This is a genomic window from Microbacterium sp. C5A9 (assembly GCF_022627955.1).
In the GTDB taxonomy this organism is placed as follows: Bacteria; Actinomycetota; Actinomycetes; order Actinomycetales; family Microbacteriaceae; genus Microbacterium.
Genome location: NZ_JABXGD010000002.1, coordinates 617,897 through 674,289, shown reverse-complemented (window position 1 = coordinate 674,289; position 56,393 = coordinate 617,897). Strand labels below are relative to the sequence as shown.

Sequence of the window (56,393 nt, the reverse complement as noted above, 5' to 3'; positions counted from 1 at the left end):
GGCGCACCACCGCGTTCCAGATCACCGAGCCGCACAGGGCGTAGGCGACGACCATCCACGAGCCGAGGATCAGCCCCACCGCGACCCCCTGGGCGATACCGGCCACGGCCATCGGGTTGCGCACGAGACGGTAGGGCCCGGCGACCACGAGACGACGCGCCATCTGCGACGGCAGAGGCGTGCCGTCGCCGTCGACCGACATCGACACGGCCGACCACACGCCCAGAGCCGTCGCGGCGGCGAGCACGACGCCGCCGGTGGCGCGCACGGGGAGGGGGACGTCGACGCTCAGCATCCAGCGTGATTCGAGGAAAGAGATCGCGAGGGGGAGCACCACGAGGAACATCCCCCAGAAGAGCAGCGTCTGCAGACCGGTGCGCGCGAGGATCCGGTTCGTTCCGACGGTCGCCGCCGTGCGGAACGCGAAGGGACCGGTCACGACCCACTCCACCGGTGCGCGCCCGACCGCCATGACGATCCCCGCGCCGAGGCTCGCCGCGCCCGCCAGCACCATCAGCAGCGCGCCCCATCCGGCATCCGTCGTCACCGTCGCGTAGACGGCCATCCCGCCCGCGACCAGCAGCGTCCAGGGCACGACGATCCACAGCGCGCGGCGCACGCCCGCCGCGACCAGTGCCGACCCGATCACGAACAGTGGGATGTCGGCGGCGGCGACGAGTGCGACCGGCAGCTCGCCGAGAGTCGCGGCCCGCACCGCGTCCGACACGAACACCGACGTCCACCACAGAGCGCCGGCCAGCGCCTGGACGCCGAAGTACACCCGTGCCGTCCGTGGGGTGATGCGGATCCCGGCGACGACGAGCATCCCGTCAGTCTAGGAGCGCGTCACTCCAGGAGCGATCGCGGCGACGACCGAGGGTCGACGGACGCGTGCTGCGGCCCGTGGCTCAGGACTCCTCGTGGGTCGCGGGGTCGCCGTCGAACAGTCGTCCGTCGGCGCGGCCGAGCGCCGTGATCGCCTCGACCTCTGCGGTGTCGAGGGCGACCGTCGCCGCGGCGAGGTTCGACTGCTGGTGTTCGAGAGACGACGCCTTCGGGATCGCGACGGTCTCGCGCGCCACATGCCATGCCAGCACGGTCTGCGCCGGCGAGATGCCATGAGCCGCGGCGATCTCGGCGATGACGCGCTCCTCGATCAGCTCCTTCGCGCGGCCGAGCGGGCTCCATGCCTCGGTGAGGATGCCGTGCTCCCGGTGGTAGGCGAGCTGCTCGTCCTGGGGGAAGTACGGATGCACCTCGATCTGGTTGACGACGGGGCGTACGCCGGTCTCGCGTTCGATGCGCTCGAGGTGCTCGGGCAGGAAGTTCGAGACGCCGATCTGGCGGACGATGCCGCGCTGCTGCGCGTCGACCAGCGACTCCCACGCCTGCACGTACTCGTCCTGCGAGGGGTTCGGCCAGTGGATGAGGTGCAGATCGGTCGCGTCGAGTCCGAGTCGTGAGCGGCTCTCCTCGATGCTGGCCGGCGCCTTCGCCCGTGCATGGTGGCGACCGGGGAGCTTCGTGGTCACGATCAACTCGGAGCGGTCGATCCCCGCCGCTCTCACGCCGCGGCCGACGGAGCCTTCGTTCTCGTAGTTGAACGCGGAGTCGATGAGGCGGTAGCCGGCGCCGATCGCCGTCGCCACGGCATCCGCGCCCGCGTCGCCGTTCAGTGCGTAGGTTCCGAGCCCCAGCGCGGGAAGGGAGAATCCGTTGTGGGCCGTGAAGTGAGGAAGAGCCGTCATGGCGCCAGCGTACGCTGGGGGCATGACGGGAGCGCAGAACACGGCGTCCGATGACGGGATGCGCGACGAGTCGTCCCGCTGCCCGTGCGGATCGGGTGACGTGCTCGGTGCCTGCTGCGGTCCGCTTCTCGACGGGGCACCGGCGCCGACCGCCGAACGGCTGATGCGCTCGCGCTACACCGCCTTCGCGCTGCGCGACGCGGATCATCTGCGGGCGAGCTGGCACGCGTCGACGCGCCCGACCGACATCGATCTCGACGACGATCTGCACTGGCGCCGTCTGGTGATCGTCGACCGCGTCGCCGGTGGCCCGTTCGACCGCGACGGCGTGGTCGAGTTCGAGGCCTTCTGGCGGCTGGGCGGCGAGCGCGGATCGTTGCGGGAGCGCAGCCGCTTCGTCCGAGACGACCGTCGGTGGTTCTACGTCGACGGCGAGATCGGGTGATGGGCCCGACCTCGCAACGGGTAGATTTGAGAGCGTGAACGCCAGCTCCGAACACCAGCGCATCCTGCTCGACGTCGCCGACCTGGACCGGCGCATCGCGCAGGCCGAGCGGGCGCGGACCAAGCCGACTCAGGCGGCTCGCATCGCCGAGCTCGTCGCCATCCGCCAGGAGCAGCTGCGTGAGCTCACCACGCTCACCGGCACCCGAGACGACGCGCGCACCGAGCTGAAGCGCCTGGAGTCCGACGTGACTCTCGTCGAGCAGCGCCGTACGCGTGATTCCGAACGCCTCGCCGCGGCGACGAACGCCAAAGAGGCGCAGGCCCTCGAGCACGAGCTCGCCAGCCTCGCCAGGCGCCAGAGCGACCTCGAGGACATCGAGCTGGCCGTGATGGCACGGGTCGAAGACGCCGACGCTGCGGTGGCGGCGCAGCAGGCGCTGCTCGACATCACGACATCCGAAGGCAGCGCCCTCACCGCGCAGGCCAAGGCCGACGTCGCGGCGGCGACCGAGCTCGGCGCGCAGCTCGCGCGCGACCGTCAGGCGGTCACCGAGTCGCTCCCCGCCCCGCTCCTGGCCGAGTACACGCGTCGCGCGGCCAACAGCGCCGGTGCGGCGCTCCTCACGCGCGGCACCTGTGAAGGCTGCCGCATGCTGCTCCCGGGAACGGACCTCAACGACATCCGCCGCGCGGCTGACGACGCGGTCGTCTCCTGCCCCGAGTGTGGCTGCATCCTGGTGCGCACCGAGGAATCGGGACTGTGATCCTCGCGCCGCGCGCGCGGGGGCGGTGACGCAGCGGCCGTCGGCCGAACGTCGTGTCATGCTGCTCGCGGTCGGGCGAGACGGCTACACCGCGATCGAGCTCGATCAGGACGACTCCGAGCGGAGCAGGGTCGATCTCCCCGCGGCCGAGATGCCCGACTGGGTCGCGGCCCAGGAGCGCGCGAATCCGCCCCGCTGGGTGATCCGCAGCGCGCGCGAGATCTATCCCGTGCTCCTCGAGCGGCGAGTCCTCCTCGGCCGCTCGCACGACCTGCTGCTGTGCCATGCCATCCTCCGCGACACCGACAAGGTCGCCCGGCCGCTGGCCCCCTCGTCGTCGTGGGTGCGGAGGGACCCCGTCGACGACACGCCGACCCTGTTCGACGTCGTCGATCAGGGCGATGCCGACGATCCCGTCGCCGAGGCGCTCGACCAGTACCGGGAGCAGCGCCGCGTTCTGAGAGACGGCAAGGACGGACGTCTCACCCTGCTCGCCGCCGCGGAATCGGCGGGCGGACTCATCGCCGAGGAGATGCGGGCCGCCGGCCTGCCCTGGAACGAGAGGGTGCACGACGAGATCCTCACCGAGATCCTCGGCACACGCCCCATCGCCGGCGGTATCCCGAGCCGGATGGTCGCCGAGGGGGATCGCATCCGATCGATCCTGAGCGACCCCACGCTGAACCTCGAGAGTCAGCCCAAGCTCCTCCGCGCGCTCCACCGGGTGGGAGTGCAGGTCGAGTCGACCGGCCGATGGGAGCTCGCGCAGCACAGCCATCCCGTCGTCCCGCCCCTCCTGGCCTACAAGAAGCTTTCACGGCTGCTGAGCGCGAACGGGTGGGCCTGGCTCGCCGAGTGGGTGCGCGAGGGGCGCTTCCGGCCCGTCTACATCCCCGGCGGAGTCGTCACCGGACGCTGGGCCTCGGCGGGCGGAGGGGCGCTGCAGCTGCCCCGCACTCTGCGCGCAGCGGTGCGCGCCGATGAGGGGTGGACTCTCGTGGTGGCCGACGTCGCGCAGCTCGAACCGCGGATGCTCGCGGCGATGGCCGGCGATCGGGCGATGGCCCGGGCGGCGCAGGGCACCGATCTCTACGCCGGCGTCGTCGAATCCGGCGCGGTCGCCACGCGGGAAGAGGCGAAGTACGCCGTGCTCGGAGCGATGTACGGTGCCACGACGGGCGACAGCGGCCGACTCGTCCCGCGGCTGCGCAAGGTCTATCCGCGGGCGATGGCCCACGTCGACAAGGCGGCCCGCATCGGCGAGGACGGCGGCATCGTGTCGACGTGGCTTGGTCGATCGTCGCCGCGGCCCTCGGAGGAGTGGGAGGGGATGCAGGCGCGCGCCACCGGAGCCGACGCGGATCCGGCCGAGGTCGCGATCGCACGCCGACGCGCGCGGGACTGGGGCCGGTTCACCCGCAACTTCGTGGTGCAGGGGACCGCAGCGGAGTGGTCGCTGATCTGGCTCGCCGAGATCAGGCATCGTCTGCAGCGTCTTCCCGAGGCCGAGCGGCCCGCACCGGCATCCGCGGCGTTCGCCACCAGGGCGCACCTGGCCTTCTTCCTGCACGACGAGGTCATCCTCCACGTCCCGGCGGAGCAGGCCGAAGCGGCGGCGGAGGCGGTGCGTGAGGCAGCGGCCGTGGCGACACGGCGGCTGTTCGGCGACTTCCCGATCGACGTGCCCCTCGACCTGCGCATCGCGGAGTCCGCAGAGAAGTGACGCCCGCGTAGACTGGGACTGCGAATGGGTCGACTGGACGGTCGCGTGGCGGGCAACCGCACCGAGGAACGTCCGGGCTCCTCAGGGCAGGACGGTGGGTAACGCCCACCCGGAGTGATCCGCGAGACAGTGCCACAGAGAGCAGACCGCCCCGCAAGGGGTAAGGGTGAAAGGGTGGTGTAAGAGACCACCGGGGGCCGTGGTGACACGGCCCGCCAGGTAAACCTCGTCCGGAGCAAGGTCAGACAGAGGATGATGACGCGGCTCGCCGAGTCCTCGGGTAGACCGCTAGAGTGCCACGGCAACGTGTCGCCGAGAGAGATGGCCGTCGAAGGGGCGAAGAACCCCGGAACAGAACCCGGCGTACAGGTCGGCCCATTCGCCTCAGACACGAGAGAAGGCCCCGCTGACTCAGCGGGGCCTTCTCTCGTGAGGGTTCGTGCCGGTGGGTCAGTCGCCGGCGAGCGACGCCGCGCCGATGATGCCGGAGTTGTTGCGGTGGATCGCGGGGACGATCGGGGTCTTGAGGTCGAGCAGAGGCAGGAAGTCTCCGGCGTTCTTCGAGACGCCGCCGCCGACGACGAACAGGTCGGGGCTGAAGAGGAACTCGATGTGCGAGTAGAACTTCTGCAGACGCTCGGCCCACTCGGCCCACGAGAGTCCTTCTCGTTCCCGTGCCGAGGTCGCCGCGTACGTCTCGACCGATTCGTACTCGCCGAAGTTGAGGTGTCCGAGCTCGGTGTTCGGCAGCAGGACGCCGTCGTTCAGGAACGCGGAGCCGATGCCGGTGCCGAGGGTGGTGAGCAGCGTGAAGCCGCGCACATCGCGCGCCGCGCCGTGACGGGCCTCGGCGACTCCGGCGGCATCCGCGTCGTTCACGAAGACGATGTTGCGACCCAGGCCGTCGCGGAAGAACCGCTCGGCGTCGAAGTCGATCCACTCCTTCGAGACGTTGGCGGCCGAGAGGGTCTTGCCGCGCTTGACGATCGCGGGGAACGCGACGCCGAGGGGAAGAGTCGAATCGTGCACGTCGAGCGTCTTGAGAACCGTCTGGACGGCCTGCAGCACATCCTGCGGAGACGCGCCCTCAGGAGTGGGGACGCGCACCCTGTCCGATGCCATGGTCCCGTGCTCGAGGTCGACGATGCCTGCCTTGATACCCGTGCCGCCGATGTCGACGCCGATCGCTTTTGCCATGATCGATAGCTTAGCCAGGTGCTCCGCGCCAGTAGGATCGATGACACCACGTGATGAAGGGGATCTGCCATGTCGAACGGCGATGAGAAGTACTGGTACAACCTGGAGACCGGTCAGGTGGAGTTCGGCATGATCTCCGCATCCGCCGATCGTGTGGGCCCCTTCGACACGGAGGCCGAGGCATCCCGGGCCCCCGAGAAGCTGAAGGAGCGCTCCCGTGCCTGGGCCGATGAGGAGGCCGCCGAGAGCGGCTGGGACTCCGGAATCGGCAAGGGCGCAGAATGACGATGGACAAGCAGAGGGATTTCGTCCTCCGGACGATCGAGGAGCGCGGCGTCAAGTTCGTGCGTCTGTGGTTCACCGATGTCATCGGCACGCTCAAGTCGGTGGCGATCGCGCCCGCCGAGGTCGAGGGTGCTTTCGCCGAGGGAATCGGCTTCGACGGCTCGGCCATCGAGGGCCTCACGCGCAGCTACGAGTCCGACCTGCTCGCGCAGCCCGACCCCACCACGTTCCAGACTCTTCCCTGGCGCGGCGAGATCGACCCGACCGCACGCATGTTCTGCGACATCACGACGCCCGACGGTCGCCCCGCCGTGTCCGATCCCCGGCACGTGCTCAAGCGCACGCTCGCGAAGGCCGCCGACGCGGGGTTCACGTTCTACACGCATCCCGAGATCGAGTTCTATCTGCTGAAGTCGTCGTCGTTCGGTCCCGAAGGGCCCGTCCCGGTCGACTCCGCGGGCTACTTCGACAACGTGCCGGGCGGCACAGCGCACGACTTCCGCCGCCGATCGGTGCGGATGCTCGAAGACCTCGGCATCTCGGTCGAGTTCAGCCACCACGAGGGCGGCCCCGGTCAGAACGAGATCGACCTGCGCTACGCCGATGCGCTCACGATGGCCGACAACGTCATGACCTTCCGCACCGTCATCAAAGAGGTCGCGATCGAGCAGGGCGTGTACGCCACGTTCATGCCGAAGCCGCTCAGCGGTCACCCCGGCAGCGGCATGCACACGCACATGTCGCTCTTCGAGGGCGAGCGCAATGCGTTCTACGAAGAGGGCGCCAAGTACCAGCTCTCGAAGACGGGCCGGCATTTCATCGCCGGTCTGCTGCGTCATGCCAACGAGATCTCCGCGGTCACGAACCAGTTCGTGAACTCCTACAAGCGACTGTGGGGCGGAGACGAGGCGCCGAGCTTCGTGACGTGGGGGCACAACAACCGGTCCGCCCTCGTCCGCGTGCCGATGTACAAGCCGAACAAGGGCGGTTCCTCGCGTGTCGAGTACCGCGCTCTCGACTCGGCGGCCAACCCCTACCTCGCGTACGCGCTCATGCTCGCGGCGGGTCTGAAGGGCATCGAAGAGGGCTACGAGCTCCCGCCCGAGGCCGAGGACAACGTGTGGTCTCTGAGCGACGCCGAGCGGCGTGCACTCGGATACGCGGCGCTGCCCGCCAGCCTCGATCACGCGCTCGAGTACATGGAGACGTCCGAGCTCGTCGCCGAGACCCTGGGCGAGTCCGTCTTCAACTACGTGCTGCTCAACAAGCGCAAGGAGTGGGAGGCGTACCGCGGCCAGGTCACGCCGCTGGAGCTGAAGAACAACCTCGAGCTGCTCTGACGCGCGCGCATGGCCCGCTCGGACGATTCCGTCTCCCTCTCGGCCCTGGCGCGGCTCGGGTTCGCAGAGCTGAGCGACGCGGCGGCGAACCTCGCTGAGCTGGCTGACCTGCTCGGCGTCGACCGCGCGACACTGCTCGACGGAGCGGTCGCCGCCGATCCCGACGCCGCAGTCGACGGGATGCTGCGCGTCGCACGTCGTGACGCGCAGCCCGTCGCGACGCTGTTCCGTGACGCCGATGCGCGCCGCAGTGCGTGGCGGGTGTTCGGGGCGTCGGGCGGATTCGCCGACTTCTTCCTGAGGCACCCCGCCGAGATCGCCGTGCTCGCCGAGCCGATGCGGGAGCTGCCCTCGGCAGACGAGCTGCGTGGCCGCATGCTCGATGCGATCGGCGCCGACGACGGGTTCGCCGCAGCGGGCGATGATGCGGCGGTGGTCGCGCTCCGCGTGGCGTATCGACGTAATCTGGCTGCCATCGCGGCGTTCGACCTCGCCGCACACAACCCGGTGATGGTGCTGGCCGATGTCGCGGCGGCGCTGGCCGACATCGCCGGCGCAGCGCTCGAGGCGTCGCTCGCGGTCGCCAGGACGCGACTGTCCGACACGGTGCGGCGGGAACAGGTCGCCGCGACGCAGCTCGCCGTGATCGGCATGGGCAAGGCCGGCGCGCGCGAGCTGAACTACGTCAGCGACGTGGACGTCATCTTCGTGGGGGGAACGAGCGACGAGGAGGTCGTCGACGAAGCGCGGGCGATCGACATCGCGACCCGTCTCGCCCGCGAGACCATGCGGGGTCTCAGCGGCATCGAGGTGGAGCCTCCGCTCTGGGAGGTCGATGCCGCGCTGCGCCCCGAGGGCAAGCAGGGGGCGCTCGTGCGTTCGCTCTCGTCGCACCTGGCCTACTACGACCGCTGGGCGAAGAGCTGGGAGTTCCAGGCGCTGCTCAAGGCGCGGCCGCTCGCGGGCGACCCCGGCCTCGGCGCCGAGTACGTCGCCGCCGTGCAGCCGAAGGTGTTCTCCAGCGCCGCCAGGGAGAACTTCGTCGACAGCGTGCAGCGCATGCGCGAGCGCGTCATGGAGTACATCGACCCGGCCGACGCCCCCTATCAGCTCAAACTCGGCTCGGGAGGACTCCGGGACATCGAGTTCACCGTGCAGCTCCTTCAGCTGGTGCACGGGCTCACCGACCCGCGACTGCGCACCCGCGGCACCCTGGAGAGCCTCGATGCGCTCGTCGACGGCGGGTACATCGGCCGAGCCGAGGCGGGCACCTTCGCCGACGACTACTGCATCCTCCGTGTCATGGAGCACCGACTGCAGCTGCGAGAGCTGAGCCGCACGCATCTGATGCCGCGCACCCCGGCCGGCCTGCGGGTGCTCGCCCGCAGCTCGGGCCTCGCCGACTCCGGTGAGGCGATCTGGGCGAGGTGGGAGAGCGTGCGCCGTGAAGTGCGCGACATCCACACCAAGCTGTTCTACCGCCCCCTTCTCAGCGCCGTGGCGTCGCTGCCCGAAGAGGAGCGCACGCTCTCCACCGCGCAGGCGCACGATCGCCTGATGGCCATCGGCTTCCGCGACCCCGCGGGGGCGCTGCGCCATATCGGAGCGCTCACGACCGGGCTCAGCCGCAAAGCCACGATCCAGCGCCATCTCATGCCCGTCATGGTGCGCTGGTTCGCCGACGGCAGCGACCCCGACTATGCGCTGATCGCCTTCCGCCGCATCAGCGAGCGACTCGGTGACACCCCGTGGTTCCTGCGCATGCTGCGTGATTCCTCCGGCGCGGCCGAGAGCCTGACCCGGCTGCTGTCGTCGTCCCGCTACGTCGGCGAGCTCATGGAGTGGATCCCGGAGTCCGTGGCGTGGCTCGACAGCAGCGACCTCCTGCGGCCACGCAGCGGCGCTGCGATCGACGAAGAGGCCCGAGCCATCCAGACGCGTCACGAGACGATCGGCGGCGCTCTGCAGGCCGTACGCGCCCTGCGGCGACGTGAGCTGCTGCGCACCGCCATGGGCGGCGTCCTCGACGTGCTCACGATCGAGGAGATCGCGCGGTCGTTGACCGAGATCACCGAGGCGACCATCCAGGCGGCGCTCCGCGCCGTGCGGCGCGAGATCGTCCCCGACGAAGACGACGCGATGGACTTCGCCGTGATCGCGATGGGCCGCTTCGGAGGTGCGGAACTCGGCTTCGGCTCCGACGCCGACATCCTCTACGTCTACGACGCGAACGGCGTCGACCCGCAGCGCGCGCAGACGCTCGCCACGCGCATCGTCGCGGGGCTCCGCGAGCATCTCACCGATCACCGGGTGCCTCTCGACCTCGATGCGGACCTCCGACCCGAGGGGCGCAACGGACCCGTGGTGCGCACTCTCGACGCGTACGCGGAGTACTACCGACGCTGGTCGCTCTCCTGGGAGGCGCAGGCGCTCCTGCGCGCTCGGGGCGTCGCGGGCAGCGTCAAGCTCATCGCCCGGTTCACGGAGCTGGCCGACAGTATCCGCTATCCCGCGGCGATCGATCTGCAGGGCACCCGCGAGATCAAGCGCATCAAGGCGCGCGTCGAGGGGGAGAGGCTGCCGCAGGGGGTCGATCCCCGGCGCCACCTGAAGCTCGGGCCGGGCACGCTGAGCGATGTGGAATGGCTCGTGCAGCTGCTGCAGCTGCAGCACGCGAACGAGGTGCCCGCGCTGCAGACGACGTCGACCCTCACGGCGCTCGGTGCCGCCGTCGAGGCCGGGCTGGTGCCGTCCGAGTCGGCGGACCTTCTCCGTGACGCGTGGCTGCTGTCGAGTCGTCTCCGCTCCGCGATCACTCTGTACACGGGCAAGACCAGCGACATCCTGCCGACGGATCCTCGTGATCTCGACGCGGTGGGGCGTCTGCTCGGGTATCCCGACCGTGCCGCAAGCGTGCTCGACGACGACTATCTGGGTGTGACGCGGCGTGCCCGCCGCGCGTTCGAGGATCTGTTCTATGGGTGACGGCGCCTCTCGCCGCAGCGAAGGCACGGGCGCGTCGTTTGCCTTTTCGGCGCCCGTCGCTCAGGCTGAGCGCATGACGATCTCGAAGCTCGGTGTGATCTGGAACCCGTCGAAAATCGACGAGGACAAGCTGCGCACCGCCGTGTCCGACACCTTCACCTCGGAAGTGGAGTGGTGGGAGACCAGTGTCGAGGATCCGGGCCGCGGCATGGCCGAGCTGGCCGTCGAAGCGGGCTGCGACGTGGTCGTCGCCGTGGGCGGCGACGGAACGGTCCGCGCGGTCGCCGAGGCCCTCGCCGGCACGGACACCGCGCTGGGCATCGTCCCGCAGGGAACCGGCAACCTCCTGGCCCGCAACCTCGAGGTCCCGCTCAACGACATCCCCGCGGCGCTTCGCCGTGTGCGCGACGGAGAGCCCCGGAAGATCGACGTGGGCTGGGTCGATCACGACGGCACCGAGCACGCATTCGTGGTCATGGTCGGATTCGGCATCGACGCGCAGATGCTCGTCGAGACCGATGACGACCTGAAGGACAAGGCCGGCTGGCTGGCATACGTCGAGGCGATGGGCCGCGCCCTCGCCGGCACCGAGATGACCGACATCACCGTGACCCTCGACGACGGCGATGCCCAGGAGATGCGCGGTCACACCATGCTGATCGGCAACTGCGGCATGGTGCAGGGAGGCATCCGCCTGCTCCCCGATGCCGTGCTCGACGACGGTCTGCTCGACATCCTGCTCGTCAGCGCCGACGGTCCGCTGCAGTGGCTCGACACCGTCCGCTCGTTCGTCTGGGAGAACGGCATCCGTCGCATCCTGGGCAGCGTCGACGAGGCCGTGAGCACCGACTCGACACGGCACATCTCGGCCGAGCGCGCGACGATCGAGCTCTCGTCACCGCTGGCGTTCGAGATCGACGGCGAAGAGGTCGGCGAGGTGACGAGCTTCTCGGTGCGGGTCCAGCCCGCCGCCCTCACCGTTCGCTGAGGGTTCCCGGCGGCACGGTCTTGCTGTCCTGAGTCGGGAAGACGACCTTCTGGACGATGATGATGACGCTGGCTGCGACCGGGATCGCGACCAGCGCGCCGAGGATGCCGCCGAGTGCGCCACCGGCCACCGCAGCGATCACGACGAGTGCGCCGGGCACGGCGACGGCCTTGTTCATGATGCGCGGCGAGAGCACGTACGCCTCGATCTGCATGTACACGAGGTAGTAGACGAACGCGATCAGCGCGGTGACAGGACTCACGATCAGGCAGATCAGCGAATTGACGATCGAGGCGCTCAGGGTACCGACGAGCGGGATCATCGATCCGATGAACGCGATGAGTGCGAGCAGAGCGGGAACCGGGGCGCCGATGATGCTCAGGAATATCAGGCTCAGGACGCCGTTCACCAGCGCGAGGCTCGCCTGACCGATGACGTAGCGTCCCACGGCGCCGGACACGTCGTCGAGGAGTCCACTGAACGTGTCGCGCTGATACGCGGGTACGAAGCGCGCAGCGACGCTCTTCATGCTGCGCAGGGACGCCATGAAGTAGAGCGTGAGGATGAGGACGATCGTCACGCCCGTGAAACCGCCGGCGATCCCCGCACCGACCGCGAAGACCCCGCCACCGATGTCGGCGAGGTTGCCCGGGTCCTGCAGGAACGAGAGGACGCCGTTCGCCGCATCCTCGAACGTCGAGCCGAACTGGGCGTTGAGATCCTTGAACCAGTCCGACGCCATGATGTCCTTGACCATCTGCGGACCGTTCTCGATCAGATTCGCGACCTGCTCCACGAGGATCGGCACGATCGCCAGGATGACACCTGCGAAGGCGAGCACGACTCCGGCGACGACGATCGCTACGGCCGCGGGGCGCGGGAGCTTGCGCTCGAGGAACGAGACGATCGGGTCGAGTCCGAGGGCGAGGAAGATCGCCACTCCGATGTAGACCAGCACGGTGGCGAGCTGATTGACGATTCCGCCCAGGACCAGCGCCACCAGAACGCCGAGAGCACCCAGAAGCCCGTACATGAACGGATTGATGCGAGCGATCGCGGCGGCCGCGGTCTTCGGCTGTGCCGGGGGAGTCTCGGAGGTGAAGCCCCTCTTCGACTGCGGCTTGTCGTGCTTGCGGCGCATTGCGGCCCCCACTGTGTTCGATCGGACCCCTCAGTTGACCAGTCGCACAGGGCGAAAGCAAGCGCGACACGGGCGCGGAGCGTCCGAATCCGCTGAGCCGGTGTCGGATGCCTGTGGCAGGGTTCGGTCATGGACACTCCTACGCTCCGACGATGGTCCGCCGACGATCTCGATCTGCTGCGGTCGGCGAACACCGTCGACATGACGGCGCACCTCAACGGCGCCGAGACCGAACAGCAGCTGATCGAGCGCAACGCCCGCTATCTGCGCCTCTGGGACGAGGGCGAGGCGCGGATGTTCGCCATCGAGGACGAAGCATCGAGCGCGGTCGGCGGGATCGGGTTCTGGAAGACCGAGTGGCGAGACGCGCCGGCGCTCGAGGCAGGCTGGTTCGTCGTTTCGGAGGCGCAGGGGAGAGGCATCGCGTCGCGCGCTCTGCTCCTGCTCATCGATGACGCCCGCACGCACCGCGACGGTCGACGAATGCTGACGGCATTCCCGTCGCAGTCGAACGCGGGCTCGAACGCGCTGTGCCGTCGGAGCGGGTTCACCCTCGCCGGAACCCTCACCGAGACGTTCCGAGGCGCAGAGCTGACGGTGAACGAGTGGGTGCTCGATCTGGAGGCCTCGCGGTAGCGTGGGCTGCACGTCGACCGAGGGAGCCATTCATGACGGGGACAGCCCCATGACGCGGGTCGCAGGCATCGCCTCCTGGTCGGCCGCCGGAGGAATGCTGCTGATCGGTGCGACGGGGGCGCTGGTCACCGCGGACGCCTGGTCGTCCTGCGGGGGCGACCAGACGACGGAGGCTTGTCTGCGCGCCATGGATCAGCCGGGTCATCTCGTGACTCTGCAGCTGCTCTGGCTCGGCGCACTCGGCCTGTGCGTTCTCGCTCTGTTCGTCGCCCGGGGGCGTGGCCCCCGCGTCATCGCGGGAATCGCGGCGCTCCTCGTCTTCGTGATGAGCTATCCGACCGAGTACATCCTGTGGCTCGGTATCGCCGGCGGTCATTGGGATGTCGCCCCCGGCACCGGCTACACGCAGTCCCTCGCGTTCGTGCTCGCCGGGGTGCTCCTCTCGGTCTCCGCGCGTCGATCGGCCGACGATGGAGATCGGAGGCCTATCCCGACGGAGTCTGCGTCGGCCAGCCTCGTCGAGATGGCCGTCGGCAGCGCGCACCGCGCGTCCTGACCGCGCGCACGAGTCGTCTCCAGTTCTCGGGAACCCCGACGCACGACGAAGGCCCGGTCCCGCGCCTGTGCACGGAACCGGGCCTTCTCAGTGTCTGGGATCAGACGCCGTAGTACAGCTCGAACTCGAACGGGTGCGGGCGCTGAGCCATCGGCAGGATCTCGTTCTCGTACTTGTAGGAGATCCAGGTCTCGATGAGCTCCTCGGTGAAGACACCGCCCTCGAGCAGGAACGCGTGGTCCTGACGCAGAGCCTCGAGCGAGTCGAGCAGCGAGTTCGGGACCTGGGGGATGTTCTTGGCCTCCTCGGGCGGAAGCTCGTAGAGGTCCTTGTCGACCGGCTCGTGCGGCTCGATGCGGTTCTTGATGCCGTCGAGGCCCGCCATCAGCTGCGCGGCGAACGCGAGGTACGGGTTGCCCGAGGCGTCCGGCGCGCGGAACTCGATGCGCTTGGCCTTGGGGTTGGAGCCCGTGATCGGGATGCGGATCGCGGCGGAACGGTTACCGGCCGAGTAGACCAGGTTGACCGGAGCCTCGAAGCCCTTGACCAGGCGGTGGTAGCTGTTCAGCGTCGGGTTCGTGAAGGCGAGCAGCGCCGGCGCGTGGGCGAGGATTCCGCCGATGTACCAGCGAGCGATGTCGCTGAGCTGGCCGTAGCCTGCCTCGTCGTAGAACAGCGGCTTGCCGTCGCTCCACAGCGACTGGTGCGTGTGCATGCCCGATCCGTTGTCGCCGTAGAGCGGCTTCGGCATGAACGTGGCGGTCTTGCCCCACTGGTCTGCGGTGTTCTTGACGATGTACTTGAACTTCAGGATGTCGTCTGCCGCGTGCACCATCGTGTCGAAGCGGTAGTTGATCTCCTGCTGGCCCGCGGTGCCCACCTCGTGGTGCGAGCGCTCGAGGATGAAGCCCGCGTCGATCAGCTTGAGCGTGATGTCGTCGCGCAGATCGGCCGTCTTGTCGACGGGGGAGACGGGGAAGTATCCGCCCTTGTATGGGGTCTTGTTTCCGAGGTTTCCGCCCTCTTCCTCGCGACCGGTGTTCCACGCGGCCTCTTCGGAGTCGACCTTGTAGAAGCTCTCGCCGGCGGTGACCGAGTAGCGGACCTCGTCGAAGATGTAGAACTCGGCCTCGGGGGCGAAGAACGCGGTGTCGGCGATGCCGGTGGACGCGAGGTACTTCTCGGCGTTCTTGGCGACCTGACGCGGGTCCTTCGAGTAGATCTCGCCGGTGCGCGGGTTGTAGATGTCGAAGATCATGACGAGGGTGCTGGCCTCGCGGAACGGGTCGATGTACGCCGTCGTGACATCAGGGATGAGCTGCATGTCGGACTCGTGGATGCTCGCGAAGCCGCGGATCGAGGAGCCGTCGAACAGCTGGCCGTCGGTGAAGAAGTCCTCGTCGACGGTGGAGGCGGGGATGTTGAAGTGCTGCTGGACACCAGGAAGATCGGTGAATCGGATGTCAAGGAACTTGACGTCGTTCTCCTTGATGTAGGCGAGCACCTCGGACGAATCTTTGAACATGTACGACTCCTGGATTGCGGATCGATGGCTTCACGGCCATTGTGCACAGTACGTGCAGGGCGTTACCCCACGGTATCGACTTTGTTTCGGGGATGTTACGCGCCGGTAGGCTTGTCTCGTGACGGATGCCGCGAACACGTACCCCGGAGAACGACTCGGAATGCCGGAGGCGGGACCCGGAAGCATCGCCCGACCGGGACGCCGGATCGGCGCTCTCCTCATCGACTACACCGCGGCGACGATCATCGCGACCGGTTTCCTCGGTTTCGATCAGTTCGCGCTGCCCTCCGAGGCGGGGCTCACCCAGTTCGCCCCGCTCGCCGTGTTCGCCGCGCTGCAGATCCTGTTCATTCCCACGGCGGGCGGAAGCCCTGGCCACCGGATCCTCGGCATGCGAGTCGTCCGATTCTCCGGCGGCTGGGTCGGCCTCTGGCGACCGATCGTCAGGACCCTGCTGATCGTGGTGGTCATCCCCGCCGTCATCTGGGATGCGGATCAGCGCGGCCTGCACGACAAGGCCTCGGGCCTGGTGCTGATCCGCGCCTGAGCGGAGTCAGTCCTTCCCGCGGTTGCGCCGACGCGCCTCGCGCGGAGCGCGGCCGCCCACGAACGAGCGCGCCGGGTCGACGACGTATCCCTGACGCAGCGCCTCGCGCCCGATGAGCATCCGAAAGCCCATCTCGTCGCGGTTGCTCAGAGTCACCTCGGCGAGGACCTCGCGATCGTAGAGGCGGATGAGCAGCTCCACGACGTAGCGGCGCTGCGCATGGCCTGAGGAGCTCCGCACCTCGCGACGATCGTGCACGGGCGACTCGACCACGACCGAGTCCTCCTGGCTGTCCTGCCAGGGCTTGACCTGGAATCTCACCCACGACGCGCCGTCGCGCTCGAACTCGTGGATATCGAAAGCATGGAGCGAAGACGTGCGTGCTCCCGTGTCGATCTTGGCTTTGATCCAGTCGACGCCGAGATCGGGCAGGCTCACCCATTCTCGCCACCCGATAAGAGTGTTTGAATGGGATGACTTGCTCACCCGACCATCCTGGCAGGAAATCCCCGTGAAGATCGCAGTGCTCTCCCGTGCGCCGCAGGCGTACTCCACCCAACGACTGCGTGCGGCCGCGCTGCAGCGCGGTCACACCGTCAAGGTGCTGAACACGCTGCGTTTCGCGATCGATCTCACCGCGGACGAACCCGATCTGCACTACCGCGGGCGTCAGCTCAGCGACTACGACGCGATACTCCCGCGCATCGGCAACTCGATCACGTACTTCGGCACCGCTGTGGTGCGTCAGTTCGAGCAGATGGACGTCTACACGCCGAACACGGCGAACGGCATCTCCAGCGCGCGTGACAAGCTCCGCGCCAACCAGATCCTCTCCCGGCACAACATCGCGATGCCGCCCACGGCCTTCGTGCGCAACCGTGCCGATGTGCGCCCCGCGATCGAACGCGTCGGCGGCGCGCCCGTCGTCATCAAGCTGCTCGAGGGCACGCAGGGCATCGGCGTGATCCTCGCACCGCAGGTCAAGGTCGCCGAGGCGATCATCGAGACCCTGCACTCGACCAAGCAGAACGTGCTGATCCAGAAGTTCATCTCCGAGAGCCGAGGACGTGACATCCGGGCACTCGTCGTCGGCGACCGGGTGGTCGCCGCGATGCGTCGGTCGGCGGCGGGCGACGAGTTCCGCTCCAACGTGCACCGCGGCGGTTCGGTCGAGGCCATCGAGCTCGATCCGGTCTACGAGCGTGCCGCCGTGCGGTCCGCCCAGATCATGGGCCTGCGCGTCGCCGGCGTCGACATGCTCGAGGGTGAGGACGGCCCCCTCGTGATGGAGGTCAACTCCTCGCCGGGTCTGCAGGGAATCGAGACGGCGACGAAGCTCGACGTCGCCGGCGCGATCATCGACTACATCGCCGGTCAGGTGGCCTTCCCCGAGATCGATGTGCGTCAGCGCCTCACGGTCTCGACCGGCTACGGAGTCGCGGAGCTGATGGTGCACGGCGCCGTCGACCTCGTGGGCAAGACGCTGGGCGAGGCGGGTCTCTGGGAGCGCGACATCACCGTGCTGACTCTGCACCGCGGAGTCACCGTGATCCCGAACCCGCGCAAGCACGTCGTCCTCGAAGCCGACGACCGGCTGTTCTGCTTCGGAAAGCTCGACGAGATGCGCTCGATGATCCCCGAGCGCCGTCGGCGCCGTGCCAAGGTGCGTCGGCTCCCGCGTCAGCCCCTGTCCGAGTGAACGACGAAGCGCGGCCGCCCTCCGAGGAGAGCGGCCGCGCTTCGTGCGTCGGGAGGACCGGATCAGCGCGGGCGCTGAGCGCGGACCTTCGTCGGGTCGATGCCCTTCGGGATCGGAAGCGAGGAGATCGACTGCGACACCGATTCGATGCGACGGAGGACGGCGCCCATCGTGGCCTTGTCGATCGCCTTCGGGAGCTTCTTGATCGTCTTCGCCAGGTCGGCGATCGCCACGTCGTCCTCACCGTGTCCGACGTAGAGGACCGTGACCGGCACACCGTGGGCCACACGAGCGGCCTTGCTGCGCTCGTCGTTGACGAGACGGGTCAGACGGCCGCGAGCTCCCTCGCCCACGACGACAACGCCGCCGCGGCCGACCGTGCGATAGACCGCGTCCTGGGTCTTCGGGTTGATGCCGACAGGGGCATCGGTCGCCGACCAGTTCCGGCCGAGGCTGGTGCTCAGGACGTGCCCTGCCGCGCCGGGCCTGCCGTCGATCTTCTGGTACATCGCGGAGGTCGACAGGCGGGTCATCAGGAACATCGACCCGAGCACGCCGAGCATGAGTCCGGAGATGCCCCAGAGGATGAGAGTCCAGACCTGGAAGGGCGGGATGAGGTAGCCGACGATGAGGCCGACGAGCACGCCGAGCACCAGCAGGGCGATCTGAGCCCAGGGAAGCCACGGGTAGACCTCGCGGGTGAACCTGAAGAGGGACTTGATCTGGGAGAAGAACCCAGGACGCTTCTCGGGTGCGGACGTGCGGTTTGCCATGGTTCTAAGACTACCGATTGCCCGGGGTGTTCATGACGTCGTTCGCGTGAGGCGGATTCGGCGCACCGCAGCGCTTCTGCACGGACCGGGCGTCGCGGGGAATCGGTGCACATCGGGGGAGGATGCGCTCTCCGCGGCGTGTGCGGAGGGTGTGATGGATGGATGCACAGCGCGGACGCCGACCATGACACTGTCCTGCTCGTACCGGGAGCCCACAGGGTCATCCGGCTCCTCGATCCCCACGAGGGTCCCTACGCGGGCACGCTCGTCACCGATCGCGAGTCGGTGGCCGTATCGGTGGATGCTGACGCGCTCGGCGGATGGGCCGGGTGGGCGCACGCGGGTGACGAGCATGTCGCTGGTCCGGTCGACATCGTGCGTCGCGGGGTCGGTCACGATGTGCTGCTGCCCTGGTGCACCGAGAGGGTCTCCGTCTTCCTCGGTCGACGTGAGGCCGCCGCCGACGTGCTCTCGCCGGGCGAGACGAGCACCCTCGTCGGGAGTCTCCTGCGCGGCCTCGACGAGCTCGGGCGCTCAGCCTCGGGGACCGAAGCAGGGGAATGGTGGCTCTCCGACCACGGGCGTCCTCTCTTCGTCATCGGTGCCGGCGATGACGCGCGTGCGGCTGCCGCCAGGGTCGTCGACGGAGTGCGTCGAGGGGCCGTCGATCGCACCTCCGCACGGTTGCTGGCATCGATCCGAGACGGGCTGCAGAAGGACGTGCAGCGTCCTGGCGTGCCGTCCCGGCAGCTGCGGCTCTGGGAGGCCGAGCTGTATGCGATCGCGGCGCCGCGTCCACTGCGTCGGGACACGCACGCACCTGAGCGGGTCCGGAACATCGAGATGGTGCGGAGCCTGCGGGTGACGCCCCTCGAGACCCGACGCGAGGCGCGAGCCGCGGCACGCGACGGCGAGCCCCGGCATCTGTCAGGACTGCTCCCGACGATCGGAGCCGCCGCGCTCGCATCGCTGCGCGCAGTGGAGCGAGTGATCGCCGCGGGGCGTCTGCGGCTCACCGCCGCGAGGCGAGACGCTCGGGGACACGGCTCGGCGGCAGAGGAACCCGGTGCACGACGCGTGGACGCCGATGCGGCACCGTCGCGCCCGAGGCGTCGCCTCATCGTGGCGGGCGGGGCCGCCGCCGTGATCCTCGTGGGCGGCCTTCTCTGGCCGGGCGGCGCAACCGGTGGATCACCGGCGGCAGATGGTTCGGGCGAGAAGATCGATCCTGCCGTCGCCGCGGACACGACGGGGCAGGAGGACGCAGGCGGGGCTGCGACGGCCTCGCCATCCGAGCCTGCGGCGGCAGCGACGGGGACACCGGAGAGCTCGCCGGATCCGACGCCCGGGGGAGCCGGGCTCGGCGATCCGGTGGACGCGGCGACGGCTCTGCTCTCCCTGATCCGCGAGTGCGCGGACAGAGGCGACGATGCGTGCGTCGAGGCGGTGGTGCCGGGATCCTCCGCGGTACGCGACGTGACGTCGACGCAGACCGACGGCGGGAAGGAGCAGATCGCGCTCGTCGATGCCTACGGCGATGTCGCGGTGGTCCGGGTCTCCGGTGGCGAGAGCGGTGAGACGGACGCGCCGGCGGGGAGTGAGCGGATGCTCGTGCTCGTGCGCCTGGAAGACAAATGGCTGGTCCGCGACGCCTACGACGTCGCGGACCAGCCGAGATGATGCTGTTGTCAGGCTCCGAGCTGGGCGGCGAACTGTGCCGACTCGAGGCGCGCCTTGACGGCGCCGAGGAAGCGCGCAGCGTCGGCACCGTCGATGATGCGGTGGTCGTACGACAGAGCGAGGTACACGTACGAGCGGACCGCGATCGCGTCGCTGCCGCCGACCTTCACCAGACCCGGACGCTTCACGACCGTGCCGGTGCCGAGGATGGCGGACTGCGGCAGGAACACGACCGGCGTGTCGAACAGCGCGCCACGCGAACCGGTGTTGGTCAGCGTGAACGTGCCACCGGCGAGCTCGTCGGGCTTCAGCTTGTTGTCGCGCGTGCGCGCGGCGAGGTCTGCGATCTCGTGCGCGATCTCCGCGATGTTCTTCGATGCGGCGTCTCGCAGCACCGGCGTGAGGAGGCCACGCTCGGTGTCGACGGCGATCGAGAGGTTCTCGGTCGCCGGGTAGACGATCTGGTCACCGTCGACCGTGGAGTTCACGATCGGGAAGGCGCGCAGCGCCTCGGCGGCGGCCAGCGCGAAGAACGGCAGGAACGACAGCTTGTCGCCCGTCTTCTCGAGGAACGACGCCTTGACGCTGTCGCGGTACTCGGCCAGAGCGGTGACATCGACCTCGACCACCGTGGTGAGCTGTGCCGTCTGCTGCATCGACTCGACCGCGCGCTGTGCGAGGACCTTGCGCAGACGCGACATGGGCTGCGTGGTCCCGCGGAGAGGCGAGGTCTCGAGCGGAGCGGGTGCTGCAGGAGCGGCAGCGGGTGCCGATGCGCCCGCTTCGGCGGCCTTCAGCACGTCTTCCTTGCGGATACGTCCTCCGACGCCCGTGCCGGTGACGCTCGCGAGGTCGACGCCCTGCTGCGACGCCAGGCGACGAACGAGCGGGGTGACGTACAGGTTGTCGCTCTCGGTGGGAAGCGACAGCTTCTGCTCGGACTGAGCGGGCGCAGCTGGGGCCGGAGCGGCTGCGGGAGCTGCTGCCGGTGCCGGTGCAGCTGCGGGGGCGGGAGCCGCTGCCGGTGCCGGTGCTGCAGCCGGGGCGGGAGCTGCTGCCGGGGCGGGAGCCGGGGCTGCCGCCGGCGCCGGGGCTGCTGCGGGAGCTTCTTCTGCGGGAGCGGGAGCGGCGGCCGGAGCTGCTCCGGAGCCGACGCGGGCGAGCACGGCGCCGACGGCCACCGTCTCATCCTCGGCGGCGACGATCTCCTGGAGGACGCCGGCGACCGGCGACGGGATCTCGGTGTCGACCTTGTCGGTGGAGATCTCGAGGAGCGCCTCGTCGACCTCGACGTTGTCACCGACCTGCTTCAGCCACCGGGTGACGGTTCCCTCGGTCACGCTCTCGCCGAGCTCGGGGAGGACGATGTCCTTCGCGTCACCGGCGGGTGCGGCCTGCGGTGCCTCCGAGGCGGGTGCCTCCGCGGCAGGGGCCTCGGGCTCCGCGGCCGGAGCGGGTGCGGCCTGCTCGGCCGGAGCCGCCGGCTCCTCGGTCGAGGCTGCTGCGGGAGCATCCTCAGCCGGCGCCGCGGCGCTGCCGTCGCCGATGCGTGCGAGCAGAGCCCCGACCTCGACGGTCTCGTCCTCAGCGACCAGGATCTCCTCGATCACACCGGTCACGGGGGAGGGGATCTCGGTGTCGACCTTGTCGGTCGAGATCTCGAGCAGGCCCTCATCCGCCTGGACGGTGTCTCCCACCTGCTTGAGCCAGCGGGTGACCGTACCCTCTGTGACGCTCTCGCCGAGAGGGGGGAGGACGACGGATGTGCTCATGACTGAGTCTCCTTCAAGAAGTTAAATGACGCGTGACTAGCTTAGTGAACTGCGCACCGGTTGGTGTTCAGAGGGTGTGAAGGGGCTTTCCGGCGAGTGCCAGGAACGCTTCACCGAGCGCCTCGCTCTGTGTGGGGTGAGCGTGGATCAGAGGTGCGATGTCCTCCGGGTGCGCTTCCCACGCGACGGCCAGCTGGCCTTCGGTGATGAGTTCGCCGACGCGGTCGCCCAACAGGTGGACGCCGACGACCGGACCGTCTTTCAGACGCACGACCTTGACGAGCCCGCTCGTGCCGATGATCTCGCTCTTGCCGTTTCCGGCGAGGTTGTACTCGTACGCCACGACGGCGTCTGCACCGTGTTCGGCGATGGCTGCGTCCTCGGTCACGCCGACCGAGGCGACCTCGGGACTCGAATACGTCACCTTCGGGATCTGCACGTCGGGGATGTTCGCGGGGGAGAGGCCTGCGATGCGCTCGGCGACGGCGATGCCCTGCTGGAAACCGCGGTGAGCGAGCTGCAGCCCCGGGGTGATGTCGCCCACGGCCCAGACTCCGGGGACTCCGGTGCGCAGATCCTGATCGACGACCACGAACCCGCGGTCGAGGGCGACTCCTGCGTCCTCGAAGCCGAGGTCCGCCGTCACCGGGCCGCGCCCGACGGCGACGAGCAGGTAATCGGCGGTGAACTCCTTGCCGTCCTCGAGAGTGACGGTGACCGAGGTCTCCTCCTGGGTCGCGACCTGGAAGCGCGTGCCGAGCGAGTACTGGATGCCGCGGCGACGGAAAGCCCGCTCCAGTCCCTTGCTCATGGCGATGTCCTCGTTCGGCACCAGGTGGGGAAGAGCCTCGATGATCGTGACCTCGGCGCCGAACGAGCGCCAGACGCTGGCGAACTCGACGCCGATGACGCCACCGCCGAGAATCAGCACGCGCTCCGGGATCACATCCAGAGACAGGGCCTGCTCACTCGTGAGGATGCGACCGCCGATCTCGAGACCGGGGAGCGTGCGGCTGTACGAGCCCGTGGCGAGGATCACATCGGAGCCGACGTAGACGTCGTCGCCGACGCTGACGGACCGGTCGGCGTTGAGGCGGCCGGTGCCGGCCACCGTGGTGATGCCGCGCGCCTTCACAAGCCCTTCGAGACCCTTGAACTTCTTGGCGACGATGCCCTCGCGGTACGCGCGCACTCCGGCGGGATCGATGTGGTCGAGCGTGGCGGCGATTCCGACATGAGCCGCGTCGCGCACGTGATCGGCCACTTCGGCCGCGTGCAGAAGAGCCTTCGTGGGGATGCAGCCGCGGTGCAGGCAGGTGCCGCCGACCTTGTCCTTCTCGATGAGAGCGACGGACTTGCCGAGCTCGCTCGCACGCAGCGCGGCCGCGTAACCGCCGCTCCCGCCTCCCAGGACGACGATGTCGAAGGTGTGCGTTGTCATGGTCATGCCTCCTGGTGGGATGCGGTGGCGAACGCGATGATCGATCGGACCATCGCGCCCGTGGGGCCCTTGTCGGTGAAGCCGTACGGTGCACCGTTGTGCTCGCCCGAGCCCGCGATGTCGAGATGCACCCACGGGATGCGCGGTGCGTCCTTCTCGTCGGAGACGCGGCCGACGAACCGTCGCAGGAAGAGTCCGGCGTACGACGCACCACCCATGCGATCGCTCATGTTCGCGTTCTGCATGTCGGCGATGGGGGAGTCGAGCGAGTCCTCCATGTGCTCGGGCAGCGGCATGTGCCAGGCGAGCTCGTCTGCGGTCTTCGCGGCGGCGAGGAACTCCTCGACCGCTCCGTCGTCGCCGAAGACGCCGGTGTGTCGGTGGCCCAGGGCCATGACGATCGCACCGGTGAGTGTCGCGACATCGATGATCACGTCGGGGTTCTCGCGGCTCGCGGCCACGAGTCCGTCGGCCATGACGAGCCGACCCTCGGCGTCGGTGTTGGGGACTTCGACGGTGGTGCCGTCCAGCATCCTGATGACATCGCCCGGGCGCAGAGCTCGACCGGACGGCATGTTGTCGGTGATGCACAGCCACGCGGTGACGCGCACCGGAAGGTCGAGGGCGGCGATGGCGCGCAGAGCGGCGAGGCTTGTCGCCGCGCCCGCCATGTCGAACTTCATGCCGACCATCGACGCTGCGGGCTTGAGCGAGAGACCACCGGTGTCGAAGGTGATGCCCTTGCCGACCAGTGCGATGTGGCGCGTGGCGTTCTCGGGGGCGTAGTCGAGACGCACGAGACGCGGCGGACGATCGGATCCCTGGGCCACGCCGAGGATTCCTCCGAACCCCTGGTCGGCGAGCGTCTTCTCGTCGAGGATCTCCACCGTGACGTCCAGGCCCTCGACGCTGTCGGCGGCGCTCTGCGCCAGCTGAGCAGGGCTCTGCCACTCCGCCGGCACGAACACGAGGTCCTTGATGAGGGCGACGGCCTCACCGACGGCGACGGCGCGAGCTGCAGCGGACTCGTCGAGCTCGGCGTGCAGGATCACGGACGTCGCGCGGGTCTTTCCGGCATCCCGGCGGTATCCGTCGAAGCGGTAGCCGCCGAGCACGGCGCCCTCGGCAGCGGCGTCAGCGAACTGCTCGAGGCCTGGGGTCAGGCCGACCGATACGGTCTCGAAGCCCGTGAGGGTGCGAAGTGTGGCGCCGACCGCGTTGCGCACGGCGCGGGCGTCGGGTGCGCGCCCGACGCCGACCACGGCGAACGGAAGCTCGGTGACCTGCGGTGCGTAGACGCGGGTGAACGCGGACGCGGCGCCGGTGAAGCCGACGGCTGCGAGAGAAGCGGCGAGCCCGGGGTGATCGGACAGCGACTCCGCGGAGTCCGAGATGTCGGGGATGACGAGCACTGCGGCATCTGCAGCGCTTCCGGGAAACTGATCTGAGGTGCGCGAGAGCGCGGGAAGCGTCATGCCCTCCATCCTACGGATCAGCACCGGCATGATCGCGGAGCGGAGTGTTCGCTCTCAGCATGATGCCCGCAGCCCTCCCATCGGAACGTGCTCGTAGCATGGAGACATGCCCTTCTCCGGAGAGATCCATGAACGTGTCGCGAACGCGCCGGCGGTGCCGCGCGGGCTGCCGCTTGTCCTGCTCCTGACAGGCTTCACCGATGCGGGCAGCGCCGTCTCCGGCCTCATCGAGCATCTGCGCGAGACCACGTCCCCCCAGCCGATCGCGGTCTTCGACAACGACGTTCTGCTCGACTACCGCGCTCGACGGCCTGTGATCTCCTTCGACCAGGACCACCTCACCGAGTTCCGTCCGGCACGGCTCGAGCTCTCGCTCGCGACGGATGCACTCGGGCAGAAGTTCCTGCTGCTGGCCGGCTATGAGCCGGACTTCGCCTGGAACGAGTTCGCCCGCACGGTGCTCGAGCTCGCCGACGAGTTCGAGGTCTCGGGACTCAACTGGGTGCATTCGATCGCGATGCCCGTTCCGCACACCCGCCCCATCGGCACCACCGTGAGCGGCAACCGCCGCGAGCTCACGGTCGCCCACTCGGTCTGGCGCCCGCGCACCCAGGTGCCTGCCACGGCCGGTCACCTGCTCGAGTTCCGCTTCTCCGAGCGGGGAGACCGCGTGGTCGGGTTCGTGCTGCTGGTTCCGCACTACCTCGCCGAGACCGAGAACCCCGACGCGGTGATCACGGCCGCCGAACGGCTCATGGCCGCGACCGGTCTCGTGCTGATGCTCGACGAGGTCCGCGAGAGCCGAGAGGCGTACGTCAACCGCGTCGATGAGCAGGTCATCGGCAACGACGAGCTTCAGCAGATGGTCCACGGACTCGAGCGTCGCTACGACGCCTACATGGCCGGGCGCGACCCTGAGGACGGCTCGTTCGACGAGGGCGGCTTCAACGAACGCGACCTGCCCAGCGCGGATGAACTCGCTGCGGAGCTCGAGAGATATCTCGCCTCGCGTCCGAGCGGCGACGAGGACAAGCCCGGCAGGGGATGATCGGCGGGGCGCCGTCGGACGCCGTCGAGAGTCGAAGTCGGCCGGAATGCGCCTGCACCTCCACACGTGTGCGATACTAGGACTCTGACCCGTTGTCAATCGATCTTTTCGGAGATCTGACTTGACAAGGGTCTTACTAGTGTCCGAAAAGTCCCGGGGTCGCCAGCGGCCCCGTGAAAGGCGAAACGTGACTCCTGCCACGACAAAGAACACCCGGACGAAGAAGACCGCTGAAGCTCCGGAGGGCGAGGCGAAGGTCGAGGAGGTGGCTGAGAAGCCGGCCCCGAAGACCGCCGCGCAGCGTGCCGCTGCCAAGCGCGCCCCCGCGAAGAAGAAGAAGTCGGACGACATCGTCGAAGATGACGAGGCTCCCGTCGCAGAGGCGGCCGAGGAGGAGGACGAGGACTCGAAGCCCAAGTTCACCGAGCCGCTGCCCACCGGCGCCATCGTCATCTCGTCGAACGACGATGAGGACGTCCCGGTCTACTCGACCCAGATCACCGGCGCCACCGCCGACCCCGTCAAGGACTACCTCAAGCAGATCGGAAAGGTCGCGCTCCTCAACGCGGCCGAAGAGGTCGAGCTCGCGATGCGCATCGAGGCGGGACTGTTCGCCGAAGAGAAGCTCTCCGCGATGTCGGCCGCCGAGAAGACGAGCCAGCTCGGGCTCGACCTTCAGTGGGTCGCCCGCGACGGGCAGCGTGCGAAGAGCCACCTGCTCGGCGCCAACCTCCGTCTCGTCGTGTCTCTCGCGAAGCGCTACACGGGCCGTGGGATGCAGTTCCTCGACCTGATCCAGGAGGGCAACCTCGGTCTGATCCGTGCGGTCGAGAAGTTCGACTACACCAAGGGCTTCAAGTTCTCGACGTACGCCACCTGGTGGATCCGTCAGGCGATCACCCGCGCGATGGCCGACCAGGCCCGCACCATCCGCATCCCGGTGCACATGGTCGAGGTCATCAACAAGCTCGCACGTGTGCAGCGCCAGATGCTCCAGGACCTGGGCCGCGAGCCCACCCCGGAAGAGCTGAGCCGCGAGCTCGACATGACGCCGGAGAAGGTCGTCGAGGTGCAGAAGTACGGCCGTGAGCCGATCTCGCTGCACACCCCGCTCGGCGAGGACGGCGACAGCGAGTTCGGTGACCTCATCGAGGACACCGAGGCAGTCGTCCCCGCGGACGCTGTCGGGTTCACGATGCTGCAGCGCCAGCTCGAGCAGCTGCTCGACTCGCTGTCCGAGCGCGAAGCCGGTGTCATCCGCATGCGCTTCGGTCTCGGAGACGGGCAGCCGAAGACCCTCGACCAGATCGGCGACACCTTCGGTGTGACGCGTGAGCGCATCCGCCAGATCGAGTCGAAGACGATGGCCAAGCTCCGCCACCCGAGCCGCTCGCAGTCGCTGCGGGACTACCTCGAGTGATGCAGGCGAACGAAGGCAAGGCTCTCGAAGCGACCGTCGAGGGCAAGAGCTACGCGCGCATCCCGGTGAAGACGCGAGTCGTGATGCCGAACGACGATCTCGATGCCGTGATCACGGAGTACGCGAAGGATGCCGTGCAGCCGGGCGACCTGCTGTTCGTCACCGAGAAGATCGTGGCGATCACACAGGGGCGCTCGTACCGCCTCGACGAGATCACGCCGCGACCCCTCGCGCGCTTCCTCTCGCGGTATGTCGTGCGCACGTCCTACGGGATCGGCCTCGGCATGCCCGAGACCATGGAGATGGCGCTGCGGGAATGCGGCACGATCCGCATCCTGTTCGCCGCCGGAGTGTCGGTGATCACCAAGGCGTTCGGGCGACGCGGCGACTTCTACCGCATCGCGGGCGACAAGGCGCGCGCCATCGACGGTCCGACGAAGAACACGATCCCTCCGTACAACGAGGCCGTCGTCCTCGGACCGAAGAACCCTCGTGAGGTCGCTCTCCGCGTGCAGAAGCTCGTCGGTGCCGGCGTCGACGTGGCCGTCGTGGACATCAACGACATCGGCGGGAACATCCTCGGCTCGACGCTCGACAAGGCAGGGGAGCGCCGCCTCGTGCAGATCCTCGGCGACAACCCGCTCGGGCAGGCGACGCAGTCGACCCCGATGGGAATCGTCCGCGCGGTCTGATCCGCCGCAGCTCGACCACACGAAGAAGGCCCGGATGCTCAGCATCCGGGCCTTTCTCGTGTCCGCCGACGCGGCTCAGAAGCCGATGGCCGCCTGGTAGCGCGGCTTGTGCCCGGTGCGGATGCCCGTGACGCTGGGCTTGTTCTCGTACACACCGGCACCCCAGTTGCCCTCGACGAGCACGGGGCCCTCCGGCGTGACGACGATGTCCCACCCCACGTACTGCACCTGCGGCACGACCCTGGCGGCCTGATCGACGAACTTCTTCACCTCGTCGATCATCGGAAGCTGGAAGTCGGCGATCGGGAAGCCCGAATCCGGGTGCGTCACGTGGACGTGTCCATGCGAGTCGTACCCGGGCCCCACCGAGTGGCCGTTCTCGTCGAGCATCGTGTAGAAGCCGCCGAAGCTCATCTGGTCGCTCACCGCGCCACGGCCGAACTTCTGCGCCATCGCGAGGATGTGGGTCTTCTCGCCGTCGAAGAACGCTGTCACGCGGGTCGTGTTGACGGTTCCGGGGCAGACGGCAGCGAGGTCGGCATGCTGGCGGATGACCTCCTCGACGAGCACCTGGTTCTTGCGGAGCAGCTCGGCGTGGAACGCCGTCCAGTCGGTCACGTCGGCGGCGTGATAGCGGTGCACACCCGTGCCCGCCTGGCCGTGGGTCTCCTTGACGACGATCGTGCCCTGTCGTTCGGTGAAGTCACGGAGCTCGTCGGCGTTGCCCTCGACGATCATCATCCACTCGCGCTTGAGGAGGGCGTCGAAGCGCGCGTTGAACTCGGCCTTATCGTGGAACAGATGGCGGTAGTCGGGGTGATCATACTTCTGCGAGATCTCGTTCGAGACCGGGTGGGTCATGAAGGTGTCACGCTCCGCCTTGGTCAGGATCGCGAAGTCGTAGTCGATGTAGTCCTGGAAGCCGACGTTGTGGCGACCGGCGGACCACAGCATGTCCGCGACCACGATCGGGACGGCCTTGCCGTGCTGTGCAGAGGCCTCCTTGGCCCGCTCGACGACCGAGGCGACGTCGATGCGACGGGCGCGCGCGAGCAGATAGCGGACGCGGGGCACAGGGGAAAAGCGTGACATGGATCTCCAGGGTCGGGTACCCGACCAGTCTACGGGGGACGCTCAGGGCAACCTGGAAGGCCAGGGTTAGGCTGGAGCACGTGTGTGAGACGACTTCATCCTCCCGCCCGCGCGCGATGATCTCCCGATCGGCCCTCGCCTCCGCCGCGTCGGCCGCGGTCGCCGCAGGGGGGCGTCTGGCAGACCTCCGGCGTGACGCGTGGGGTCACGGTGTGCTCGCGGTCGCCCACGCCGTCACCGCGGCGGGCGCAGGCGCCGTGCTCGTGGACTCGGCCGCAGAGGCCGAGACGCTCGCGCTCGAGGGCATCGACGCGACCATCGACGGGACAGCGGACATCGACGCGCACCTTCTCTACGGCCTTCCTGACGGCGATGGTGTGCTCCGGACGCGTCCGGTGATGCGTCTCGCCGGACGGGTGCTCTCGACGAAGCCGCTCAAAGCCGGAGACGCGGTCTCCTACGGCTACACCCACCGTGCCTCCGACGCCACGACCGCCGCCCTCATCACCGGGGGATACGCGCAGGGGATCGTGCGCGCGCTCGGCAACGCGGCGCATGTCGAGGTCGACGGCCTCGACGTGCCCATCGTCGGGCGCGTCGCGATGGATGTCTGCGTGATCGACCTCGGCGCCCACGTCGTCCCGGTCGGCACCGAGGCCACCTACTTCGGCGGGACAGGCGCCGCAGCACCCGCGCTCGCGCGCTGGAGCGCGATCACGGGGCTCTCCGTCGCGGAGCTGATCACGGTGGCGGGCACGCACGCCGAGCGGGGGTGGGAGGCATGAGTCGTCCCGAGCTGCGGTTGCGCACCGATCTCCTCGTCGCGAACATCCGCGCCGTGCGCGAGCGCATCGCTCCCTCGGAGCTGATGATGGTGTTCAAGGACGACGCCTACGGGCATGGCCTGACGTGGGCGGTGGAGACGGCCCGCGACGTGGGGGTCGAGTGGTTCGGGTCGTACGACATCGCCAGCGGTGTCGAGATGCGGCGCCTGCTCGGCGCAGAGGGTCGCATCTTCGCGTGGGCGACCTCGACGGATGCCGAGATCGACGAGGCGCTGGCGCATCACATCGACCTCGGCGTCGGCACGGCCGAGTACCTGGAACGCGTGGTGACCCGTGCGAGGACGCTCGGTGCTCACGCGAGGGTGCACCTCAAGATCGACACGGGCCTGCACCGCAACGGTCTGCTGCCGGAGGAGTGGGAGGAGACCGTCCGGGTCGTCCGCGTCGCGGAGAGCGAGGGGCTCGTCAGCTTCGTCGGCATCTGGAGCCACCTCGCGGAGGCGAGCGACGCCGAAGACGACGACGCGCGCTCCGTGTTCCTCGATGCCGTGCGGGTGTCCGGCGAATCCGGAGGGACACCGGCGATGCTTCATCTCACCGCGTCGGCCGCGTCCTGGTGGCGCCCGGAGCTGCGAGGCTCTCTCTCCCGCATCGGAGCCTTCTGCTACGGAATCCGCTCTGCGGACGGTCCCGACCTCGACGGGATCGCACCCGTCGCCGAGCTGACGGCCACGGTGCTCGAGGTGCTCGACGATGACGTGGTGGTCGGGATCGGCTCGTTCGACGGGATCCCGTCGACGCTCGCCGGCGCCGACGTGGGGACGCCGGAGGGGCCGCGAGAGCTGCGTCGCGTGCACGAGACCTCGTCCGTCGTCGCCGGATGGGCGGGCGCCGCCGTCGGCGACACCGTCACGCTGTTCGGCGGGGGAGAGCACGGCGAGCAGAGTGCCACGAGCCTGGCCGAGCGCATCGACACGGTCGGCGAGGAGATCCTGACTCGGCTGACGCCCCGCGTGCGGCGCCGGATCGTCTCCTGACGTGCCGTGACGTGACGGTGCTGGCGGGGCATGGCGGAGCCACTGACGCCGTGACATGGCGAACTGCCTCGTGACACGAAAAACGGAGCCCGACCTGCGACGGACTCCGTTCTCGGCGAGACGCTGCGATCAGTCGATCAGGCGAGCGGTCTCGTCGTGCCAGCTGGTGGCGATGCTGCGGAGCTTCTCTTCGTACTTGCGTCCGTGGTGGGCGCAGAAGAGCAGTTCGGAGCCGTTGACCTCGGCCGCGATGTAGGCCTGAGCGCCGCACGAATCGCAACGATCCATGGCGGTCAGGCGGAACTCGACGGCGGAGGTCTCACGTTCGGTCGTTGCGTTCATCTCGGTGCCTCCTAAAGTGTCGGGTCCGCTGGTTGGGCGTGTTCAATACAACCACGGCATTCCTGTGTGCATGCCCGCTTTGCGGCGTGTTTCGCTCAGCGCGTACGGGATGTGGGCCGGGTGGGGCCCGGCGGGGAGTGTCTGCGCCGCTCCCGCGTGCTCCGCGAATAGACTCGGAGATTGTGACCGCCGAGTATTCCGCCCATCATCTCCAGGTGCTCGAAGGCCTCGAAGCCGTCCGCAAGCGCCCCGGTATGTACATCGGATCGAACGGCTCACCGGGTCTGATGCACTGCCTCTGGGAGGTCATCGATAACGCCGTCGACGAGGCCGTGGCCGGCAACGGATCGAAGATCGACGTGATCCTGCATTCCGACGGCAGCGTCGAGGTGCATGACAGAGGCCGCGGCATCCCTGTCGATGTCGAGCCGCGCACGGGACTCACCGGCGTCGAGGTCGTCTTCACCAAGCTGCATGCGGGTGGCAAGTTCGGCGGCGGTTCCTACGCCGCATCCGGTGGACTGCACGGTGTCGGCGCCTCGGTCGTCAACGCACTGTCGGAGCGTCTCGACGTCGAGGTCGACCGTGGCGGCAAGACGTACGCGATGTCCTTCCATCGCGGAGAGCCGGGCCTCTTCGCCGACAAGGGCGAGAAGCGACCGGATGCGCCGTTCACGCCGTTCGAGCAGAAGAGCGAGCTGCGTGTGATCCGCAAGGCGCCTCGCGGAGCCACCGGAACCCGCGTGCGCTACTGGGCCGACCGCCAGATCTTCACCAAAGATGCGGCGTTCCAGCTGAACGAACTCGAGACCCGCGCGCGCCAGACGGCGTTCCTCGTGCCCGGTCTCGAGATCGTCGTGAAGGATGCTCGCGCGGCGGGTCAGGGCGACGACGCCGGGCAGGTCGACGAGACCTCATATCACTACGAGGGCGGCATCTCGGAGTTCGTCGAGTACCTCGCGACCGACGCGCCGGTGACCGACACCTGGCGCATCCAGGGGGAGGGCACCTTCAAGGAGACCGTCCCCGTGCTGCAGGCGGACGGTCACATGGTGGCGACCGAGGTCGAGCGCGTCTGCGCCGTCGACATCGCGATGCGCTGGGGGACGGGCTACGACACCGTGACCCGCTCGTTCGTCAACATCATCTCCACTCCCAAGGGCGGCACGCACCAGCAGGGCTTCGAGCAGGAGCTGCTCAAGGTTCTGCGGGCCCAGGTCGAGCAGAACGCCCGTCGTCTCAAGGTCGGCAGCAACGACAAGGTCGAGAAGGACGATGTGCTGGCGGGTCTCACCGCCGTGCTCACCGTGAACGTGCCCGAGCCGCAGTTCGAGGGTCAGACCAAGGAGGTCCTCGGCACGCCCGCCGTGCGGCAGATCGTCGCGCAGGTGCTGCGCAAGGACCTGGCGGCGCGGTTCTCGTCGACGAAGCGCGACGACAAGAGTCAGGCCACGCAGCTCCTCGACAAGGTCGTCGCCGAGATGAAGGCGCGGGTCTCGGCTCGCGCCCACAAGGAGACCCAGCGCCGGAAGAACGCTCTCGAGTCGTCGACCCTGCCGACGAAGCTCGTCGACTGCCGCACGAACGATGTGGACCGCAGCGAGCTCTTCATCGTCGAGGGGGACTCGGCTCTCGGCACCGCCAAGAACGCGCGCAACAGCGAGTTCCAGGCGCTGCTGCCGATCCGCGGCAAGATCCTCAACGTGCAGAAGGCGTCGGTCGGCGACATGCTCTCCAACGCGGAGTGCGCCTCGATCATCCAGGTGATCGGCGCGGGGTCCGGACGCAGCTTCGACATCGACGCTGCACGCTACGGCAAGGTGATCCTGATGAGCGACGCCGACGTCGACGGCGCGCACATCCGCACACTGCTGCTCACGCTCTTCTACCGCTACATGCGACCGCTCATCGAGCACGGACGGGTGTTCGCCGCCGTGCCCCCGCTGCACCGCGTGATCGTCATGAACCCCGGCTCCAAGCCGAACGAGACGATCTACACGTACAGCGAGCAGGAGATGCACGCGCTTCTGGCCAAGCTGCGCAAGGCCGGCAAGAAGTGGCATGAGCCCATCCAGCGCTACAAGGGTCTCGGTGAGATGGATGCCGAGCAGCTCGCGAACACCACGATGGACCGCGGCGGACGTCTCCTGCGTCGTGTGCGCATGGAGGATGCCGAGGCGGCGGGGCGTGTCTTCGAACTGCTGATGGGCAATGAGGTCGCACCGCGGCGCGAGTTCATCATCGACTCGTCCGACCGCCTGTCGCGCGAGGCGATCGACGCCTGAGCGTCACTGCGGCGGCGTCAGCACCGAGCGGTAGACGTCGAGGAGCGCGTCGAGGTGGGTGCGCTGAGCGACACGGTCGCGATGCGCGATCGCGGCGGCGCTCATCGCCGTGATCCTGTCAGGAGCGTCACGCAGCTCTCGGAGCGTCTCGACGATCCCGTCGGCATCCGGGGTCCTCGTCACCAGCCCGCCGCCGTCCGGCAGCATCTCCGCCAGGTCGGGGTCCGTGACGACCACGGGGAGGCCCGCGGCGATGGCCTCGAGGATCACCATCGGCTGATTGTCGAAGTCGAGCGAACTCGACACCAGCACGTGCGCGTGTCGCATCCCCTGCAGCACTCGCGACTGCGGCACCGCTCCGTGCACGGTGAGTCTGTCGTGCGGCAGCGCAGCGGCCGCGGAGGAGACCCGGCTCCTCGCGACCCCGTCGCCGAACATCTCGGCGCGGATGCCCGCCAGCCGCCGAGCGGCGTCGACGAAGACCTCGGGCCGCTTCTCGGGTGAGAGCCGGCCGCACCACAGCACCCGGAGATCGTCATCCGCGCCGAGCACCCGGGCCGACGGCGACCCGACCTCGGCGAGCACCGTGTCCTCCAACCCGTTGGACAGCACGGTCAGCGGGGTCCGCACTCCCTGGTCGACGAGCTTCGTCGCGAAGTGCTTCGACGGCACGATGACATGATCGGCGTGATTCGCCTGGCTCACCATCAGCCGCCACATCCGTCTCGCCGTGCGCGTGCCGGCGTAGGGGGCGCTCGCATCGAGGTGCGCGTCGTGGCTCATGCGTCGTCGGTGCATCGCCGCGAGCATGATGGTCGTGACAGCCGGGAGCGGCAGCACCGAGCGCGTGTAGACGTCGATGCGCCCGTGCATGGTCTGCACGACCGGGATGCCCAGCTCACGCGCCGCCTCGAACCCCGCGAGTGCCGCGAACATCTCGGTGTGCACGTGGACGACCTCGATCGAGTGGCGGCGCAGACCGTCGTGCAGCGCCGACGCGGCGGCAGACGGTGTCCAGGTGAACGGATAGCCGTCCGGCGCGAAGCCCCGCGCCGTCGGCAGGCGCACGATGCGTGGATCGTCACTCGGCTCAGCCAAGGGAGCGAACACGACCACCTCGTGCCCGGCGCTCTCGAGCGCCTCTCGGTGCGCCTTGATCACGGTCTGCACGCCTCCCAGAGTCGGCAGGTAGTAGTCGGTGACCATGGCGATGCGCACCCGACCACAATAGGGCGGCTATCGTGAGGTGCATGTCCGGAGCCCGTGTGCTGGTGACGGGGGCGAGCGGGTTCCTCGGCGGTCACGTCGTCCCCGAGCTGCGTCGGCACGGCTACGAGGTCTTCGCCGCGGGGCGCGATGAGGCGGCGCTCGCACGCGTGGCGGACGAGCCGCACCGCGTCGTGGGAGACCTCGCCTCCCTCCGCGCGCGGCATCTTCCCGTCGACGCCGTCATCCACTGCGCCGCACTGTCGACGCCCTGGGGTGCGTGGAAGGACTTCCACGAGGCCAATGTCGCGGGGACGGGACACGTCGTGGCGTTCGCCCGGCGCAACCACGTCCGGCGACTCGTCCACGTGTCGTCGCCGAGCGTCTATGCGGCGAAGCGCGACCGTCTCGACATCCGCGAACCCGAGGTCGACCGCACCAACCGCCTGAACGGCTACATCCGATCGAAGATCGCCGCGGAGGATCTGCTCCTCGAAGCACGGGATTCGGGGGAGATCGGGGAACTGGTGATCATCCGGCCGCGCGGCCTCATCGGGGTGGGCGACACGAGCCTGATCCCGCGGCTGCTGGACGTGCACGCCAGGGTCGGGGTGCCGCTGTTCGGCCAGGGGGAGAACCTCATCGACGTCACGGCCGTCGAGAACGTCGCCTCCGCGCTTCGACTCGCGATCACGCGGGGAGACGCGGCCGGCGGGGTGTACAACATCTCGAACGGCGATCCGCGCCGATTCCGCGACCTCCTGACGACGCTGCTCACGCTGCTGGGGGAGAAGCCGCGCTTCCGCCCCCTGGATCGCCGACTCGCATGGGCTCTCGCGTCAGCCATGGAGGGGGTCTGCGCGGTGCTCCCCGGGCGGCCCGAGCCCCCGCTCACCCGCTACACGCTGAGCACCATCGCGTTCTCGCAGACACTCGACATCTCTCGGGCGAGGGCGGAGCTCGGCTATCGACCGGAGGTCTCCCTGGACGATGCGCTCCTCGCAGTCGCCGCGCACCTGAAGGCGGATGCCTGATGGGGAGCCTGCGCCACTACAGCTGTGGGAGCACGTCTCACGATGTCGGTGCGATGTTCCGCGACGTCGCCCGGGGGCGTCGTGAGTTCCCTTCGGGTGTGTTCCTCTACGACTCCGGCGACGGCCGTCGCGTCCTCTTCGACACGGGATACGCGACGTCGGACTGGCGCGCAGGATGGCGCGGGGCCGTCTACCGCCGGCTGCTGCCCCCGCGGGTCGTGGAGGCCGACGACATCGCCGCGCAGCTCGTGGCGGACGGTATGGATCCGGCATCCGTCACGCACGTCGTCCTGTCGCACCTGCACCCGGACCATATCGGGGGAGTCCGGCGGTTCCCCGGGGCGACGTTCGTGCTCAGCGCGGGTCACGAGCGGACCCTGCGCGACCCGCGACTGAGATCGGGAGTGCTGCCGGGACTGCTTCCCGAGTGGTTCCCGCAGGCCGAGCGGATCGTGCTGCACGACGGGGACTTCCGTGCCGTCCGCTCCGGCGACGTCTCGCTCCGGGCACACGATCTGCTCGGCGACGGGTCCTACCTCGTCCTCGACCTTCCCGGACATGCGGACGGGCACCTCGGAGCCCTGGTCGAAGGCCGTGTGCTGCTCGCCGGAGACGCCGCGTGGGGACGCGACCTCCTCGACGCCTCTTCGCGGCTGCGGGCGCTCCCTCGGGCGATCCAGCACGACGCGAGCCGGTACGCGGCGACCGCGCGGGTGCTGGGACGCCTCGTCGACGAGGGGATCACGGTCGTGTGCAGTCACGACCCGCTCGCTGCGACGGAGCTGCTCGGCTGATGGGCACGCTCCAGATCCTGCGCGAGTTCGCGACGGTGCGGTGGCTTCGTCCTCTGCGCACGCGTGAGGCCGTCGAGCGACGCCAGAGACGTCTGCTGGCCGCGCACCTGAGGTTCCTCCGCCGGCGGTCTCCGTACTTCCGCGAGCTGCTGGAGACGCGTACGTTCGCGGAACTCCCCCTCATGGACAAGAGCATCATGATGAGCCGCTTCGACGAGATCAACACGGTCGGCGTCGCACGGGACGACGCTCTCGCACTGGCGATCGCGAACGAGCGCGCGCGAGAGTTCGACGCCGACCTCGGGACGAACTCCGTCGGACTCTCCAGCGGCACGAGCGGGCACCGAGGGCTCTTCGTCGTCAGCGGTGCCGAACGCGACGCCTGGGTCGGGACCGTGCTCGCGCGTACGCTTCCTCGCGGCAGGCTGCTCGGGCACCGGATCGCGCTGTTCCTGCGAGCGGACAACACTCTCTACGAATCCGTCGGATCGACGGCGGTGTCGTTCCGCTACTTCGACGTCTACGCCGACATGAGCGACAACATCACGCGTCTCCAGCAGTACCGGCCGACCATCCTCGTCGCCCCTCCCTCCGTGCTGCGGCTCATCGCCCGCGCAGCGGATGCCGGTGCGTTCGACGTGATCCCCGAGAAGGTGTACTCGGTGGCAGAGGTCCTCGAGCTGTCGGACGAGCACCGCATCCGGGCGTCGCTCGCCCAGGAGAGAGTGCACCAGCTCTACCAGTGCACGGAGGGGTTCCTCGCGCACACCTGCGAGCAGGGCGTGATCCATCTGAACGAGGACGCCATCGTCGTCGAACGCGAGGCACTCGACGACGAGCGATTCACTCCGATCATCACGGATCTGCGCCGTCGGGCGCAGCCGATCGTGCGCTACCGGCTGGGCGACGTCCTCCGCGAACGGAGCGGACCGTGTCCGTGCGGAAGCGCGCTGACCGCGATCGAGCGGATCGAGGGGCGGGAAGGAGACACGCTCGTCTTCCGGAGGCTCGACGGACGCAGCATCCCCGTCTTCGCCGATGTGATCTCGCGGGCGCTGATCCATGCCGACGGATTCGACGAGTACAGGGTCACGCAGACCGGCGAGTCGCGGCTCGAGATCGCGCTCGACACGGTCGATGATCGATCTCGGCGCCGAGTCGCCGAGGAGGTCGACGCCCTGGCCGACCGCCTCGACTGCGAACGGCCGGAGCTCGTCTTCGTCGACTACGTGAGAGACGGGTCGGTCAAGCTGCGCCGGGTCGTGCAGGAATGGGGGGAACGGAGATGGTGAAGGGCTGCGAGATCGCAGGGTGGGGAACGTCACTGCCCGCGCGCACCGTGCGCTTCGGCGACGAGGTGCGCTATCGCATCGAGGACGACGTGTCTCACCTCGACATGCTGGCCGAGGCGTGCGAGCGGGCGTTGCAGCACGCGGGCATCACCGCGAACGAGGTCGACCTCGTGCTCGGCGCCTCGGCGGCGGGGGTGCAGCCGATCCCGTGCACCGCGGCTCTCGTGCTCGAGAGATTGACGCTGACAGGGCATGCGGCCGCCTTCGACGTGAACTCGACCTGCACGAGCTTCATCACCGCGCTCGACGTGGCTTCGCGCTACCTCGACGCCGGTGACCACGAGACGATCCTCGTGTTCGCCGGCGACGTCGGCACACGGTTCCTGAATCCGGACCAACGGGAGAGCTTCGAGCTGTTCAGCGACGCGGGCGCCGCCTTCGTGCTGCGGCGCTCGGCCGGGGCCGGCCCCGAGCGCGGGGTCGTCGCGACGGCGCAGCGGACGTGGCCCGCATACGCCCATGACACCGAGATCAGGGGAGGGCTGTCGCGCTCACCCGCCCAGCGGTTCGCGGAGACCGATCCGGCCGACTACCTCTTCGACATGGACGGACGTCGGGCGCTGCTCGGGATGATGAGGGTGCTGCCGGAGTTCTTCGGCGACTTCCACCGGACGTCGGGTATCTCGTACGACGACGTCGCCCTGTGGGTGCCGCACCAGGCCTCTGCGGCGCTCGGACCGATGCTCGACCGCCTCGGCATCCCCGTCGAACGCCGCATCGACGAGGTCGGCGACTTCGGCAACATGGTCTCCGCCTCGGTGCCCTTCATGCTCGCGCGAGCGCTCGACAGCGGCCGCGTCGGCTCCGGTGATCTCGTGATCCTGTGCGGGACGGCAGCAGGACTCACCGCGAACATCCTCGCGCTCCGCCTCTGACCCGCGTCCGCCTCTCAGGGGCGAGGGATTCCGGTGTGCGCGAGACCGATCAGACCAGGGTCCGCCCGATGCTGCCGATCACGCCGTCGATCGGCTGACCCGACGCGTCGCGACGAGCGCCGGACTCGGGGAGCTTGCGCACGGCACCCGTCGGGTCGACGGCCTGCGCCGGGCTCGGCCCGACCCACGCGACGGTGAGCCGGTCCTCGCCCTTCAGGAACGCATGGGCGCGCACTCCGCCGGTGGCTCGTCCCTTCGAGGGGTACTCGGTGAAGGACGAGACCTTGGCGCGGCCCGGCTCGGTGCCGGGAAGGCTGCTGTCTGCTCCCGACACGGTGGCCACCACGGCATCGGCCTCGGGCGACACCGCGCCGAAGAAGAGCACCGTCGCGCCGGCGCCGAGCTTGATCCCCGCCATGCCACCCGCAGGAGCACCCTGAGGCCGGACCGCTGAGGCGGAGAACCGCAGCAGCTGGGCATCGGTCGTCACGAACACGAGGTCGGCGTCGTCCCGCGCCTGCACCGCACCCACGACCGTGTCGCCCGGCTTCATGCCGATGACCTCGAGATCGGGGCGGACCGGCAGCGTCGACGGGACGATGCGCTTGACCGTGCCCTGGGCGGTCCCGATCGCGATCGGGACGTCGCTGTCGAATCGGACGAACTCGAGGATCCGCTCGCCCCGCGTCGTGATGCCGAGGTAGTCGCGCAGCGGAGTACCGGCGGCGAGCTGCACCGACGACGACGGAACCGACGGCAGGTCGACCGGCGAGAACCGCAGCACGCGCCCCTCGGTCGTCAGCGCCCCGATGTCGGCGCGCACCGTCGTCTCGATCGTCGTCAGGATCGCGTCGTGCTTGCTCCGGCGGGCCGGGACCGTGAGCTCCTGCCCCTCGGCGAGGTCGACGCGGACCGCGCGCCCGGTCGTCGAGAGCACGAGGACGGTCGGTGCGTCGGCGATCTGAAGGTCGGCCGCTGCGCCCTTCGAGGCGCGAGGCTTCGGGGGCACCGCGTTCATGAGGAGTGTTCGTCGCGGGGTGCCGTACGCGTCGGCCGCGGCGTCGAGTTCGGTCGCGACGGCCGCCCGCAGCAGCACGTCGCTGCCGAGCAGCTCGCGCAGGGCTGCGATCTCCGCGAGCAGCGCGTCGCGCTCGGACTCGAGCTCGATGCGCGAGAACTTGGTGAGCCGGCGCAGGCGGAGTTCGAGGATGTACTCGGCCTGCAGCTCGCTGAGATCGAAGACGGACCGCAGGCGCGTGCGGGCCTGCTCGGAATCGTCCGAGGAGCGGATGACCTGGATCACCTCGTCGATGTCGAGGATCGCGATCAGCAGCCCCTCGACGAGGTGCAGGCGCTCTTCGCGGCGCGCGAGACGATACCGGCTGCGACGCGTGATCACCTCGAGGCGATGCGCGACATAGACGCTGAGCATCTCCTTGAGGCCGAGCGTGCGCGGCTGCCCTCCGACGAGCGCGACGTTGTTGATGCTGAACGAGTCTTCGAGCGGGGTCAGCCGGTAGAGCTGCTCGAGCACGGCGTTGGGGTCGAATCCGGTCTTGATGCCGATCGCGACGCGCAGACCGTGGTTGCGATCGGTGAGGTCGGTGACGTCGCTGATGCCCTGCAGCTTCTTCGACTGCACCGCATCGCGGATCTTCTCGATGAGGCGCTCAGGACCGACCATGTAGGGCAGCTCGGAGACGATGATGCCCGTGCGTCGCGGACCGAGCGATTCGACCGAGACCTTGCCTCGGACCTTCAGCGCTCCGCGGCCGTTCGCATACGCGTCCTTCACGCCGTCGAGCCCCATGAGGATGCCGCCGGACGGGAAGTCGGGACCGGGCACGAACTCCATGAGCTCCTCGGTCGTCGCCTCGGGATGCTCGAGCAGATGCGTGGCGGCTGCGACGACCTCGATAAGGTTGTGCGGCGCCATGTTCGTCGCCATGCCCACGGCGATGCCGCTGGCGCCGTTGACGAGAAGGTTGGGGAAGGCGGCGGGCAGCACAGCCGGCTGCTGGAACTGACCGTCGTAGTTCGGGACGAAATCGACGACGTCCTCGTCGAGGTTCTCGGTCAGAGCCATCGCCGGGGCAGCGAGACGTGCCTCGGTGTATCGAGCGGCGGCGGGGCCGTCGTCGAGGGAGCCGAAGTTGCCGTGACCGTCGACGAGCGGCACGCGCAGGGCGAAGTCCTGGGCGAGACGCACCAGCGCGTCATAGATCGCCGAATCGCCGTGCGGGTGCAGCTTGCCCATCACCTCGCCGACGACGCGGGCGCTCTTCACATGACCGCGGTCGGGACGCAGTCCCATCTCGGCCATCTGGTAGAGGATGCGGCGCTGCACGGGCTTGAGGCCGTCGCGCGCATCCGGGAGCGCACGCGAGTAGATGACGGAGTAGGCGTACTCGAGGAACGAGCCCTGCATCTCGCTCTCGAGATCGATGTCCTGGATTCTCTCCGGAGCGAGCTCGGGCGGCGGGGTCTTCGGCATGGCCATCCTGAATGGTGCGAGGCTGAGGTCGGAGGGGAGCCTGTGTCAGACTGGCTCGGATGTCCTTCATGCTACCGTCCGAGTCGCCCTCCGCCCGGAGCCTCGTCGGGGTGGCGGACGACCTGTTCGCCGCTCTCCGCGGGGAGTCGGCGCATCTTCCGCGCGCCACCTCCGTCGTGCTGGTGCTGATCGACGGGCTGGGGGCGATCGGACTCCGGGCCCACGCAGGCCACGCGCGCACGCTCACAGGCGGCATGGCGAAGAAGGACGTGGCGCACTCCGTGTTCCCCTCGACCACGGCCGCAGCCCTCACGAGTCTCCTGACGGGAGCCTGGCCCGGCGTGCACGGTCTCGTCGGATACCGCGTGCTCGACCGTTCGCGCGACGTGCTCGTGAACCAGCTCACCGGCTGGGAGGCGGAGGGCCTGGACCCGTCCACCTGGCAGGCGGCGCCGACGATCTTCGAGCGAGCCCGCGACGAGGGGCGCCCGACCTTCGCCATCGGAGTCGCGGCCTATGCGCACAGCGGATTCACGCGTGCGACCCTGCGCGGCGCGGACTTCATCGCCGCGAGCACTCCTGCCGAGCGCATCGAGACCGCCTACGACCTTGCCGAGCGGAACCCCGGATCCCTCGTCTACTGCTACCTTCCCGAGGTCGACAAGGCCGGGCACCGCCACGGCATCGCGTCACTCGAGTGGGTGACGGCGCTCGAGGAGATCGACGGGGCTCTCGCCCGTCGGGTGCCTCCCGGCGTGGGCGTGATCGTGACGTCCGACCACGGGATGGTCGACGTGCCGGCTCCGCGGCAGGTCGTGCTGGAGGCGGAGCACCTCGACGGAGTGCACGCCATCGGAGGCGAGCCGCGGATGCTGCACGTCTATCTCGACGCCGACGTGGATGCCGACGATGCGGCGGCACGATGGACACGCGATCTGGACGGTCTCGCGGAAGTCGGCACCCGCCGACAGGTCATCGCCACCGGTCTCTTCGGGCCCGCGGTGACGGACGAGGCCGCATCGCGGATGGGAGATCTGCTCGTGGTGGCCCGCGGCAACGGCGCTGTCTACGACGGCACCGCTGCCGATCAGCGCAGTCGGGGCATGATCGGTCAGCACGGCGGGCTCACGCCCGAGGAGCGACAGGTGCCCCTGCTGCGTTTCGGCGCCTTCGCGCGCTGACGCAGCGAGTCCGTGTCGCGGTTCCCGCCGCGACGTCGGATGCGTCGGACTACTCGCCTCGGATGCGTCGGACTACTCGTCCGTGCGAGCTCCGAACACGATCTCGTCCCACGACGGCATGGCGTTGCGGCGCTTGCGTCGGTTGCTGCTGTCCGAGCCGCTGGGTTCGGGCGCGGGATCCGGCGCCTCGATGGGCTCCTCGACAGGACCGGTCTGCTGCAGAGCGTCGAAAATCGCGATCGGGTCGTTGTCGACGGCGACGAACGTGTCGTCCTCGAGCAGCGGTGCGGTCTCACGCTGGCCGCGCCGGCGTCGCAGCGCCTCGAGCAGATCGGCGGTCTCCGGGCTGGTGGTCTGCGATTCCGGAGCGCGCTTGGTCGCGGCGTCCTGGACGGATGCGGGGGAGCGCTCGCGCAGAGCGGGATCCTCGACGCTCTCCGGAGCGGGGACGAGGCGAGGTCCGAAGGCGCCCGAGTCGAAGCGGCTCTCGTCCTTGTACGGGGAGTTCTGCCGTTCGCTCTCGACGGCGCGGAGGCGGGGAATGAGCCCCTCCGGCAGCGAACCCTGGCGGGAGAGCTGCGTGGCATCGGCGTTGAGGGGAGCGAGGGAGCTCCGACGGGGGTCGAAGCTCCAGCGGGCATCATGCTCGACGTCGTTCGCTGCGAACTCGAGCTTGATGATCCAGCCGCTGTCATCCTTCCAACTCGCCCAGCGCTCGGCCGATGCCTCGACCTCGGCGAGCTTGGCCCTGATGGCGGTGCCGAAGGTGGGCTGCGCATCGGGTTCGACCTCGCTGCCGATCAGCACCGGGACGGCGAGGGCCTGGCCGATGATGTGCTCGCGCTCCGCGAGGACCGGGCCCTCGAAGCGCGCGACATCCTCGACGGTGATGCCGAGGAGCTCGGCGACCTCGGGGGCGGTGAGGCCGGCACGGATCTGAGCCTGGATGTCGCGCGGGCTCGCTGCGAGTCGCTGAGGCGTGGGGTCACCCTGGCGGGTGGCCCGCCTGATCTCGCGGTGCAGGACGTCGTCGATGGGCAGCGCGAACCGCTCGCCCGACTCGGTTGCGAGTACCAGGACTCCTGCTTCTGTGCCGACGATGGTGACGTTTTCCATGCGAATGCCCCTCTGATGGGTGTGCATTCATGGTGTCATGGGGCCGTGCCCGCAGCCGGGAATACTCTGGGCGCGCCGCCAGTTTGGTCTGTCGCACCCACGGGCATTTGCTTATTTTCTCGAGGTCGTGCAAACTATGGCCGCCGATTACCCCGACGGCGTACCACCCACTCGCATGAAAGTGGAGATTCACCACATGGCAACCGACTACGACGCTCCCCGAAAGAGTGAAGACGACTCCGAGTCGATCGAAGCCCTCAAGGAGCGTGTGCCGGACAAGCTCTCCGGCTCCTCGGGAGACGAGGACGCGGACAACCCGTCCAGCTTCGACCTCCCCGGTGCCGATCTGTCCGACCTCGAGCTCGATGTCGTCGTGCTGCCCGCGCAGCAGGACGAGTTCACCTGCATGAGCTGCTTCCTGGTGAAGCACCGCTCGCAGCTCGATCACGAGGACGCATCCGGCCCCATCTGCAAGGAATGCGCCGCCTGAGCGCATCCGAGCGACGCTCCGCGCGCCCCCGACCATCCGGTCAGGGGCGCGTTCGTCGTTCCGGGGTCAGTCCTTGGCGCGACGGATGGCCGCCGCGAGGCGGTCGGGCGTGCGCGTCGATATGGTCCACGTGTCCACCGGGTCGTCGACGTCGAGGTTGGGGACGACGACGATCCCGTCGATCCCGCCCCTGATCATGTGCCAGCCCCGTGCGGGCAATGCCGGCCCGCGGGCCTGACGTGCCTCGTCACCGGTGAGGGGCACCGGCTCGCCGAGGTGGCGACACGCGATGTGGGCTCGTCCGGCGCGCAGCACCTCGCCCTCGACCGAGACCAGGGGTGCCACAGACACCAGCCCGATCACGAGGAGCGCCGAGACCGCCGCGCCGATGATGAGGGCGAACGTCGCCGAAGCGAGCGGGATGAAGATGAGCGACACCATGGGGCCTGCGAGTGCCACCGTCACCAAGAGCCAGAGGCTCGGCGAGAGCCTCTCGCGATAGCGCGGTCGTGTGTCGGGAGCGATGTTCTGCATTAGCCTCGTGGGGTGACTGAATCCGTTGATCTCCCCATTATCGCGCCTGTGCTCGACGGCGCAGTCGTCGTGCCCGGATATGCGCATCCGGGAGATGCCGGCGCCGATCTCGTCGCAGCGGAGGCCGTGCACCTCGAACCGGGGGAGCGCGCGCTCGTCGCGACCGGTGTGCGCATCGCCCTGCCGGAGGGCTACGCCGCCTTCGTCGTGCCGCGCAGCGGACTCGCCGCCAAGCACGGCATCTCCATCGTCAACTCTCCCGGCACGGTGGATGCCGGATATCGCGGTGAGATCAAGGTGAGTCTGATCAACACCGACATCCGCAGCGCGTACGATGTCGCCGTCGGCGATCGCATCGCGCAGCTGATCATCATGCCCGTGACGCGCGCCGTCTTCATCCCGGTCGAGGAGCTGCCGGACAGCGTCCGCGGCGAAGGCGGCTTCGGCTCGACCGGATACCAGGCAGCATCCCATTCGAATCCAGCAGGACAGGCCAATGACTGACAACAACGCGACTCCCTCGAAGTCGGCCCCCGAGAACCGGGCGACCGAGGGGCCCTTCGACGATTCCGAGGCGAACCCGGTGCGGCCGTACATCGACCTCGGCGGAATCAAGATCCTTCCCCGCGAGGGACTCAACCTGCGTCTCGAGGTCGAGGAGCAGTCGAAGCGCATCGTCGCCGTCGGCCTCGACTACGCCGACTCGTCGCTGCAGGTGCAGCCGTTCGCGGCACCGCGTTCCGGCGGGCTGTGGGATGAGACCCGCGTGCAGCTGCGCGATCAGGTCCGCACCCAGGGCGGACGTGTCGAGGAGCGGGACGGCCCGCTGGGCAAGGAGCTCCTGGCCGAGGTCCCCGCCACGGCGAACGAGGGATCCGGCCTCCGCCTCGCACGCTTCGTGGGCATCGACGGACCTCGCTGGTTCCTGCGTGGTGTGATCGGCGGAGCCGCGGCATCCGACCTCGAGGCCGCCGCCAAGGTCGAGGATCTCTTCCGCTCGATCGTGGTCGTCCGCGGTGGCGCTCCCATGCCGCCGCGGGATCTGATCCCCCTCAAGATGCCCGCGACGCCCGGTTCGGCGTGAGCACCCCGGCATCGGATCCGGAGCGCGAGCAGAGCGCCTCGGACATCCTCGGCGCGGCTCTGGGCGGAGCGGCTCGTCGCGCCGGACTCGACCCGTCCGAGACCGGAGCCACCCACAGAGTGGTGTGGTCGGCCATCGGCGGCTGGCGCGGGATCCTCGAGTCGATCCTGCCGAGCCTCGCCTTCGTCATCCTGTTCACCGTCGCGCCCGAGCCGCTCATCCTCCCCCTGGGAGTGTCGGTGGGGCTCGCGGCGGTCTTCACGATCGTGCGGCTGATCCAGAAGTCGCCTCCCTCCGCCGCGATCGGCGGGCTCGTCGCGGCCGCGGCCGCCGCCGCGCTGGCACTGTGGACGGGGCGAGGCGAGGACAACTTCGTCCCCGGCCTCATCACGAACGCGGCCTACGGCACGGCGATGCTCGTGTCGGCTCTCATCGGCTGGTCGCTCATCGGCCTCGCGGTCGGGTTCCTGATGGGCGAGGGGACGGCGTGGCGGAACGACCGGCGCAAGCGTCGTGCGTTCCTGTGGCTCGGCGTCGCGTGGGCAGCGCTGTTCTACGCGAGGCTCGCGGTGCAGCTGCCGCTGTATCTCGCGGGTGAGGTCACCGCTCTCGGCACACTGAAGCTGATCATGGGTCTGCCGCTGTTCGCGCCGCTGATCGCCGTCACCTGGCTCGTCGTGCGCGCGCTGTACCCGCGCACCCCGGATTCCGGAACACCGACGCAGTCGTGATAGATTTATCTTGATATCAAGATAAATTGCAGGCTTTCGCCCGGAGGTCGAGCGGAGCAGACTGGTTAGGTCTGCCTTGCTAGCCGCAGGGGCTCGCTGGCGAGCAAGATGGAGGCGCCTGTCGCTCCCATCCGAATAGAAGGAGACGGATTCGTGTCCACGGTGAACAGCTTCGGTGCCAAGAGCACCCTGACGGTCGGCAGCACCGACTACGAGATCTTCCGCATCGACACGGTGCCCGGTTTCGACAAGCTCCCCTTCAGTCTCAAGGTCCTCCTCGAGAACCTGCTTCGCACCGAGGACGGCGCGAACGTGACGAAGGCGCAGATCGAGGCTCTCGGGTCGTGGGATGCCGCGGCAGACCCGAGCACCGAGATCCAGTTCACGCCGGCCCGTGTGGTCATGCAGGACTTCACCGGTGTGCCCTGCATCGTCGACCTCGCCACCATGCGTGAAGCCGTCACGGCGCTCGGCGGCGACGCGAACAAGATCAACCCGCTCTCGCCCGCAGAGATGGTCATCGACCACTCGGTGATCGCCGACCTCTTCGGTTCGGAGAACGCGCTCGAGCGCAACGTCGAGATCGAGTACGAGCGCAACGGCGAGCGCTACCAGTTCCTCCGCTGGGGCCAGACGGCCTTCAGCGACTTCAAGGTCGTCCCGCCCGGAACGGGCATCGTGCACCAGGTGAACATCGAGCACCTGGCCAAGGTCATCTACGACCGTGACGTCAACGGCGTGCTGCGCGCGTACCCCGACACCTGTGTCGGCACCGACTCGCACACCACCATGGTCAACGGCCTCGGCGTGCTCGGCTGGGGAGTGGGCGGCATCGAGGCCGAGGCCGCGATGCTCGGCCAGCCCGTGTCGATGCTGATCCCGCGCGTCGTCGGCTTCAAGCTCTCCGGCGAGATCCCGGCCGGTGTGACGGCCACCGATGTGGTGCTCACGATCACCGACCTCCTGCGCAAGCACGGCGTCGTCGGCAAGTTCGTCGAGTTCTACGGCGAGGGCGTGGCATCCGTGCCGCTGGCCAACCGTGCCACGATCGGTAACATGTCGCCCGAGTTCGGCTCCACCGCGGCGATCTTCCCGATCGACGACGTCACGCTCGACTACCTGCGCCTGACCGGCCGCAGCGACGAGGCCGTCGCGCTCGTCGAGGCGTACGCCAAGGAGCAGAAGCTCTGGCACGATGCGTCGCACGAGCCGATCTTCAGCGAGTACCTCGAGCTCGACCTCGGCACCGTCGTGCCGTCGATCGCTGGCCCGAAGCGCCCGCAGGACCGCATCCTCCTCTCCGAGGCGAAGACGCAGTTCGAGCACGACATCCTCTCCTACGCGTCGGCATCGACCTCGGATTCCGTCGTCGACCTCGAGTCGAAGCACTCGTTCCCGGCGTCCGACCCCGGTTCGGTCCCCGGTGAAGAGGAGCCCACGACGACGCGACCGGTGCACATCAACAGCGGCGCTCCGGCCAACGCGTCCAAGCCCGTGCCGGTCACGACTCCGTCGGGGGAGAAGTACATCCTCGACAACGGCGCGGTCACCCTCGCGGCCATCACGTCGTGCACCAACACCTCGAACCCCTCGGTCATGATCGCCGCGGGTCTCGTCGCCCGCAAGGCGCTCGAGAAGGGTCTCAAGCAGAAGCCGTGGGTCAAGACCACGCTCGGCCCGGGCTCGAAGGTCGTCACGGACTACTACGAGAAGTCGGGCCTCGACAAGGACCTCGAGGGACTCGGGTTCTACACAGTGGGCTACGGCTGCACGATCTGCATCGGAAACTCCGGCCCGCTGATCGAAGAGGTCTCCGCGGCCATCAACGATCACGACCTGGCTGTGACCGCGGTGCTCTCGGGAAACCGCAACTTCGAGGGTCGCATCAGCCCCGACGTCAAGATGAACTACCTCGCCAGCCCGCCGCTGGTCATCGCGTACGCTCTCGCCGGGTCGATGCACTTCGACTTCGAGAACGACGCCCTCGGCAAGGGATCCGACGGCAACGACGTCTTCCTGAAGGACATCTGGCCGACGCCCGACGAGGTGCAGGAGATCGTCGACTCGTCGATCTCTCGCGACCAGTTCATCAAGCAGTACGCGACCGTCTTCGACGGTGACGAGCGCTGGCGCAGCCTGCCCACGCCGGAGGACGACATCTTCCAGTGGGACGAGAACTCGACGTACGTGCGCAAGGCGCCGTACTTCGACGGCATGACTATGGAGCTCACCCCGGTGAGCGACATCCAGGGTGCCCGGGTCATGGCGACCCTCGGCGACTCGGTCACGACCGACCACATCTCGCCCGCCGGCAACATCAAGCCGGGGACGCCCGCGGCGCAGTACCTCACCGAGCACGGCGTCGACCGCAAGGACTTCAACTCCTTCGGCTCGCGTCGAGGCAACCACGAGGTGATGATCCGCGGAACGTTCGCGAACATCCGTCTGAAGAACCTCATGGTCTCGGCGGTCAACGACGGCCAGGTCGTCGAGGGCGGATACACCCGTGACTTCACCCAGGAGGGCGGCCCGCAGTCGTACATCTACGACGCGAGCATGAACTACCAGGAGCAGGGCACGCCCCTCGTCATCTTCGGTGGCAAGGAGTACGGCTCGGGCTCGTCGCGTGACTGGGCTGCCAAGGGCACGCGTCTGCTGGGCGTCAAGGCGGTCATCACCGAGAGCTTCGAGCGCATCCACCGCTCGAACCTGATCGGCATGGGCGTCGTCCCGCTGCAGTTCCCCGCCGGCGAGAGCTGGGAGTCCCTGGGTCTCGACGGCACCGAGATTGTCTCGATCACGGGTCTCGAGGAGCTCAACAACGGCACGACCCCGAAGACGGTGCGCGTGACCGCCACTCCGAGCGAGAACTCGCCCGAGGGCAAGCAGGTCGTCGAGTTCGACGCGGTCGTCCGCATCGACACCCCCGGTGAGGCGGACTACTACCGCAACGGCGGCATCCTGCAGTACGTGCTGCGTTCGCTGGTCTGATCTCAGACACATCCAAGAGCGAAGGCCCGGTTCCTCGGAACCGGGCCTTCGTCGTACGCACGGGAGCGCGCCGAGCGCCGAGCATCCGTCGGAGGTGCCGCGCGCCTCTGGGATGTGACGCGTGCGCGGCTCGCCTCGTGTCAAGGGGGAGCCGCCTTCCGCTCTTTCCCCGGTGCCCCGAGGTAGGATCGAGCAGGCGTCCGAACCGGAATCGGATGCCGCCGACGGAGCCTAAGAGGAGGTGCAGATGCCCATTCTTCCGAGCATCTCAGGACCCCGTGATCTCGATGCCCTGTCCGAGGACCAGCTCGTCGAACTCGCGGGGGAGATCCGCGAATTCCTCGTCGAGAACGTGTCCCGGACCGGCGGACACCTCGGGCCGAACCTCGGTGTGGTCGAGCTGACGATCGCCCTGCACCGCGTGTTCTCCTCGCCGGACGATCCGTTCATCTTCGACACCGGGCACCAGTCCTACGTGCACAAGCTCCTCACCGGTCGACAGGACTTCTCGTCGCTGCGCCTCCGGGGCGGTCTGGCCGGGTACCCGCAGCGGGCCGAGAGCCCTCACGACGTGGTCGAGTCGTCGCACGCGTCGAGCTCGCTCAGCTGGGCAGACGGAGTCTCGCGTGCGCTGACCGCGACCGGTCGGGCGGACCGCCACGTCGTCGCCGTCCTGGGCGACGGCTCGCTGACCGGCGGCATGACATGGGAGGCGCTCAACAACATCTCCGACGACAACGATCGCAACCTGGTCATCGTCGTCAACGACAACGGGCGCTCCTACGCCCCGACGATCGGCGGGATGTCCCGATACCTCAACCGGGTCCGCACGGCTGCCGCCTACAAGGACCTGCACCACAAGTCCGATCGGCTCTTCCGCGCCTTCGGTCCCGTGGGGCGGGCGGTGTTCCGCGGTGTCCGAGGGGGGACGCACGGGTTCCTCTCCCGGTTCACGAACAACGAAGCGCTGTATTCCAATCTCGACATCAAGTACCTCGGTCCGGTCGACGGACACGATCTGCCCGCGCTCCTCGAGACGCTGAAGCTCGCCAAGTCGTTCGGAGCGCCCGTCATCGTGCACGCGATCACCGAGAAGGGCCGCGGCTACCAGCCGGCCCGCGACGACGAAGCCGATCAGTTCCATGCCGTCGGACGCATCGACCCGGTGACGGGAGAGACTCTCTCCTCCGGCGGGACGGGGTGGACGGACATCTTCTCCGATGCTCTCGTCTCGGTGGGCGAGCGACGCAGCGACGTCATCGCGATGACCGCGGCCATGCTCCGCCCGACCGGACTCGCTCCGTTCGCCGAGCGTTTTCCCGATCGGGTCTACGACGTGGGCATCGCCGAGCAGCACGCCGTCGCGTCCGCGGCAGGCCTCGCTTTCGGCGGCCTGCACCCGGTCGTCGCGCTGTACGCGACGTTCATGGGGCGCGCGTTCGATCAGGTTCTCATGGACGTGGCTCTGCACCGCGCCGGAGTCACCTTCGTCCTCGATCGCGCAGGTGTGACCGGTCCTGACGGGCCCAGCCACCACGGCATGTGGGATCTGGCGATGCTGCAGATCGTGCCGCACATCCGCATCGCCGCGCCGCGCGATGGAGCCCGTCTTCGCGAGGCGCTCGACGAAGCGGTCCTCGTCGAAGACGCCCCCACCGTGATCCGGTTCCCCAAGGGAGACGTCGCGCCGGAACTCCCGGCGATCGAGCGACTTCACGACGGGGTCGACGTGCTCGCTCGCGGAGAGTCCGAAGACGTCCTCCTGGTCGCCATCGGCCCCTTCGCCGCACTCGCGATGGATGTCGCGGATCGCCTTCGGGCGCAGGGCATCGGCGCCACGGTCATCGATCCGCGGTGGGCGATCCCCGTTCAGCCGTCGATCGTGAGCATGGCCGCGCGCCACCGCCTCGTCATCACGCTCGAAGACGGCATCCGCGTCGGAGGGATCGGCACGCGGGTCCGCCAGGTGCTCCGCGAGGCTGGCATCGACACCGCGGTCGACGAGCTCGGCCTCCCCGACGAGTTCATCGACCACGCGACCCGCGATGAGATCCTCGTGGATGCGGGCCTCACCGCGTCGAAGATCGCGCAGGACGTGGTGTCGCAGGTGCTCGGCACCCGCATCCCGGTGGCCCGCCACGCGGGCGAGACCGGCACGATCGACCTCCCGCTGCGCGAGCGGAGCTGAACGGGACGCAGCTGAGCGGTCAGTTCAGCGCGTGCAGCGCCGCCACGGCGTCTGCGCGACGGTCGGTGTCGCGAAGCGCGGAGGACAGCAGGTAGCCGTCGGTCAGCGCATCGCCGGTGACCATGACGCGCACGAGTTCGACGCCGCACGCGCGCCGCACATCCTCGGCGCTGGCTGCGATGATCCGGGTGTTGATCTCGTCGTTGTGAGGCAGCTCGGCGCCGTCCAGACCCCGGATGACGTCGCGCAGCGCCGCTCCCACGATGTTCGACGCGCGTTCCGTCACATTGACCACATCGAGCTCGAAGACCCGCAGATCTCGGCCGGTCGGTATCGGCCTCCACTCGAACGACGCGTGCACCCGGTGCTGATGTCCACCGGCGCCGGTCATCTCGCGCGCGGGGAGATCCGTCGCACGGCAGCGCACATCGATCAGCCGGTACCAGTAGAACAGCGGGAACGCGCCGTGCGACCCGGGGTCGAGCACCACGACCTCACCGACAGCGCCGCCTCGCGAGGTCGGTCGGCGCGGAGGTCGGTTGCGGATGATCGGCTTCCCGTTGCGGGTGCGGATCGCCGCCCAGCCCTCATCGACGGTGACGACGAAGATCTTCAACAGGGCGGGAACCACCAGCAGGATCGTGAGGATCGCCGTCCCGGTCTTGAACAGACCCGACATTCCCTTACCGCCCAGCATCGAGAGGAGCATGTCCATGACACCACTGTGCCGGTTCGGTCCCCTGCGCGGGGCGATCCGGGGCACGGGAACGCCGGTGTTCACATGCTGTTCGGTGGGCGTTCGTCGCTGCGCCGCGATGCGGATACGCGTCGGGCGGAAGTGCTCGCCTCAACCTCTCAGGCGAGATCGGAAAGGGTCTCGGCGAGGATCGTCTCGACGAGGGGCTGCATGCGCAGTCGATCGGCATCCACGAGACCGATCCGCGTGCGTCGATCGAGGACGTCGTCGACGGTCATCGCCCCTTCCGCACGTACGGCGAACTCGACCTGCGCGCGCGACGGGCCGCCGGGGGCGGTGTCGGACATGGCTCTGCCGGTGTCGGTGAGTCGGAGGGACGCCGTCCGGCTCGGAGCGGCATCCAGGCCGCCGACTCGCGAGGCGAGGTCGACCGCCTCCTCAGCCATCCGCCGGTACGTCGTCAGCTTGCCTCCGAGCACGTTGACGAATCCGGCCGGAGAGTCCGCGACCAGATGCCGTCGAGAGATGTCGGCCGTCGAGTCGGCGCCGGTGTCGACGAGCGGGCGAAGACCGGCGAAGGCACCTCGGACCTGCTCGAGCCGGATCGGCTCCGCGAGCACCCGATTGAGCGTCTCGAGCAGGAACGCGATCTCCCCGCCGGTCGGGGTCGCGATCCGCGGCACGGGCCCTGGAGCATCCTCGTCCGTCAGACCCACGATCACCCTCCCGCTCTGCTGCGGCAGGGCGAACACGTAGCGGCTGATCGAGCCGTGGTGGGGGATCGTGAGCGCTGCCGAGGGTCCCCCGAGGTCGGCGGCATCGAGCACGATGTGGGTCCCGCGACTGGGCCGCACGGTGATCGACTCGTCCAGCGTGCCGGCCCAGACGCCGGTGGCGTTGATCACGCTGCGGGCGCGGATGTCGAGCCGCTCGCCGGTCAGGGCATCGTGCGCCGATGCTCCCTCGGCATGCAGGTCCTGCGCTCTGACACGCGTGAGGATGCGTGCGCCGAGGCTCGCTGCCGTGCGCGCCGCCGTCACCACGAGTCGCGCGTCGTCGATCAGCTGCCCGTCGAACGAGAGCATGCCCCCGTGCAGACCCCGGCGGTCCAGAGCGGGGACGAGAGCACGCGCGGTGCGCGCCGACACGAGGCGCGGCGGTGGCAGCGTCGTACGGGTTGTTCGCGCTCGCATGCGCAGCAGGTCGCCCATGCCCATTCCGACCACGCCCGCCGCCCGCTGCCGTGCGGTGACGCCGTGTGTGAACGGCAGAAGCTGGCCGAGGGGTCTGATGAGGTGCGGAGCGATCACCGTCATCAGAAGGTGGCGCTCGTGTGCGCTCTCCCTCGCGGTCGCCACATCACCGGTGGCCAGGTAGCGAAGGCCCCCGTGCACGAGCTTCGAACTGAAGCGGCTCGTCCCGAAGGCGAGGTCGTCCGCTTCGAGAAGAGCGACCGACAGACCGCGGGACGCCGCGTCGAGTGCGACTCCGACACCCGTGATGCCGCCGCCGATCACGAGGACGTCGAGCGTGTCCTCGGCGATCCGAGCGAGCTCTGCAGCCCGACGCGCGACGTTGAGGTCGGGGGAGCACACCGTCATGGTCGGAGCAGCCCGTCGAGCGCCGTGCGCAGCTCCCGCTCCCACGAGGCCTCGGAGATGAGCTCGGAGACCGTGCCGTGGGAGAGGACCGCCGACTGCGCGATGAGCAGCAGCATCACGGCGATCTCGTCCGGCTCGCCCTGCCGCACGGTGCCGCCCTGCTGCGTGGTGCGGATCGATGCGGCGAGCCAGTGCAGGATCAGTCGCTGACTCGATCCGACGCGCTGCAGCGTGTACCGGGTGAAGACCTCCGGCTCGTCCGCGAGCAGCCGGCCGTAGACGGAGTCGGCGCGGAAGAGCGCAGAGAATCTCAGCACGTCGTCGACGAGATCGCTCCGTGTGCGGGCGTGGGTCGGGAACTCGGCCACGATGGTCGCGACGCGTCGGAGGAGCGCGGCGCGCACGACATCGTCGGCGTCGTTCCAGGTGCGGTAGATCGTCGGGCGGCTGCGGCCCGCACGGCGTGCGAGCTCGGCGATGGTCACGCCGTGCACACCTCGGCGACCGATCAGCTCGTCAGCCGCATCGAGGATGAGAGTGTGGGTGGCATCCCATTCGGGCACCGTCGTCGGCGCTGCCATCGCTTGACGTTCTTCCATGATCTGTCACACTGTAACGCATGGGTCAAGAGAACGGCAGTGTCGCCGAGCGCACCGAGATGCGATGGAACGGCTGGGGCGACCCTGCGAAGGCGACTTCCCTTCCCCGCTCCGTGCGCGCACTGCTGCCGCTCCTTCTCGGACGGATCCGCACGCCTGCTGAACCCGTCGAGCTCGAGGATGTGCGCCTCGACGCCTCCGCGCTGCGACCAGATGACCTCGCGGCCTTCGCGGAGATCGTCGGCCACGATCGCATCGATGTGTCGGACGACGCTCGCATCCGCCACGCGGGGGGCCGTTCGACGCCCGACCTGCTGCGACGGCGTCGGCTGCACCAGGAGGCTCCGGATGCCGTGATCCTGCCCGGCGATCATGAGGAGGTCGCCGGGGTGCTCGCGGCCGCCGCCGACCGGGGCGTCGCGGTCATCCCGTTCGGCGGGGGCACGAGCGTCGTCGGTGCGCTGGATCCCGAGCGAGGCGCACACCGCGCGGTCGTGAGTCTCGACATGAGAAGACTCACCGGTCTTCTGCGCTTCGACCCGGTGAGCGGTGACGCAGTACTCGGCGCCGGCACCAGCGGACCGGATGCCGAGGCGCTGCTGGGTGCGCACGGCTACGAGCTCGGCCACTACCCGCAGAGCTTCCGCCATGCGACGATCGGGGGCTTCGCCGCAGCCCGGTCCTCGGGGCAGAACTCGGCGGGGTACGGCCGCTTCGACACCATGGTCACGGGCATCCGCGTGGCCACCCCGACCGGGGACATCGAGCTCGGCCGGTCGCCGGGGTCTGCGGCGGGACCCGACCTCATCAGGGTCTTCCTCGGGTCGGAGGGCATCTTCGGCGTCATCACCGAGGTCCGAGTCCGCGTTCATCCGATCCCGCACGAGCGCATGCTCGAGTCCTGGACCTTCCCGGACTTCGACGCGGGTCTCGAGGCGTTGCGTCAGGTCGTGCAGCAGGGCGGCGGGCCGACGGTCATCCGCCTGTCCGACGAGGCGGAGACCGCTGTCAGCCTCGCCCAGGTGGGCAGGATCGGCAAGGCTCTCTCGCGGGGAGCCGGAGTCGTCACCGTCTACGAGGGTGCAGGCGTCGAGGAGCGTCGCGCACGCACCGCGGCGCTCCTCGCCGCCGCGGGAGGAACCTCGGCGGGAGACAGCGGCGCCGAGGACTGGCTCGACGGACGCTTCGACGGCCCGTATCTGCGCGACTCTCTCCTGGATGCCGGCGTGTTCTGTGAGACGCTCGAGACGGCGACCACGTGGTCGAACATCCCCACTCTCAAGGCGGCTGTCACGGCCGCACTGCGCGACGGACTCACCGGCGCCGGCGCCAGGTCGTACGTCATGTGCCATGTCTCCCACGTCTACCCGACGGGGGCATCCCTGTACTTCACGGTGCTGGCCGGCATCCGCACGGATCCCCTGGAGGTGTGGGCGCAGGTCAAGGCGCGCGCGAACGACGCGATCATCGCGGGCGGCGGCACGATCAGCCACCACCACGCCGTCGGCCGAGACCACGCTCCGTGGCTCGAGCAGGAGATCGGCGAGACCGGTGTGCGCATCCTGGCCGCGATCAAGCGCGAGCTCGATCCGACCGGGATCCTGAATCCCGGCGCCGTGATCTCCGATCGGGTGCGCTGACATGGTCGACCACGTCGCCGTGCTGTCCAACCCCTTCGCGGGCAAAGGGCGTGGTGGGCGGGAGACCGACGCGGTCGTGGCCCATCTGCGTGGGAGCGGGGCCGAGGTCCGCGTCTTCGCCGGTGACTCCGCGGCATCGAGCCTGGCTCTGACGACGCGAGCACTCGAGGAGCATCCCCGAGTTCTTGTGGTCATCGGCGGAGACGGCACGCTGTCGGGCATCCTCGACGCGCTCTGCGCCGTGTCCGTCCCCGTCGCGCTGGTGCCGGCCGGCACCGGCAACGACCTCGCACGGGCTCTGGGACTGCCCCGCCACGATCCGGTCGCCGCGGCCGATCTCGCTCTCTCCGGCGTGCCCCGGGC

General features: G+C 68.8%; 50 protein-coding genes and 1 other RNA gene (2 of these 51 running past the window's edge). 32 read left to right on the top strand and 19 right to left on the bottom strand.

The window, feature by feature from the left end:
- On the bottom strand, window positions 1-826 hold the 5' portion of the coding sequence (locus HWD99_RS06495; protein WP_241795396.1) for an isoprenylcysteine carboxylmethyltransferase family protein. Its footprint begins 110 nt before the window's first position; 826 of the gene's 936 nt are visible here — the first part of the coding sequence; it begins with the start codon at window positions 824-826; the stop codon falls past the left edge of the window.
- A gap of 82 nt (window positions 827-908) precedes the next feature.
- Complete coding sequence (locus HWD99_RS06490) at window positions 909-1,748, bottom strand: aldo/keto reductase (RefSeq protein WP_241795395.1); 840 nt, start codon at window positions 1,746-1,748, stop codon at window positions 909-911.
- A gap of 22 nt (window positions 1,749-1,770) precedes the next feature.
- On the opposite strand from HWD99_RS06490, the gene HWD99_RS06485 reads away from it, so the two are divergent.
- From HWD99_RS06485 to rnpB, 4 genes are all read left to right on the top strand, one after another.
- Window positions 1,771-2,193, top strand: coding sequence for a YchJ family protein (locus tag HWD99_RS06485; RefSeq protein ID WP_241795394.1), 423 nt, complete (start codon window positions 1,771-1,773; stop codon window positions 2,191-2,193).
- 34 nt (window positions 2,194-2,227) lie between these two features.
- Window positions 2,228-2,959, top strand: coding sequence for a zinc ribbon domain-containing protein (locus HWD99_RS06480; RefSeq protein WP_241795393.1), 732 nt, complete (start codon window positions 2,228-2,230; stop codon window positions 2,957-2,959).
- 58 nt (window positions 2,960-3,017) lie between these two features.
- Complete coding sequence (locus tag HWD99_RS06475) at window positions 3,018-4,682, top strand: bifunctional 3'-5' exonuclease/DNA polymerase (protein WP_241795392.1); 1,665 nt, start codon at window positions 3,018-3,020, stop codon at window positions 4,680-4,682.
- Window positions 4,683-4,707: 25 nt separating this feature from the next.
- Window positions 4,708-5,064: RNase P RNA component class A (gene rnpB / locus HWD99_RS06470), an RNA gene on the top strand.
- A gap of 68 nt (window positions 5,065-5,132) precedes the next feature.
- Here the strand turns inward: rnpB and ppgK are convergent.
- On the bottom strand, window positions 5,133-5,879 hold the full coding sequence (ppgK, locus tag HWD99_RS06465) for a polyphosphate--glucose phosphotransferase (RefSeq protein ID WP_241795391.1): 747 nt from the start codon (window positions 5,877-5,879) through the stop codon (window positions 5,133-5,135).
- A 69-nt stretch (window positions 5,880-5,948) separates the two neighbouring features.
- Here ppgK and HWD99_RS06460 point away from each other — a divergent pair, with 69 nt between their 5' ends.
- The 4 genes from HWD99_RS06460 to HWD99_RS06445 all read left to right on the top strand — a co-directional run bounded on the left by HWD99_RS06460 (window position 5,949) and on the right by HWD99_RS06445 (window position 11,477).
- A complete protein-coding gene (locus HWD99_RS06460) occupies window positions 5,949-6,164 on the top strand; it encodes an SPOR domain-containing protein (protein ID WP_241795390.1) in 216 nt (71 codons plus the stop codon).
- A 2-nt stretch (window positions 6,165-6,166) separates the two neighbouring features.
- The gene (gene glnA / locus HWD99_RS06455) at window positions 6,167-7,504 is read left to right on the top strand and encodes a type I glutamate--ammonia ligase (RefSeq protein WP_241795389.1); all 1,338 of its coding nucleotides are present in this window, start codon (window positions 6,167-6,169) and stop codon (window positions 7,502-7,504) included.
- Window positions 7,505-7,513: 9 nt separating this feature from the next.
- Window positions 7,514-10,489, top strand: a complete 2,976-nt coding sequence (locus tag HWD99_RS06450; RefSeq protein WP_241795388.1) for a bifunctional [glutamine synthetase] adenylyltransferase/[glutamine synthetase]-adenylyl-L-tyrosine phosphorylase — start codon at window positions 7,514-7,516, stop codon at window positions 10,487-10,489.
- A gap of 73 nt (window positions 10,490-10,562) precedes the next feature.
- Window positions 10,563-11,477, top strand: coding sequence for a diacylglycerol kinase family protein (locus HWD99_RS06445; protein WP_241795387.1), 915 nt, complete (start codon window positions 10,563-10,565; stop codon window positions 11,475-11,477).
- On the opposite strand, the gene HWD99_RS06440 is transcribed toward HWD99_RS06445, so the two are convergent.
- Window positions 11,464-12,618, bottom strand: coding sequence for an AI-2E family transporter (locus tag HWD99_RS06440; RefSeq protein ID WP_241795386.1), 1,155 nt, complete (start codon window positions 12,616-12,618; stop codon window positions 11,464-11,466). The two genes, HWD99_RS06445 and HWD99_RS06440, sit on opposite strands and share 14 nt — an antisense overlap.
- 129 nt (window positions 12,619-12,747) lie before the next feature.
- On the opposite strand from HWD99_RS06440, the gene HWD99_RS06435 reads away from it, so the two are divergent.
- Both HWD99_RS06435 and HWD99_RS06430 read left to right on the top strand, forming a co-directional pair.
- A complete protein-coding gene (locus HWD99_RS06435) occupies window positions 12,748-13,254 on the top strand; it encodes a GNAT family N-acetyltransferase (protein ID WP_241795385.1) in 507 nt (168 codons plus the stop codon).
- 49 nt (window positions 13,255-13,303) lie between these two features.
- Window positions 13,304-13,810, top strand: coding sequence for a hypothetical protein (locus HWD99_RS06430; protein ID WP_241795384.1), 507 nt, complete (start codon window positions 13,304-13,306; stop codon window positions 13,808-13,810).
- Between the two features lie 100 nt (window positions 13,811-13,910).
- Here the strand turns inward: HWD99_RS06430 and glnA (HWD99_RS06425) are convergent, their stop codons facing one another.
- Window positions 13,911-15,335: a type I glutamate--ammonia ligase gene (gene glnA / locus HWD99_RS06425; RefSeq protein WP_194764023.1), complete on the bottom strand. Its 1,425-nt coding sequence runs from the start codon at window positions 15,333-15,335 to the stop codon at window positions 13,911-13,913.
- Between the two features lie 160 nt (window positions 15,336-15,495).
- Here glnA (HWD99_RS06425) and HWD99_RS06420 point away from each other — a divergent pair, with 160 nt between their 5' ends.
- The gene (locus tag HWD99_RS06420) at window positions 15,496-15,882 is read left to right on the top strand and encodes an RDD family protein (RefSeq protein ID WP_241795449.1); all 387 of its coding nucleotides are present in this window, start codon (window positions 15,496-15,498) and stop codon (window positions 15,880-15,882) included.
- A gap of 6 nt (window positions 15,883-15,888) precedes the next feature.
- Here the strand turns inward: HWD99_RS06420 and HWD99_RS06415 are convergent, their stop codons facing one another.
- A complete protein-coding gene (locus tag HWD99_RS06415; protein WP_308220688.1) occupies window positions 15,889-16,368 on the bottom strand; it encodes an ATP-dependent zinc protease in 480 nt (159 codons plus the stop codon).
- A 25-nt stretch (window positions 16,369-16,393) separates the two neighbouring features.
- Here HWD99_RS06415 and HWD99_RS06410 point away from each other — a divergent pair, with 25 nt between their 5' ends.
- Window positions 16,394-17,581 (top strand): RimK family alpha-L-glutamate ligase, encoded by a 1,188-nt coding sequence (locus HWD99_RS06410; protein ID WP_241795382.1) that lies wholly within the window; start codon window positions 16,394-16,396, stop codon window positions 17,579-17,581.
- 62 nt (window positions 17,582-17,643) lie between these two features.
- On the opposite strand, the gene HWD99_RS06405 is transcribed toward HWD99_RS06410, so the two are convergent.
- Window positions 17,644-18,354 (bottom strand): DUF4191 family protein, encoded by a 711-nt coding sequence (locus tag HWD99_RS06405; RefSeq protein ID WP_241795381.1) that lies wholly within the window; start codon window positions 18,352-18,354, stop codon window positions 17,644-17,646.
- 162 nt (window positions 18,355-18,516) lie between these two features.
- Between HWD99_RS06405 and HWD99_RS06400 the strand changes: the two genes are divergently transcribed.
- The gene (locus HWD99_RS06400; RefSeq protein WP_241795380.1) at window positions 18,517-20,034 is read left to right on the top strand and encodes a hypothetical protein; all 1,518 of its coding nucleotides are present in this window, start codon (window positions 18,517-18,519) and stop codon (window positions 20,032-20,034) included.
- Between the two features lie 8 nt (window positions 20,035-20,042).
- On the opposite strand, the gene sucB is transcribed toward HWD99_RS06400, so the two are convergent.
- The 3 genes from sucB to HWD99_RS06385 form a co-directional block, all read right to left on the bottom strand.
- On the bottom strand, window positions 20,043-21,806 hold the full coding sequence (gene sucB / locus HWD99_RS06395; protein WP_241795379.1) for a 2-oxoglutarate dehydrogenase, E2 component, dihydrolipoamide succinyltransferase: 1,764 nt from the start codon (window positions 21,804-21,806) through the stop codon (window positions 20,043-20,045).
- Window positions 21,807-21,873: 67 nt separating this feature from the next.
- A complete protein-coding gene (lpdA, locus tag HWD99_RS06390; protein WP_241795378.1) occupies window positions 21,874-23,247 on the bottom strand; it encodes a dihydrolipoyl dehydrogenase in 1,374 nt (457 codons plus the stop codon).
- Between the two features lie 2 nt (window positions 23,248-23,249).
- Entirely contained in the window at window positions 23,250-24,722 is a 1,473-nt protein-coding gene (locus HWD99_RS06385; protein WP_241795377.1) for a leucyl aminopeptidase, read from the bottom strand.
- A 106-nt stretch (window positions 24,723-24,828) separates the two neighbouring features.
- On the opposite strand from HWD99_RS06385, the gene HWD99_RS06380 reads away from it, so the two are divergent.
- The 3 genes from HWD99_RS06380 (at window position 24,829) to HWD99_RS06370 (ending at window position 27,882) form a co-directional block, all read left to right on the top strand.
- Window positions 24,829-25,770, top strand: coding sequence for a proteasome assembly chaperone family protein (locus HWD99_RS06380; RefSeq protein WP_241795376.1), 942 nt, complete (start codon window positions 24,829-24,831; stop codon window positions 25,768-25,770).
- Between the two features lie 187 nt (window positions 25,771-25,957).
- A complete protein-coding gene (locus HWD99_RS06375; RefSeq protein WP_241795375.1) occupies window positions 25,958-27,190 on the top strand; it encodes an RNA polymerase sigma factor in 1,233 nt (410 codons plus the stop codon).
- A complete protein-coding gene (locus HWD99_RS06370) occupies window positions 27,190-27,882 on the top strand; it encodes a coenzyme F420-0:L-glutamate ligase (protein WP_241795374.1) in 693 nt (230 codons plus the stop codon). The genes HWD99_RS06375 and HWD99_RS06370 overlap by 1 nt, the downstream gene beginning before the upstream one ends.
- 75 nt (window positions 27,883-27,957) lie before the next feature.
- Here HWD99_RS06370 and HWD99_RS06365 read toward each other — a convergent pair whose 3' ends face one another.
- A complete protein-coding gene (locus HWD99_RS06365; protein ID WP_241795373.1) occupies window positions 27,958-28,974 on the bottom strand; it encodes a sugar-transfer associated ATP-grasp domain-containing protein in 1,017 nt (338 codons plus the stop codon).
- Between the two features lie 116 nt (window positions 28,975-29,090).
- On the opposite strand from HWD99_RS06365, the gene HWD99_RS06360 reads away from it, so the two are divergent.
- A complete protein-coding gene (locus tag HWD99_RS06360; RefSeq protein WP_241795372.1) occupies window positions 29,091-29,759 on the top strand; it encodes an alanine racemase C-terminal domain-containing protein in 669 nt (222 codons plus the stop codon).
- Complete coding sequence (locus HWD99_RS06355) at window positions 29,756-30,796, top strand: alanine racemase (protein WP_241795371.1); 1,041 nt, start codon at window positions 29,756-29,758, stop codon at window positions 30,794-30,796. Before HWD99_RS06360 ends, HWD99_RS06355 begins: the two co-directional genes overlap by 4 nt.
- Before the next feature lie 129 nt (window positions 30,797-30,925).
- Here HWD99_RS06355 and HWD99_RS06350 read toward each other — a convergent pair whose 3' ends face one another.
- A complete protein-coding gene (locus HWD99_RS06350) occupies window positions 30,926-31,138 on the bottom strand; it encodes a hypothetical protein (protein ID WP_042540282.1) in 213 nt (70 codons plus the stop codon).
- A gap of 182 nt (window positions 31,139-31,320) precedes the next feature.
- Between HWD99_RS06350 and HWD99_RS06345 the strand changes: the two genes are divergently transcribed.
- Window positions 31,321-33,423 carry a type IIA DNA topoisomerase subunit B gene (locus HWD99_RS06345; RefSeq protein WP_374205452.1) on the top strand — a complete coding sequence of 701 codons (2,103 nt, stop codon included), beginning with the start codon at window positions 31,321-31,323 and terminating at the stop codon, window positions 33,421-33,423.
- 3 nt (window positions 33,424-33,426) lie between these two features.
- Here HWD99_RS06345 and HWD99_RS06340 read toward each other — a convergent pair whose 3' ends face one another.
- Window positions 33,427-34,641, bottom strand: coding sequence for a glycosyltransferase (locus HWD99_RS06340; protein ID WP_241795370.1), 1,215 nt, complete (start codon window positions 34,639-34,641; stop codon window positions 33,427-33,429).
- A 32-nt stretch (window positions 34,642-34,673) separates the two neighbouring features.
- Here HWD99_RS06340 and HWD99_RS06335 point away from each other — a divergent pair, with 32 nt between their 5' ends.
- Genes HWD99_RS06335 through HWD99_RS06320 form a run of 4 tightly spaced genes read left to right on the top strand, consistent with a single transcriptional unit; the run spans window position 34,674 to window position 38,684 of the window.
- Entirely contained in the window at window positions 34,674-35,663 is a 990-nt protein-coding gene (locus HWD99_RS06335) for an NAD(P)-dependent oxidoreductase (protein ID WP_241795369.1), read from the top strand.
- A gap of 53 nt (window positions 35,664-35,716) precedes the next feature.
- On the top strand, window positions 35,717-36,457 hold the full coding sequence (locus tag HWD99_RS06330; protein WP_241795368.1) for an MBL fold metallo-hydrolase: 741 nt from the start codon (window positions 35,717-35,719) through the stop codon (window positions 36,455-36,457).
- Window positions 36,457-37,749, top strand: coding sequence for a F390 synthetase-related protein (locus HWD99_RS06325; RefSeq protein ID WP_241795367.1), 1,293 nt, complete (start codon window positions 36,457-36,459; stop codon window positions 37,747-37,749). The genes HWD99_RS06330 and HWD99_RS06325 overlap by 1 nt, the downstream gene beginning before the upstream one ends.
- The gene (locus tag HWD99_RS06320; RefSeq protein ID WP_241795366.1) at window positions 37,743-38,684 is read left to right on the top strand and encodes a 3-oxoacyl-ACP synthase III family protein; all 942 of its coding nucleotides are present in this window, start codon (window positions 37,743-37,745) and stop codon (window positions 38,682-38,684) included. Before HWD99_RS06325 ends, HWD99_RS06320 begins: the two co-directional genes overlap by 7 nt.
- Before the next feature lie 49 nt (window positions 38,685-38,733).
- Here the strand turns inward: HWD99_RS06320 and HWD99_RS06315 are convergent, their stop codons facing one another.
- Window positions 38,734-41,178 (bottom strand): DNA topoisomerase (ATP-hydrolyzing) subunit A, encoded by a 2,445-nt coding sequence (locus HWD99_RS06315; RefSeq protein ID WP_241795365.1) that lies wholly within the window; start codon window positions 41,176-41,178, stop codon window positions 38,734-38,736.
- 59 nt (window positions 41,179-41,237) lie between these two features.
- Between HWD99_RS06315 and HWD99_RS06310 the strand changes: the two genes are divergently transcribed.
- Window positions 41,238-42,359: an alkaline phosphatase family protein gene (locus HWD99_RS06310; protein WP_241795364.1), complete on the top strand. Its 1,122-nt coding sequence runs from the start codon at window positions 41,238-41,240 to the stop codon at window positions 42,357-42,359.
- A gap of 72 nt (window positions 42,360-42,431) precedes the next feature.
- Here the strand turns inward: HWD99_RS06310 and sepH are convergent, their stop codons facing one another.
- Window positions 42,432-43,475 carry a septation protein SepH gene (sepH, locus tag HWD99_RS06305; protein ID WP_241795363.1) on the bottom strand — a complete coding sequence of 348 codons (1,044 nt, stop codon included), beginning with the start codon at window positions 43,473-43,475 and terminating at the stop codon, window positions 42,432-42,434.
- A 196-nt stretch (window positions 43,476-43,671) separates the two neighbouring features.
- Here sepH and HWD99_RS06300 point away from each other — a divergent pair, with 196 nt between their 5' ends.
- Window positions 43,672-43,965 carry a DUF4193 domain-containing protein gene (locus HWD99_RS06300; RefSeq protein WP_201469844.1) on the top strand — a complete coding sequence of 98 codons (294 nt, stop codon included), beginning with the start codon at window positions 43,672-43,674 and terminating at the stop codon, window positions 43,963-43,965.
- Between the two features lie 66 nt (window positions 43,966-44,031).
- Here HWD99_RS06300 and HWD99_RS06295 read toward each other — a convergent pair whose 3' ends face one another.
- Window positions 44,032-44,499 carry a DUF3093 domain-containing protein gene (locus tag HWD99_RS06295; RefSeq protein WP_241795362.1) on the bottom strand — a complete coding sequence of 156 codons (468 nt, stop codon included), beginning with the start codon at window positions 44,497-44,499 and terminating at the stop codon, window positions 44,032-44,034.
- Between the two features lie 12 nt (window positions 44,500-44,511).
- Here HWD99_RS06295 and dut point away from each other — a divergent pair, with 12 nt between their 5' ends.
- From dut to dxs, 5 genes are all read left to right on the top strand, one after another.
- A complete protein-coding gene (gene dut / locus HWD99_RS06290; RefSeq protein WP_241795361.1) occupies window positions 44,512-45,003 on the top strand; it encodes a dUTP diphosphatase in 492 nt (163 codons plus the stop codon).
- Window positions 44,996-45,583, top strand: a complete 588-nt coding sequence (locus HWD99_RS06285; RefSeq protein ID WP_241795360.1) for a DUF3710 domain-containing protein — start codon at window positions 44,996-44,998, stop codon at window positions 45,581-45,583. Before dut ends, HWD99_RS06285 begins: the two co-directional genes overlap by 8 nt.
- Complete coding sequence (locus HWD99_RS06280; protein WP_241795359.1) at window positions 45,580-46,314, top strand: DUF3159 domain-containing protein; 735 nt, start codon at window positions 45,580-45,582, stop codon at window positions 46,312-46,314. Before HWD99_RS06285 ends, HWD99_RS06280 begins: the two co-directional genes overlap by 4 nt.
- Before the next feature lie 153 nt (window positions 46,315-46,467).
- A complete protein-coding gene (locus tag HWD99_RS06275) occupies window positions 46,468-49,305 on the top strand; it encodes an aconitate hydratase (protein ID WP_374205451.1) in 2,838 nt (945 codons plus the stop codon).
- A 247-nt stretch (window positions 49,306-49,552) separates the two neighbouring features.
- Entirely contained in the window at window positions 49,553-51,493 is a 1,941-nt protein-coding gene (gene dxs / locus HWD99_RS06270) for a 1-deoxy-D-xylulose-5-phosphate synthase (protein ID WP_241795357.1), read from the top strand.
- Window positions 51,494-51,512: 19 nt separating this feature from the next.
- Here dxs and HWD99_RS06265 read toward each other — a convergent pair whose 3' ends face one another.
- The 3 genes from HWD99_RS06265 to HWD99_RS06255 form a co-directional block, all read right to left on the bottom strand.
- Complete coding sequence (locus tag HWD99_RS06265) at window positions 51,513-52,208, bottom strand: SPFH domain-containing protein (protein WP_241795356.1); 696 nt, start codon at window positions 52,206-52,208, stop codon at window positions 51,513-51,515.
- A 140-nt stretch (window positions 52,209-52,348) separates the two neighbouring features.
- A complete protein-coding gene (locus tag HWD99_RS06260) occupies window positions 52,349-53,791 on the bottom strand; it encodes a glycerol-3-phosphate dehydrogenase/oxidase (RefSeq protein ID WP_241795355.1) in 1,443 nt (480 codons plus the stop codon).
- The gene (locus HWD99_RS06255; RefSeq protein WP_241795354.1) at window positions 53,788-54,390 is read right to left on the bottom strand and encodes a TetR/AcrR family transcriptional regulator; all 603 of its coding nucleotides are present in this window, start codon (window positions 54,388-54,390) and stop codon (window positions 53,788-53,790) included. Before HWD99_RS06255 ends, HWD99_RS06260 begins: the two co-directional genes overlap by 4 nt.
- 20 nt (window positions 54,391-54,410) lie before the next feature.
- Between HWD99_RS06255 and HWD99_RS06250 the strand changes: the two genes are divergently transcribed.
- Together HWD99_RS06250 and HWD99_RS06245 are read left to right on the top strand one after the other, a co-directional pair.
- Window positions 54,411-56,030, top strand: coding sequence for an FAD-binding oxidoreductase (locus tag HWD99_RS06250; protein ID WP_241795353.1), 1,620 nt, complete (start codon window positions 54,411-54,413; stop codon window positions 56,028-56,030).
- Window position 56,031: 1 nt separating this feature from the next.
- Window positions 56,032-56,393: the 5' end (the start) of a YegS/Rv2252/BmrU family lipid kinase gene (locus HWD99_RS06245; RefSeq protein WP_241795352.1), read on the top strand. It continues 553 nt past the right edge of the window; only the first 362 of its 915 coding nucleotides appear in the window; the start codon lies at window positions 56,032-56,034; its stop codon lies beyond the right edge, outside the window.

Coding starts and splice junctions, on each gene's coding strand:
- HWD99_RS06490 (WP_241795395.1), bottom strand. CDS start 1,748: ATGACGGCTCTTCCTCACTTCACGGCCCACAACGGATTCTCCCTTCCC.
- HWD99_RS06485 (WP_241795394.1), top strand. CDS start 1,771: ATGACGGGAGCGCAGAACACGGCGTCCGATGACGGGATGCGCGACGAG.
- HWD99_RS06475 (WP_241795392.1), top strand. CDS start 3,018: ATGCTGCTCGCGGTCGGGCGAGACGGCTACACCGCGATCGAGCTCGAT.
- ppgK (WP_241795391.1), bottom strand. CDS start 5,879: ATGGCAAAAGCGATCGGCGTCGACATCGGCGGCACGGGTATCAAGGCA.
- HWD99_RS06460 (WP_241795390.1), top strand. CDS start 5,949: ATGTCGAACGGCGATGAGAAGTACTGGTACAACCTGGAGACCGGTCAG.
- glnA (WP_241795389.1), top strand. CDS start 6,167: ATGGACAAGCAGAGGGATTTCGTCCTCCGGACGATCGAGGAGCGCGGC.
- HWD99_RS06450 (WP_241795388.1), top strand. CDS start 7,514: ATGGCCCGCTCGGACGATTCCGTCTCCCTCTCGGCCCTGGCGCGGCTC.
- HWD99_RS06445 (WP_241795387.1), top strand. CDS start 10,563: ATGACGATCTCGAAGCTCGGTGTGATCTGGAACCCGTCGAAAATCGAC.
- HWD99_RS06440 (WP_241795386.1), bottom strand. CDS start 12,618: ATGCGCCGCAAGCACGACAAGCCGCAGTCGAAGAGGGGCTTCACCTCC.
- HWD99_RS06435 (WP_241795385.1), top strand. CDS start 12,748: ATGGACACTCCTACGCTCCGACGATGGTCCGCCGACGATCTCGATCTG.
- HWD99_RS06430 (WP_241795384.1), top strand. CDS start 13,304: ATGACGCGGGTCGCAGGCATCGCCTCCTGGTCGGCCGCCGGAGGAATG.
- glnA (WP_194764023.1), bottom strand. CDS start 15,335: ATGTTCAAAGATTCGTCCGAGGTGCTCGCCTACATCAAGGAGAACGAC.
- HWD99_RS06420 (WP_241795449.1), top strand. CDS start 15,496: ATGCCGGAGGCGGGACCCGGAAGCATCGCCCGACCGGGACGCCGGATC.
- HWD99_RS06405 (WP_241795381.1), bottom strand. CDS start 18,354: ATGGCAAACCGCACGTCCGCACCCGAGAAGCGTCCTGGGTTCTTCTCC.
- HWD99_RS06400 (WP_241795380.1), top strand. CDS start 18,517: ATGCACAGCGCGGACGCCGACCATGACACTGTCCTGCTCGTACCGGGA.
- sucB (WP_241795379.1), bottom strand. CDS start 21,806: ATGAGCACATCCGTCGTCCTCCCCCCTCTCGGCGAGAGCGTCACAGAG.
- lpdA (WP_241795378.1), bottom strand. CDS start 23,247: ATGACAACGCACACCTTCGACATCGTCGTCCTGGGAGGCGGGAGCGGC.
- HWD99_RS06385 (WP_241795377.1), bottom strand. CDS start 24,722: ATGACGCTTCCCGCGCTCTCGCGCACCTCAGATCAGTTTCCCGGAAGC.
- HWD99_RS06380 (WP_241795376.1), top strand. CDS start 24,829: ATGCCCTTCTCCGGAGAGATCCATGAACGTGTCGCGAACGCGCCGGCG.
- HWD99_RS06370 (WP_241795374.1), top strand. CDS start 27,190: ATGCAGGCGAACGAAGGCAAGGCTCTCGAAGCGACCGTCGAGGGCAAG.
- HWD99_RS06365 (WP_241795373.1), bottom strand. CDS start 28,974: ATGTCACGCTTTTCCCCTGTGCCCCGCGTCCGCTATCTGCTCGCGCGC.
- HWD99_RS06360 (WP_241795372.1), top strand. CDS start 29,091: ATGATCTCCCGATCGGCCCTCGCCTCCGCCGCGTCGGCCGCGGTCGCC.
- HWD99_RS06355 (WP_241795371.1), top strand. CDS start 29,756: ATGAGTCGTCCCGAGCTGCGGTTGCGCACCGATCTCCTCGTCGCGAAC.
- HWD99_RS06350 (WP_042540282.1), bottom strand. CDS start 31,138: ATGAACGCAACGACCGAACGTGAGACCTCCGCCGTCGAGTTCCGCCTG.
- HWD99_RS06335 (WP_241795369.1), top strand. CDS start 34,674: ATGTCCGGAGCCCGTGTGCTGGTGACGGGGGCGAGCGGGTTCCTCGGC.
- HWD99_RS06330 (WP_241795368.1), top strand. CDS start 35,717: ATGTTCCGCGACGTCGCCCGGGGGCGTCGTGAGTTCCCTTCGGGTGTG.
- HWD99_RS06325 (WP_241795367.1), top strand. CDS start 36,457: ATGGGCACGCTCCAGATCCTGCGCGAGTTCGCGACGGTGCGGTGGCTT.
- HWD99_RS06320 (WP_241795366.1), top strand. CDS start 37,743: ATGGTGAAGGGCTGCGAGATCGCAGGGTGGGGAACGTCACTGCCCGCG.
- HWD99_RS06315 (WP_241795365.1), bottom strand. CDS start 41,178: ATGCCGAAGACCCCGCCGCCCGAGCTCGCTCCGGAGAGAATCCAGGAC.
- HWD99_RS06310 (WP_241795364.1), top strand. CDS start 41,238: ATGTCCTTCATGCTACCGTCCGAGTCGCCCTCCGCCCGGAGCCTCGTC.
- sepH (WP_241795363.1), bottom strand. CDS start 43,475: ATGGAAAACGTCACCATCGTCGGCACAGAAGCAGGAGTCCTGGTACTC.
- HWD99_RS06300 (WP_201469844.1), top strand. CDS start 43,672: ATGGCAACCGACTACGACGCTCCCCGAAAGAGTGAAGACGACTCCGAG.
- HWD99_RS06295 (WP_241795362.1), bottom strand. CDS start 44,499: ATGCAGAACATCGCTCCCGACACACGACCGCGCTATCGCGAGAGGCTC.
- HWD99_RS06285 (WP_241795360.1), top strand. CDS start 44,996: ATGACTGACAACAACGCGACTCCCTCGAAGTCGGCCCCCGAGAACCGG.
- dxs (WP_241795357.1), top strand. CDS start 49,553: ATGCCCATTCTTCCGAGCATCTCAGGACCCCGTGATCTCGATGCCCTG.
- HWD99_RS06265 (WP_241795356.1), bottom strand. CDS start 52,208: ATGGACATGCTCCTCTCGATGCTGGGCGGTAAGGGAATGTCGGGTCTG.
- HWD99_RS06260 (WP_241795355.1), bottom strand. CDS start 53,791: ATGACGGTGTGCTCCCCCGACCTCAACGTCGCGCGTCGGGCTGCAGAG.
- HWD99_RS06255 (WP_241795354.1), bottom strand. CDS start 54,390: ATGGAAGAACGTCAAGCGATGGCAGCGCCGACGACGGTGCCCGAATGG.
- HWD99_RS06250 (WP_241795353.1), top strand. CDS start 54,411: ATGGGTCAAGAGAACGGCAGTGTCGCCGAGCGCACCGAGATGCGATGG.